The organism is Deltaproteobacteria bacterium HGW-Deltaproteobacteria-2 (genome assembly GCA_002840505.1).
Taxonomy (GTDB): domain Bacteria; phylum Desulfobacterota; class Syntrophia; order Syntrophales; family Smithellaceae; genus Smithella.
This window is the reverse complement of sequence record PHBC01000007.1, coordinates 1-56,846: the sequence shown is the minus strand read 5'-3', so window position 1 is coordinate 56,846 and position 56,846 is coordinate 1. Positions and strand designations below refer to the sequence as shown.

Here is a 56,846-nt window from a genome sequence, read left to right as displayed (position 1 = left end):
TAATGGGCACGGAAAGAAAGACCATGGTGATTAGTGATGATGAGAAACGTAATACCTCTTATCATGAAACGGGCCATGTTCTGGTGGCACGGATGATACCGGGAACCGATCCGATTCATAAAGTTACGATAATTCCCCGCGGAAGGGCTTTGGGTTTAACCCAGCAGTTGCCCATTGATGAAAAGCATACTTATCCACGGGAATATTTAGAAAAAAATATCGCAATTTTATTAGGCGGACGAGCTGCCGAAGAAATAATTTTGCATGATTTTACTACCGGCGCCGGCAATGACATTGAACGGGCGACAAATCTAGCCAGAAAAATGGTCTGCGAATGGGGTATGAGCGATAAGATGGGACCTTTGAGTTACGGAAAAAAAGAAGAGCAAATCTTTTTGGGGCGGGAATTTGCCACTCATAAGGATTACAGCGAAGATACGGCAAAACATATTGATGCCGAAGTCGTGTCTATCGTTACACGAAACTATGAAAAAGCAAAAAAGATTCTCACCGATCATATTGAAATATTGCATAAAATAGCAGAAGAACTCCTGGAAAAGGAAGTTTTAACCGGAGCAGAAGTAGATGTCCTGATAGGTAATATTCTGCCTGATATGCAATTGGCCGATTCAAAAAAAATCTCTTAAAACCACAACTTGATGTATCCCTGTTCCAGTTGTGGGAACAATATGCCGTAAATTGTGGGAAATCATGTGTTGAACGGAGCCTCATGTTCCTGATTGATGATTGATTTTCTGACTCGTCAATAAATATTTAATTAATATTAATGGTAAAATAGTCCTGTGAATATAATTAAAATAAAAGATCTAGAAGAAGCTACATCAGTATTCAAGAAAATTGGTGTTGATCCTTATGGCATTGACGCTATGGTTTCCAAAACAATAAACATTAATATTTTACTTGAAAGTCAACCATGTAAAGTTGCGAATATTATAAAACAAGAAATGTTATCGGTGGGCGGAGATGCCGCTGTTGCCAGGGGAAGCGTTTCCTGCAGTGTTCCTGCAAGCGATATTTTAATAATGGGCACAATAAAACAAATACTGGCAATGATAATAAAAATTGAAAAACAGCCATTTGGTTTAAATTCTATTGCCGCCAATATACGGGAATTGCTTAAAAACATCAGTCAAAAAGAATATATTTTAAAAACGTTTAGACGTGAAATTCAACTGGGCAAAAAAACTTTGATCATGGGAATTCTAAATGTTACGCCTGATTCTTTTTCCGATGGCGGGCTTTTTTATTCTCAGCAAAGAGCTATTGAGCGAGGATTACAAATGGTGGACGAAGGGGCGGATATTATAGATATCGGCGGAGAATCATCACGTCCCGGAGCTGCATCTGTTTCGACAACAGCTGAATTAAAACGAGTCCTTCCGGTAATTGATAGTCTAGTGAAACAGATAAAAATTCCAATTTCCATAGATACGAAAAAGGCACAAGTAGCCAGACAGGCTGTCGGAGCCGGTGCCGAAATAGTCAATGATATAAGTGCTTTGCATGCTGATAAAAAAATGACGAAAACCATCAAGGATACAGGTGCCGCTGTGATTCTTATGCATATGCGGGGTAATCCCCAAAACATGCAAAAGGGTAATTTAGTTTATAACAACCTAATGGCTGAAGTTGCGGATTATTTGAAAAAGAGCAGTGAAAAAGCTTTGAATGGCGGCATAGACAAAGATTGTCTGGTTATAGATCCAGGAATAGGTTTTGGAAAAACGCCGGATGATAATTATAAAATTGTAAAAAATCTTTCCCAGTTAAAAGTATTGGGGATGCCAATAATGGTTGGAACATCCCGGAAGTCTTTTATCGGCAAAGTGACCGGCGGTGAACCGAGTGAGAGAATGGAAGGCACGGCGGCGACAGTCGCCGCGGCGATTATGAACGGATGCCATATTATCCGGGTGCATGATGTGGCAGTTATGAAAAAAGTTGCCGCAGTTACGGACGCTATTGTCCATGCATGTTAGGTAAGATAATGATTTGTGGTATTGGAATAGACTTGGTCGAAAATGGCCGCTTAGAAAAGATAATTGAAAAATGGGGTGTTAAATTTTTGAAGAGAGTCTTTTCTGCGGGAGAGATACTCTACTGTGGAAAACATGTCCAATCATCAATACATTACGGTGCCCGCTTTGCAGCCAAAGAATCTTTTTTAAAGGCGTTGGGCATTGGTTTGGGCGGAGGAGTTAAGTTGAGCGATATTGAAGTTGTGAACGATAAAAGCGGAAAGCCGGCGCTCAAACTCTACAGAACAGCCAAAACTCAAATTGAAAAAAGAAAAATTACGAATATTCATTTGAGTTTGACGCATACGAAAAAATACGCTACTGCTGTTGTCGTATTGGAGAAAGAATAAAGTGGTATAAATACTGTTTATAGCTATTATAAATGAGTCAGAAAAATACAAAGATTGAAATAATATCAGCAAGTGCTCAGGAGACGTGGGAAATAGCGCAAGTCATTGGCGCAAAGTTAAGGGAAGGTGATGTTTTAGCGTTATCGGGCGAACTTGGGTCAGGCAAAACCTGTTTTACCGGTGGTTTAGCCCGAGGCTTAGGAGTAAGCGATAAATATCAGATTACGTCTCCGACTTTTACCTTGATTAATGAATATCCGGCCCGCTGTAAACTTTATCACTTTGATGTGTATCGGCTGAATAGTTACTCTGAATTCGAAGATTTAGGTTACGAAGAATATTTTTGCGGGAAGGGCATTGTTGTAATAGAGTGGGCGGAGAAAATAAATCAAATTCTTCCAGCCGATTCTTTTTTTATAAGTTTCGAATATATTGATGAAAACACGCGCAAAATTGTTATAAAAGGATTAAAAGACAGACTGAAGGAATGGGTAAGATATAAAAGTGGAGGTTAATAAAAATGGCTTTAATTGTTCAGAAATTCGGGGGAACATCGGTCGCGGATATTGAAAAAATAAAAAATGTGGCCGCGAAAGCAATTCGTGAAAAAAATGCGGGCAATGAAGTCGTAGTAGTTTTGTCAGCGATGGCCGGAGAAACTGATAGGCTCATCGCCCTTGCGCATAAAGCTGCCGAATCTCCTGACGAAAGAGAATATGATTCTTTAATTTCAACAGGCGAGCATGTTACGATAACTCTGTTATCAATAGTTTTGAATTCCATGGGGCATCGGGCAAGATCATTTTTAGGGTTTCAGGTTAAAATTCTGACGGATACAGCCCATAAGAAGGCTAGAATCGCTCTTATTGACACTAAAGAAGTTAAAAAAGAACTGAAGAAGGGAACGATTGTAGTTGTTGCCGGTTTTCAAGGTGTTGATAAAGATAATAACATTACTACACTAGGGCGTGGCGGTTCCGATACGAGCGCGGTAGCACTCGCGGCAGCTCTGAAAGCTGATCAGTGTGATATCTTTACAGACGTTGATGGAGTTTATACTACTGATCCTAATGTTTGCAGTAAAGCCCGAAGATTGAATAAAATATCTTATGATGAAATGCTGGAAATGGCTATGACGGGCGCAAAGGTTTTACAGCCTCGTTCTGTGGAGATGGCAAAAAAATATAATGTTCCTGTTTACGTGAAATCAACTTTTTCCGATGAAGGAGGAACGCTTGTGACTAAGGAGGATAAAGAAATGGAAAAAGAAGTTCTTTCGGGTATTACTTATGATAAAGATCAAGCCAAAATCACTGTAGTGCATGTTCCGGATAAACCGGGTGTTGCAGCCAGTTTATTTACGCCTTTGTCGGAGCACAATATCAGTGTAGATATGATAATTCAAAATGTAAGCGCGGAAGGTTTTACCGATCTTACTTTTACTGTATCTAAAAAAGAGATGAAAGAAGCTCAGAAGATAGTCAATGCTACAGCTAAGGCAATTGGAGCGAAAAAAGTTGAAGTTGACGATGATGTAGCTAAAGTATCTATAATTGGCGTAGGAATGGTAAGTCATTCCGGTGTTGCGGCTAAAATGTTCAAAACTTTGTCCAACGAAAGTATCAATATCATGATGATCAGCACATCGGAAATTAAAATATCCTGTATTATTAAACGAAAATATACAGAGCTTGCTGTTACTGCTCTGCATGATGCTTTCGGGTTGGAAAAGAAAAAATAGTTCCATGACTATTTCCAAAAGTCAAATTAAGGGACTGATCGCCGTTTGTGTAATCATGGCGATTATTCCCTTTTTTAATTATTACAGTTTATTTGTCAGTTATGAAATCCCAGCTTTTGTCGATCAAATAAATAATTTACTGGCGATTGAAGTGGTGAAAAAAGATCAGTCTCAAGGAATTTATTTTGTTGAGGCAGAGACATCCGCGGCAAAGTTTTTAGAGAATACCGGCATCAGAAAATTTTCGTTTCCGGATTTCAAGCTTAGTGACGGAATGAAAATCACGGTTGGTTCGTCTCCCGACGGGAATAATATTGCCGTGACAGAGATGGGCGCAGTTAAAAGGTTTGCCCTGGGAATAAAATTTGATCTTAATAAAGCTACGAAAGACGATTTGCTTCTGGTAAAAGGAATCGGCGAATCGACAGCAGGGAAAATATTGGATTTACGCGGCAGATTGAACCGGTTCCGGAATATAGAACAATTAATGGAAATAAAAGGTATTAAAGAAAGAAAATTGGCGGAAATCAGGAAATATTTATATGTTGAGAAGCATTCCAGATAAATTTATCCCGCTACGCTCCGCTTCGGGGATAATTCGACTATCGCTTCGAACCCTACGTCTCTTCGTTCCTAGGATAATTCGACCATCAAGTTTCAGTACGCTACGCTTCTGAAACTAGGGTCTCACTATTTCGCTACGCGCCTGGTATAATTCGTCCAGCAAGCTTCAGCGCACTTTATTTCTGACGCTTGGGTCTCATTCTTAGCGGGTCTTATTATTCGCCGTTGTATGACTTATAAAAACTATAAACACGCTTTACATAATTTTGAGTTTCCCGATAGGGAGGAATGTTATAATTATATTTGGCGACCGCTTTTTCTCCGGCATTATAAGCTGCAAGGGCCAGATCCAGATTTCCTTTGTAGGTATTGAGAAGATAACGCAAATAACGTGCTCCACCTTCAATGTTTTTTTCAGGATGAAAACTGTCTTCGACATTCATTGAAGATGCCGTTTTCGGCATTAATTGCATTAACCCTTGCGCTCCTACCCTTGAAACAGCTCGATGATTAAAATTGGATTCCGCTTTAATAATCGCTTTGATTAATGCAGAATCAAGTTTAAATTTGTTGGCGGCTTTGTTAATAAGTTCATCGTATTTGCTTACGTCAAGATTGGCCTGGAAAAGAATTCGTTTCTCTCTCATGATCATTACATATTTGACGTTATGGTCTGTAGGCACGTTGGTTAAATGCAGAACGCCTTCATTATCCACATACTTGTAGATATCGGCATGAGCAACATTTGCTGTGGTAATTATAAAAACAGTTAAAACTGTTGTAACCACTTGCAGGAATAAGCCTGTACTGAAATTAATTAAGTATTTATTATATAATGCTTTCATAGTTATATCTTACTTTATCATTGGTTTTAGATCAATGCTTTTTATTAACAAAGATTAATAAAAAAGTTATTGCGATAATAAGAGTTGAAGAAAAGCCAAGAAAAGCCTGATTTTATTCCGTTTCGCATTCAAGATGACACCGCGAAGGCAAGGAGGAGGCGACGCAGGTGTACATTTTACGTACTCCGAGTCGCCAGACGACGCGGCCGACAAAGGTGCCGCTTGAATGCGAAATGGAATTATCACTAGATAGTCATCCCACCGTCTATAACAAGTACCTGTCCTGTGACATAGCTTGACTCATCCGAAGCCAGATAAATAACAGCTCCAACCATTTCTTCCGGTTCGGCTGGACGTCCCAATGGAGTTCTACTCATTGCTATATTAAGGATATCCTGATTATTCACAATAGCCTCACTGAAGCGGGTCTTGGTAATTCCCGGGGCGATAGCGTTAACGCGAATATTGTATATGGCCCATTCTTTAGCCATGACTTTCGTAGCCATGTTCACGGCGGCTTTGCTTATAGAATAAACAGGAAGTATGTCGGGAGTTAATCCTGCTGTTGATGAGACATTGATAATTTTCCCTCCGCCTTTTTCTTTCATTATACGCGCCACAGCCTGACTCAGAAAAAAAAGCCCTTTTAAATTCAGATTTACAACGGAATCCCAGGCACGCTCATCTATTTCAATAGCCGGTGCCATCGTGGGACTTGTTCCGGCATTGTTTATGAGAATATCAATTTTCCCGAACTCCTTAACAACATTCTGAACAAGGTTGTTTATTTCATCCATTCTGCCGATATGAGCTGCAAAAGGCAGACACTTTCTCCCCGTTTTAGTTATTTCCACTGCTACCTTTTCCAAATCGGAAATTTTACGACTGGCAATTGCAACATCGGCGCCGGCCTGAGCCATTCTCAACGCGATTGCCCGGCCTATTCCACGACTGCCTCCGGTAATCAAAACAACTTTATTCTTTAAAGATAAATCCATTTTTTATCCTCCAGTAATAATATTAAATTAAACAGGCATCAGTGCCGTAAAGAGCTTTGAATAAATCATTTTCTTTTTGACGCATTTTATTTATTTCTTTTCTGGTCGTGTTTTCATGATTATAACCGAGCAAGTGCAAAATTCCATGAATGATTAAAAAATCGATTTCCTGAGGCAAGGTTAAATTTCCGCGAAGGGCATCTCTTTGAGCTGTTTCGGTCGAAATGACAATATCACCCATGATATCAGGATTTATATTACTGTATTCGCCTTCCTGAAGAGGAAAAGAAATAATATTAGTCGGCTTACTTTTACCAAGATATTGTTTGTTTAACTTTTTTATCTTCTCATCATCAACAAACGATAAACTGATTTCTTTATCCGCACAATTAAGAATCCTCAGAATTCTCAGAACCGTGCTGCGAATTCTGCGTTTATCAATTTTAATTTTATTTTGATTGTTTTCGATCTGTAATTTCATCAATTTCTTTTTTGCTGTTAGTTTCTTTCTGCGCTGATTCCGGATAATCAACACGGTGATGAAAAATTCCGGTAAGAATTTTTGTAAATGTTTCCGCTATTGTATTGAGATTTTTTATAGTTAACTCGCTTTCATCAAGTTGTCCATCCATATAGATGCGTTCAATTCGTTCTCTGACCAGAGAACGAATTCTTGCCGGAGTAGGGTTAGATAACGTGCGTGAAGACGCTTCAATAACATCTCCAAGCATTACGAGCCCCGCTTCTTTCGTTTGTGGTTTAGGTCCGGGATACCGGAAATCACTTTCCGATAAAGAACGAATGGATTCATCCTTGTCTTTCTTAGCCTTGTCGTAGAAAAAGCTGACGATGCTTGTACCATGATGCTCACGAATTATGTTGATAATTTGTGGTCCAAGTTTGGCTTTAGCGGCCAGTTCGCAGCCGTCTTTAACGTGGGATATTATAATCAGGCTGCTCATTTTTGGTGAAAGTTTATCGTGCTTGTTTTCATTTGTAAGTTGATTTTCAATAAAATATTGCGGTTTCATCAGCTTGCCGATGTCGTGGTAATAGGCGCTGACTTTTGTCAGCAGAGAATTTGCACCGATAGCCTCGGCTGCCGATTCAACCATAGAGGAAACGATAATGCTGTGATGATAAGTTCCGGGTGCTTCAATTATCATTCTCTGGAAAAGAGGCTGATTTAAATTAGCCAACTCCAGCAGTTTAAAATCTGTTATAAAACCGAAGATACTTTCAAAGATAGGAGTAATTCCAGCGACAAGTATTCCGGTAAAAACACCGCCAACAAATCCCATTGTCAATCGCAGAAACAGATCATTGAATAAGTTTCCTGTGATAAGGTTGAGGCAGATAATCGCAGCCATATTGATAATTCCAAGAAAAAGACCTATTCTTAAGAACACAGAACGTTGACGGATACGGACGATTTGATAAGACGCAGCGACTGATCCCAAAAAGGAGAAGAGAGGGAAAATAATTTTTTCATCAAAAATAAAACCGATCATTAATGATGTGAGCACACTTATGATCATGGCGACGTTTCTATTAATCAAGATGGCGATGGTCATTGCTCCAAACGCAAAAGGTATGGCGAAGAAACATGTTTCAGGCGGCAAAAACGGAAAAGCTTTGTTGACGGCAAGCGAAATAAAAATTCCCGTTTTGATGAATAATATTTGCAGAAGCGCAATAATTCCGAAAACGAATAAATCAACGTTGGAACGGGCTGAAGTTGTGATCCAGTTTCTTGTGCGCCAAAGGTACAGGACAATCGAAAGAAACAAAGAAGTAAAAAAAAATCCAAGAAGAATTGTGAATCTGGAAAAATATTTGTCCTTAACAGATTTATAAAAGGCATTCAATTTGGCTAATTCCAGATAACCGATCTTTTCTCCTTCCCGTACAATCATTTCATTCTTCTGCACCTGGAAAAATGTCGAGTTTGTTTCTCCTATAATAGCCAGCTTGTTCTTTTCCGTGGCTTCTTTGTTAAAAGTTAAATTTGGTTCGATTAATTTTTTTGCCAGAGAGAAAGCGGCTTCTTTCAAATGATCATCATCTTCATTAAAAACCATATTGACTGTTCTTAAAAGCGCTGCGTCAATTTCCTGAATATTGAAAAATAAAGACTGATCTTTAATTTCCTCTTCAATCTTGGTTTTTAAATTTCTGACAACAATGCCTTTCTGCTTTTCTGCGTTGCTTAGAATATTATTAGTAATAAATTTATTATCATAGAAAGAGATGATCAAATTAGATAATTTTTGTTGGAGTTCATCGGAAAATTTATGCTCGTTGAGAACATAAAATTCTTCCGAACTTAGATAAATTCCCAGGTCTCTTTCCATGCTCTTTTTATCTTTTTGTAATTTGCTTACATCAAGCCCGCCGTTTTTCGAAGTTTTCCCCTTAGGATAATTATTGTAATTATCTGCCGCGGCAGAAAGAGCTATGACTATTTTTTTTCTTATATTTTCTTTGATTTTAATATCGTAATCATAGACCGGTTTGACGTTCTCCGCGTCCTCCATTTTTTTTTGTTCGGTTGCCTGCGGATCTTCAACCAGAAATGAATAATCTGCTTTAATATTTCTGGGAGCAATCATGCCCAGTTTAAAGTCCGGTTCGTAGATGCGGAGTTCCGGGGATATTATGATGGCTAAGATTAAGCAGAGGCTAACAGCAATAGCCCATTTTTGAAAAGTTCTGTTTTTCAAAAATTCAAAAGATAAGTTATTCCCCCGCAGCTTCTTGAAAATATTTGCGGCCTTATTTTTTATTAATTCGAAGAAATTCATAAAATTCATTTATTGGAATCTGTAGTTTTTTCTTTATCGGATCGTTTATAAGCTTTGATGACATCCTGAACTAACGGATGTCGGACAACGTCAATTTCCGAAAAGTGAACAAAGCGGATACGGTCGATTCTTTTCAAAATATGTTCCGCTTCAATCAAACCGGAAACTTTTCCCGAAGGCAGATCAATCTGAGTGATATCTCCGGTAATTACCGCTTTGGAGCCAAATCCAAGCCTCGTCAGAAACATTTTCATTTGTTCGGAAGTCGTATTCTGAGCTTCATCCAGAATAACAAAGGAATCATTAAGCGTGCGGCCCCGCATAAATGCAAGTGGTGCGACCTCAATAAAGCCCTTATTGATGAGAGCTGTTGCTCTTTCCATATCTATCATATCATAGAGCGCGTCATACAGAGGACGCAGATACGGATTTACTTTTTCCGCCAGGTCTCCCGGTAAAAATCCCAGTCGTTCGCCTGCTTCTACGGCGGGGCGAGCCAATATAATCCTTTGAATCTTCCGCTCCATCAAACAGGATACCGCCATCGCCATGGCCAGATATGTTTTCCCTGTTCCGGCAGGACCTATGGCGAAAATCATGTCAAAATTTCTCATGTCTTCAATATAAAGTCTCTGGGCTATGCTTTTGGGTGTAATTACACGTTTCTTGGAGGAAATAAAAACCGTATCAAGAAAAATACGCTCCAACTTAAAAGCTACATCTTCGGAAAGAATGCGGTGAGCGTAATCAATATCGGCAGATTGAATATGCCAGCCTTTTTCCATTATAGAATAAAGCTGTTTCAGCATAGAGATGATTTTACTGACATTTTCATTATTGCCGGAGACAGTAATATTATTCCCCCAGGCTTTTAATTTGACAGGCTCCATATTTTCGATAAGCTTTAGATGCTTATCATGTTCGCCGCAGAGATTTTTCAGCAGGTTATGGTCGGCAAAAGAAATTTTCTCTACGACCATGCTTTTGGTTGGTTGCTTCAAATAATTATCAGCCTTTAAACTTATATTATCCAATTGTCAGCACTCTATTCACAAGACAGAACAAATTCGTAATTTTGGGGTTTAGTTTTATCATTTTGATTTATCCAATGCAATACAATTGATGAGTTCTTAAAAAGCCGTTAAGTGTTCGTTTTTGAGAATAAGAGCTTTGAATCATACTGTTTATCAGGCGTTTTCAAAATTATTTTTGCAGAAATAAGTGAGCGAATACCTTGGCGTTGCCCAGAATGTTGTCAATGGGGCAGTTTTCGTCCGGCTGATGAGCTGTCTGGTTGGTTTTAGACCAAACAGCGACGGGGTAATTTTTTTTGCGAATATAGGAGGCAACTGTTCCGGCGCCGACACCCCCGGCATATGCTTTTACGTTGTAGACTTCCTGAATGGCTTTTGTCAACATTTGAACGATCGGAGCATTGGGAGAAGTCGGTTCTGCCGATTGCACATGTTGCGCAATGGATATTTCTATCCGGACCTTGAATTTTTTTTCAATTCCCTGAACAATTATTTGTATCGCCTTCATGACATCCTGTAAATCATATTCCGGCAGGACGCGGCAGTCCATACAGAAAATATCTTCGCCGGGTATGGTGTTGATGTTACCCACATTCGCCTCTTTTTTTGTTGGTTCAAACGTGCTTTGAGGAGGATCAAAAAGTGGATCGGACTTGGGAAACAGTTTTTTCAGCTTGACCAATTTTGTTACCAGATGCGATGCCGCGACAAAAGCATTATTACCCAATTGCGGATTCGATCCGTGGCATTGTTTACCTATTGTTTTAAAACACAGCCAAAGCATGCTTTTTTCAGCGACCTCGATTAATGATCCTTCAGGATTCCCGGAATCGGGAACAACTATCAAATCGTCATCATTAAAAAGCGGATTGGCGGAATCTATCATGTAGTACAGACCCATATTACTTGATGTTTCTTCATCGGAAACAAAAGCGAGGTTGATTGAATTATCCGGTATCAGGCCCTCTTCAATCATAGCTTTAGCGGCAAAGATGGAAGCAACCATATCCTGCTGATTGTCTTCAACGCCACGACCGAAAATATGCCCGTTTTTGACATAAGCGTTGTAGGGATCGTGACTCCAGAGACGCAGTTCGCCGGGCGGTACTATATCCATGTGAGTAATAATCCAGATAAATTTGTTTTTATTTTTACCTTCTATTGTTGTAGTGAAATTAGGGCGGATGCCGGAAGAAACTCGCTGGTCCTTAGCGTCATAATGCCGGAAGTTTTTAAATCCCATTTGCAAAAGACGATTTTTTAGAAAATTGGCCTTCAACAGTTCTCCGTCTCCACCGTTTTCCGGACCTACGGCGGAAATTGCACAAAGAGCGCTTTGCAATTCAATCATCGCTTCACGGTAGGAATCGATTCGCTTAGTTATTCTTCTGAATATTTCCGGGTCAATCATAATAGTTCCTTAAATGATATATTATTCTTGAGGGGTTATTAAAAGTGGTTGCGCAATGGTGGACAAAGGTTTGTCAAACTTTTTACTGTTTCCTAAAATCAAGACGGCGTTTTTTGTTTTATCCAAATATTTGACAGCGGTATCATTCAGATCTCTGACAGAGACTTTTTCTATATTGTTTCGGTAATTGATCAAAAAGTCTGCAGGCAATTTTTCTGATTCGAGATTGACCTGCTGCCAGGCAATATGTTCGGGAGTATCGAAAGAAAAAACAAAGCCATTGATTATGGATTGTTTGGCCCAGTTAGTTTCCCCGACCGTGATCGTACCAGTTTTAATTTTTTCCAGAATCGAATTAATCAGGGAAAGTGTTTTCATGGTTGAAGACGTTTTTGTAAAAGCGTATGTTCCAAAAATTCCATACGCCGGTTTCGCCTGGTAAAAACTGCCGGCGCTGTAAGCCAGTCCCTCATTATTGCGCACGGCGCTGAAGATTCTGGAAGGAAAGCCGCCGCTGCCGATAATAAAATCAAGTACGGTAAAAGAATAAAAATCGGGATCGGTTTTACTTGTTGTAAATTGACCACTGACAATTATGGACTGGGTAATATCCTTGTCGATACAGTACAATCCGGCCTTGGATTTTCCGGCTGGAGGAGGGAGATAAGCCGGAATATTTCTGGGTTCCCATTCTCCGAAATAACGACTGAATATTTCCAGAACCTCTTTCTTGGTGATATCGCCGCTAACAGCGAAAATGATATTATTCGGCATGAAAAAACGGTTGTAAAATTCAACCAAATCATTCCGTTCAATATTGGCTAAGGACGTGTATGATGACAAAAAACCGCGCGGATCATTGGCGTAGATCAGTTTATTGAATTCACGGAAAGCAAGCTTTTGTGGATCGTCTTTAATTCTCCTGAGTTCTTCTTTTTTTAATTGTACCGCCAATTCGAATTTATCCTTTTCCAGGGCCGGTTGCAGGAGAATTTGCGAAAACAGATCAATTCCTTTTTCCAGATTTTCTTTCAAGATGGAAAAATTAATCCGGGCGGATTCAAGGGACATGCTGAGGGAGACCGACGCTGCTATGGAATCAAGCTGCTTGTCGATTTCTGTGCTGCTTAATTTCTTTGTGCCTCCCGTTCTCATGACATAGGCCGTCAATTCGGCAACGCCCGCCTTGCCTTGCGGATCATACATTGTTCCTGTTTTAACCAGAGCATTGATATTAACCAAAGGCAGTTCATGGTTTTCCAGAATATGAAGAACAATTCCATTATCAAGAACCACGCGCTGGGTTTGCGGCAGATTGAATTGCAGGGGAGCGTACTTAAGTTTATCCGGTGACGTTAATGGAGAACCGGAAACTGCTTGTGCCGGCAGAACACCTCCGGTAATTAATACCAGATTGATCAGAAAGGGAAGGCAATATTTAAAAAGATAATTAATTCTTCCGCTCATATGATTCCCTTAATCCTTCTTTTTTTCAAGGACAGAAATTGTGCGGTTGGTTTTGGTAAGGTAAACTTCGGCGACTTTCATTATGTCTTCAGCCGTAACCTGATCAATATTTTGGGGATATTCAGAGATATATCTGTAATCACCCAATAGAACTTCATAATAAGTTAACATAGATGCAATTTCGGAATTAGAATCCAGATCTTTAATGTACTCCGTTTTTATAATATTTTTGGCTTTAGTTAATTCTTCACTTGTAACCGGACTGGTTTTTATATTTTCTATTTCCTGAAGAATCATTTCTTCCAATTCCAAATTAGTGTGAGGATGACGGGGTTGGGAAAATATCGTAAAAAGATTTGGATATCTTGTCGCAGGAATGCCGTTGATGGACGTCACACTTTTTGCTATTTGCCTGTCAGTAACCATTTTTTTGAATAGACGGCTGGTCCTGCCGCTGGTCAAAATTGTGTCCAGCACATCAAACACGTAATCTTCACGGGCCGGGGCATTTGGTTTGTGAAACCCGATAATCATCATCGGGTTGGCATCGAATTTAACCTTTACTTTTCGTTCTTCTGTTTGTTGCGGCTCCTCTGGAATCAAGTATTTATTTTCCTTAGCAGCAGGAATGCGTCCAAAATATTTTTCGATTAATTTTAGTGTCTCTTGCGGCTTAATGTCTCCGACAACCGCGATTACAATACTTTCCGGGTTCTTATATTTGGAGAATATTTCCCTCACTGAGTCAGGGCTCAGATTCATTAAATCTTTTTCCCATCCTATAATCGGTCTGCCGTAGGGATGGATCTTATAAGCGGTGCTCATGAATTGTTCATAAAGTTTACCGTCAGGATCGGATTCAACTCGTTGTCTCCTCTCTTCCATGACAACATCGCGTTCCGTGTAAAATTCGCGGAAAACAGGGTTGAGCAGGCGGTCCGACTCAATTCTCGCCCATAGTTCAATTTTATTGGCGGGAAGACTGACATGATAGGTAGTCACATCCTGACCGGTGGATGCATTCATATCCAGGCCGCCATTTTCGGTATACAACCGGTCAATTTCATTAGGTGTGAAATATTTCTTGTGCTCATCCTGTAATATTTTCAAGCGACGGGAAAGTTTTTCAATTACTTTTTGATCAGATTTTGGGGCTTTTCTTTTTTCCATGTCCAGAAGATTGCCGGTTTTTTCAATTTCGTCCAATATTATTTTTTCAGCGCTGTATTTTTTTGCACCGATCGTTGTCGTTCCCTTAAACATCATATGTTCCAAAAGATGGGCGGCGCCGCTTTGTCCGTTTTGTTCATCGATGGCGCCAATACGATGCCGTATGTAGAGGGAAACAGTCTGGCTTAAATGACGCTCCAGCATGAGTACGGTCAAACCATTTTTCAGTTTTGTTTTAATGACCTTCTTTTCCAGATCGAGGCCGTAGGAAAGACCAGCGGTTAATAAAACTGCTGCTAATATGAAAATTAATCCGAGAATATTATTGCGTTTCGTCATTATTGATTCCATCCGCCTGTTTCTTAATAAATAAACGGGAGAAAAAGTATATAACACCGACAAGGCAAACTAAAATTAAAAGCGAAGCAGAAAAAAAATACATGACAAACTCCATTGGATTCTTTATCCGATAAGAGCCTATCAAAGTATTGACGCCGATAATTAAAAAAAATAAGGATAATACTAAAATCAATGTATTCTTAATCCATATTAAACCATTCATACCAAACCGCCTGTTTCTGGATTCATTTTAAGCTTCTTTTTCAATTCCGTATAAACGGCAAAATTGAAATCATCATTACGGCAGGGAAGCAACGAATTATTATGATATAATGGTTCTCCTTGAATGTCAAAAGAAGAAGATGCCACTGCGTCTGTCCACATTTTTGTTCCGGGAATGGGCGAATATTCGGCCAGAACCGGTTTGGCACCGCATTCCTGCACAAATTCAATACTGTCTATGACTTCTTGGGCTTTTTGACCGGGCATACCGCAAAGCAAATATATGCCTATCTCATCGGTTTTATAACCGGCTTTTTTTAAATGACTCACAGCATTGTATAGCTCTTCGTTTTTAACTTTACCGCCGGTTTGCAACTGCCTTTTTAAATCTGATGTCTCAAAGCCAAAGCGAATCGTTTTAAATCCTGAACTGTAGAGCAACTCACTTAATTCTTCATTGATTTCTCTCAAATGCAGTCCGTTGGGGCAATGAAACTTACAGGACAAATTTCTTTTTTTTAGCTCGTGCAATAGAGGTATAATCATTTCTTCAGGATTAACAAGTAAAGCGTCGTCGTAAAAACTAAAATTATCCACACCGGATATTTTCTGCCAGTATTCAATTTCTTCGACAACTTTTACAGGATCACGTCGTCTGAATTTATCATTAAAAATATGCGTAGCGCAGTAACTGCAGTGGTAAGGACAACCCCGGGAAGTGATTAAAGGTAATTGGTCTATTTTATTTATCAAGTCGAAAGCAGGGTAGGGGTGCGAATCAAGATTGTTTTCATCCGGTATAAATAAAGGTTTTTCGTCAAATATTTTATGAAACAACTGAAGAATCAGTTTTTCGCCGGCGCCGGCAATAATAAAACCCGCTCCTGAAAATTTTACGGCGTGATCATAACAAAGGGTAGCATATTTGCCGCCCAGCACTATGGGAACTTGAGGCAATACTTCTTTGATTATCTTAATTGCTTCGAAAACTCCGGGATACCAGTAAGTCATCATCGAAGTGATCAAAACGATATCCGTATCCTGATGGTTTTTCAATTCATCGCGGAATATTTCCGGTGTAATGCCATAGCGGCAGAAACCTCGGTCAAACATCTTCAGCGGTCCAGGAGTTGGAATAATCTGCCGGAAGAATTTGCCGTCGCCATAGGAATAACGCTTTGGCTGTTTGCGATTTCCGTGGAGCATGGCCGGATGATATGGGTCAAGACAATCAATAAAATGAACTTTATGGCCGTTTTGGCGCAATAAGCCGCCCAAATATAAAAGACCAAGTGGTTTTATCCAGAAATCGTAGGCTGCAAAGTCGTGAATCCAGGGATTTATAATAAGAACTTTTTTACTCATTATACCAATTTTAAAGGAAGTTTTCGCCATGCTGGCAAAAATTCTCGGCAATGTAAGATTCTATTTTTTATGCGCTTCCCTTGCGGGATGCGCTTCCGATCAAAGCGCTATTTTTGTTGGCACAGCCTACCCCGGCGCAGGCCGGGGTTGTCGGCTTCCTCAACGTATGTATAAATACGCCTCGTTGCCTGAAGCCTAGCCCCGCAGAAGCGGGACAGCTCAACTAACGAATTCCAGTTCACTGCGTAACTGTATTTCGAGTTTCACTGCTGCCTCAATATCATCTTTGATTTAGAAATGGTATTATTTATTGTTTATAATAGAGGCTGATTATTTACAAAAATATTACTTTATTAGTGAAAATTAAATTCTAATGAAATTTAGAGCTGAGAATAAAGTGTAGAATCTGAGAATCTCGAAAATCTGAAGGTTATCCGAGAGACAACGCAAGTTAAAAAGTTGATGCTTGCAAATGTTATAATTCCGCATAGCAGATGTATCGATATTAAATCAAATATGATTTGCAGGCGAAGGGGAAAAGGTGATGTATGGAAGTTGCGATTAAATTGACTTAACCAGCCTTTTATGCTAGGAGCATACGCAAAAGATATTAAAAATATATAGTTAATTGTTAGTGAAAACCAATTCCAGAAGCAAAACGCAGTGGAATTAGAAATTTGAATCCCGACACTGTCGGGACGAAGCGGAGAGTATAATACCCTGGAGCTTGTTGCACAATATTTCTGATTTATACTCGTGGTTTTTGAGGCCGTAAAAGAGTGAAAAAAACAACTTTAATGAAAATCTTTTTAAGATCTTTTTTTATCCAAACAACACTTAATTTCCGGCGAATGCAAAACTTAGGTTTTGCAATGGCGATAACTCCCCTTGTTCGGGAATGGCAATTACAACAAAAAGATTCGGCAAGAATGCTTAACAGACACTTGCAGTTATTTAATACTAATCCCTATCTTTCAGCTTCGGTAATCGGTACCGTCGTTTGTTTGGAGGAAGAGCAAAAAGATAACGATACTGTTTCCGATGCTTTGATGATTAAACAAAGTTTGATGGGATCTTATGCTGCGATAGGTGACATTTTTTTTTGGGGAGCCCTAAGGCCTTTTGCCGCTATAATTGCAGTTATCTTATCATATATGGGATTAATGCTTGCCCCTGTTGCTTTCTTGTTAATTTTTACGCCGGCTCACATTTGGATAAGGTTAAAAGGTTTTATTGAAGGTTACCGTGGAGGGAAGACGGGTTTTAAGTTTATTCGCTCTCTTGATTTGCCCAATGTAGCAGTAAAAATTCGCTGGTTTTCTTTAGTTGTGCTGGCGGGTTCGATTATCTGGCTGTCGGAAGGTGGATATTGGCCATTTACAAGAACTTTAGATGTTGTTATGAAATTTACGGCATTAGCATTTGTTTTGCTTTGTCTTATATTAATTAAAAAAGGTGTGTCGCAGGTTTATATTATTTATGGGACCGTTGCATTATTTTTTCTAATTTCCGAGAGGGGATTTTTGAATTGACAGAAATCAGAACCTTAAAATTGAAAAATAAACTGGGGATGCATGCGCGGGCAGCGGCAAATTTTGTTAAAGTAGCTCAGCAATTTAATGCAGGCATTTATATTGAACACAACGGACAAATTGCTGATGGCAGAAGTATTCTCGATATACTTACTCTTGCTTGTCCCCATGGCGGAATGTTAACAATAAAAGCCGAGGGAGCTGATGCTTCCAAGGCTATAGAGGAATTGGAAAAGCTTGTTGAAAATAAATTTGGAGAAACATAACTAAAAAAATGAGTCCTGATCAGACAAAGAAGACGTTTGTTCTTAAGGGTGTCGGTGTTTCTCCCGGCGTTGCTATAGGCAGGGTTTACCGTTTTGATCCTCTGGACAGCCAGATATCTTTTTATAAACTGAAATCCACTTCGTTGATTCCAAAAGAAATTCTTCGCTTAAAAAAAGCATTGAAAGAATCAGAATATCAACTTTTAGAAATTCAGAAAAATCTCAAGAAGACGAAAGTCACAGAACCTCTTTACGTTATTGACGTTCATATATTAATTTTAAAAGACAAAAAATTTGTCAACCGTACAATTAAATATATACAAAGATTAAAAATTAACGCGGAATGGGCGGTGCGTTTGACAGTGGACCGCTATGAGCAAATATTCGAAAAAGTGGAAGATACTTATATTCGGGGACGTATTAGTGATGTTCAGAATGTTAGCCAAAGAATTTTAAGCAATCTTTCCGGTGAAAAAAAAGAAACTATCTGGGGAACTGATGAAAAGGTAATTGTTATTGCGCAGGATATCTCCCCGGCCAATACAGTTCAAATGAAAATGGAGAGAGTTATCGGTTTCGCCACCGATGCCGGCGGCCGTACTTCGCATACAGCTATTGTTGCCCGCGATATGGAATTGCCTGCCGTCGTCGGTTTGGACAATGTCACGCGTTTTGTACGCACCGGTGACGAAATAATTGTTGATGGCATTTCCGGATTGGTTGTTGTCAATCCATACCCGGAAATGTTGCAAAGATATGAAGAAAAAAAGCTTCTCTATTCAGCAGCCAGAGATGAGTACCTTAAAGATGCAAAAGCGCCTGCTGTTACCAGTGACAATTATACGCTGCATATAGGATGCAATATAGAGTTTGTTGAAGAAATACCTTCGGCCATCGCGCATGGTGCGGAACATATCGGACTTTATCGTACGGAGTTTATATATATTAATCGTCAGGAATTACCGACGGAAGAGGATCATTTTAATAATTACTGTCAGGTTGTCAGTGAGAAAGATTTACTTTGGTCGACAATCAGAACTTTTGACTTAGGCGGCGATAAATTTCCTTCCAGTCAAAAGCCGGTAAAAGAATTAAATCCGCAAATGGGATTGAGAGCGATTCGTTTTTGTTTAAAGGAAGTTGAAATATTCAAGACTCAACTGAGAGCCATTTGGCGAGCTGGAGCGTTTGGGAAAACGAGAATTCTTTTCCCGATGATTTCGAGTGTAGAGGAGATTGTCGAAGCAAAAAAATTGTTGGAAGAGACACGTAAAGAGCTTTTGGCGCAAGGTGAAAATATTGCTTCGGAGATGGAGATAGGAGCAATGATTGAGGTGCCTGCGGCAGTTGTGATTGCAGATAAACTGGCACGTGAAGTAGATTTCTTCAGCATCGGCACAAATGATTTGATTCAGTATTCTCTGGCTATTGACAGGTCGAACGAACGTTTAACGTATTTATATGAACCTTTGCATCCGGCGGTTTTGAAATTGGTAAAAAGTGTAGTGGATACAGCTCATGAAGCCGGTATTCGTGTGTCGATGTGTGGTGAAATGGCCGGTGATCCCATATGTACATTGATTCTTCTGGGAATGGAATTAGATGAATTAAGCATGAACCATTTGGCCATTCCCCGTATTAAAAAAATCATAAGAGAATCAACATTGAAGGAATCCAAACTGTTATTGGAAAAAGCTCTTTCTTTTAATATGGCTTCTGAAGTGCGAATGTGTGTGCATGATTATATGAAGAAACGTTTTCCTGTTGAATTTCAAAACGAAGATGATTAATTTATATTAAATAACTATATGAACAAACCTGCGATAATGTTCACAACTGCAGGCTGGTTTTTAAATTGTATGTGAGCATAAAATTTAATGTAAAATTAGACACCTCCCCTTTGCTGCTGGCGAAGAACTTCAATCCAATAAACCGGGATTTTCGGTTCCCGGTGAGGAAAGAATGTGCCATAACTTGTGGGAGGTTGTATTATTATAGGGATTTTTTGGCTTGCGCCGTAGGAGATCCAACTAATGAAAGAAACGATGAATTCAGTCAAACCAGATCAAAATAAAGAATATTATTCCGGAAATCTTTACGATGAACAGAATTTTCTGCAATTCCGGCTGCTGAAAACATTTCTTTCGCAGGTTTCCATTGCCGATGAATATGTTGATGCCATTAAGAAACTTTCTGCCGAAGGAGTTGTAGTTTACGCTTTGAACCAAAGAAGCGAACTTAACAGCCTTGTCATCTATGAGCTTTTTAAACGCAAGGGGATTCCTGCTCCAGTATATTGTCATGGGATGAATATGTCTTTCTGGCAGCCTCTGCCGGAAATGCTTAAATTTTTATGGTCGTCCTTTTTGCGACGTTTGGGTAAGGAACAAAAAGCCTGGATGGGAAAACTGGCGTATATCGAGCGAACAATTAATGAAAAAAAGAGCATCGTGATTCATCTCGGTGAATCGGAATTCATTGAAAACAGATCTGCGGAAAGTGCGATCGTAAGCCTGCTTAATGTCCAAAAGAAAGTCGATTTCCCCATTTTTGTTGTGCCGGTTCTGGTTTCTTACGGACGCAGGCGCGAGAAAGAAGATGAGAGTATTATCAATATTCTTTTCGGACAAACGGAGCACACGGGGGCGTTGCGCCGGTTGATTACTTTTATACGTTATTCCGGCAACGCTTTTGTCATTCCCGCGGAACCGGTCAAATTATCCGAATATTTGAATACAACCAAAAGCGTTTCTAAAGAAGCAATGGTTCACGAACTGCGCGGAGAATTAATAGACCGCATTGAAAAGGAGAAGAATACTGTTGTCGGGCCCGCTTTAAAATCACGGGAAGAACTCATCGGAATGGTGCTGAGCGACGAGCCGCTGAAAAAATTCATTGCCGATTATGCGGAAAAAGAAAATAAGAAAAAAGTTGCGGTTGAAAAAGACGCCCGCCGTTATCTTTATGAAATTGCCGCTGATTATAACGAAACGTTTATAGAGTTTTTGCGAAAAGTATTGTCCTGGCTATGGAACAACATTTATGACGGTTTATTAATTGATAAGGAAGGTTTGGCCAGAATAAGAAACATTTCCAAAAAAATGCCTTTTGTTCTTGTTCCCTGCCATCGGAGTCATATTGATTATCTTTTGTTATCTTATGTTTTGTACGAGAACAATATTCAACTTCCTTTTATTGCCGCCGGTAGTAATATGACCTTTTTTCCAATGGGATACATATTTCGTAAGTCCGGTGCTTTTTTTCTGCGGCGGAGCTTTAAAGGCAATAAAATTTATTCCGAAGTATTTACCAAGTACCTGGCGATACTCTTGAAAGAAGGTTTGCCTCTGGAATTTTTTATTGAAGGTGGACGCAGCCGTACAGGCAAAATGGTCATGCCTAAGTATGGTCTTCTTTCCATGATTATTCAGTCTTATCAGGAAAAGTATTGTGAAAATTTCGCCGCAATTCCGGTTTACATTGGTTATGATCGCGTGATTGAGGAAAAATCATATCTTAAAGAACTGGGCGGGGCATCCAAATCCCCTGAAAATGCAGCAGAGATAATCAAGACAAGTAAAATATTAACTAAAAGATACGGCCGCGTTTATGTCAACATCGGTGAGCCGATGATTATGAAAGATTATCTGGCGTCTCAGGAAAAGCCGATAGAAGAAATGGCTCTGGAAGAAAGGCAGAGCCTTTACCGGAAAATCGGTTATGAAATAGTTCTGGAAATTAACAAAGTCGCCGTAGTCACTCCTTTTTCTTTGGTGGCTGCCGTTATCTTAAGTCATTACCGCAGAGGAATGTCTCATAGCGAGTTGCTTGATATTCTCGATGAATATTTCGAATATCTTTCCATGAAGAAAGTAAAATTTGCTGAAACGTTTACTAACCGCGAAAAAGCAATAAACGATGCTATCAATATGTTTGTACAGGAGCGATTTATATCAAAAATTGAGGCGGAAGAGGATGAAGCCGAAGAAATACAGGAAGTGGTTTATTCTTTGAAAGAAGAAAAAAGGATAAATCTGGAATATTATAAAAACAACATTCTGCATTTCTTTATTCCCCTGTGTTTTGTTGCCACTTCCATAGTTAAGAATAATGAAGATTTAATCTCTTTACAACGAATAATGAGCGATTATAAGTTTCTCAAAAAGCTTCTATGGAATGAATTTATTTTTGATGAACATAAAGATGATGCGGAAGATGTTAATGAAGTGCTGACCTATTTACATGAAAGAAAAATGATTACATCCGTCGAGCGCGATGGTCAGGTATACTTAGAGATAAAAGGTAAGGGCAATAAAAAACTAAAACCTTTTGCCGATTTAATTCATAATTATCTTGAATCATCCTGGATAGTCATCAGAAGCTGCCTGTATTTAAAGAAAAATCCGCTGGCAAAGAAGGATTGGTCGAAGAAGATCATAGCGATGGGAGACCGGATGTACAAGAAGGGTGAAGTTTTGAGGCCCGAGGCGCTTTCCCAGCCCAATTATCTTAATGTCATTATATTTCTTGAAGACGCAGAATTAATAACCGCGATAAAAGATGAAAAAATTGATAAGAAAGAAGTTTCTTATGCTCTGACTGAAAACAGGGCGGAAATGGAAGTTTTACGTCGCCGTTTGTTCAAACTTCTTTAGAGGTTTTTAATACCAATTCGCTTTCTTCGGCTAACTTTGTTGGCTGCGTCGTCGGCTTCCTCAACGTATGTAAAATACGCCTGCGGAGCCTCCTCCTTGCCGCCTCGTTATCCTTTGACCGGATGCGCAACCAAAGGGCGCGCAATAAGAATAAAAATTTTTACCCTACCGGGAAGTGACGCCGATCAGGCGGCAGCTTCCAATCGAAATGGTATGAATAATTGAGAGAATAGTTCCTGTAGAATGGAATCAAAATAAAAGGGCTGACCTTTTTCCAAAGGCCAGCCCTTTATAGTTAATGTGTTAATTGATAGTTATTTTTTCTTCCCTGCTTTAACCGGTTGTTTAATGCTGTAAAATGCCGCCTTGCCGCGATAGTTGGCTGCATCACCTAATTCTTCTTCAATGCGCATCAGTTGATTGTACTTAGCCAGTCTTTCCGTACGGGAAAGTGAACCACTTTTAATCTGTCCGCAATTGGTGGCGACGGTGATATCCGCCATAAAAGTATCTTCTGTTTCGCCCGAACGGTGCGAGACAACGCAAGTATAGCTTGCTTCTTTAGCGCGTTCCATGGTGTTGAGTGTTTCTGTAAGTGTGCCGATCTGGTTGAGCTTAATTAAAACTGAATTGGCGACACCCTTGGCAATGCCTTGCTCCAGACGTTTAACATTAGTGACAAAAAGATCATCGCCGACAATCTGAATCTTGCCGCCCAGTTCATCAGTCAATATTTTCCAACCATTCCAGTCATCTTCCGCCAGTCCGTCTTCAATAGATATAATAGGATATTTTGCGACGAGATCAGCATAGAATTTAACCATTTCTTCAGCCGATTTTTGCGGTTTCTTTTCCGCCGCGAGAATATATTTATCTTTTTCATAAAAAGAACTTGCGGCCGAATCCAAGGCGATCATAATATCCTGACCCGGATGGTAGTTTGCTTTTTCTATAGCTGTCATAATAAGGGAAAGAGCTTCTTCATTGGATTTTAAATTCGGTGCAAAGCCGCCTTCATCGCCAACGGCTGTGTTATAACCTTTGCCTTTGAGCACTGACTTTAAAGCATGAAAAATTTCCGCGTTCATGCGGATAGCTTCGGTAAAATTAGGTGCGCCTACCGGCATAATCATAAATTCCTGAATGTCCACATTATTGTCGGCGTGCTGCCCGCCGTTTAAAATATTGGACTGCGGTATCGGCAGGTCCTTAGCGTTGACACCGCCCAGGTATCGATAGAGGGGCAGGCCTGATATTTCCGCTCCGGCTTTGGCGCAGGCCATCGAGACAGCCAGAATCGAGTTGGCGCCAAGTTTTCCCTTGTTTTCTGTTCCGTCCAGTTCGATCATGGCATAGTCGATATCGCGCTGTCGGCGGCAATCCATACCGATAATTTCCGGACCGATTTTATAGAGAATATTTTTTACGGCATTTTGAACACCTTTCCCATTGAATCTTTTCTTATTGCCGTCTCGTAATTCCAACATTTCATGCTCGCCGGTGGAAGCACCTGAAGGAACAGCCGCTCTTGCGGTAATCCCCGCTATTGTTGTCACTTCGGCTTCTACCGTTGGATTTCCCCGGGAATCCAGAATTTCTCGGGCATGAACTTTAATAATTTCCGGCATACAAAAACCTCCTTTTTGGCTTTGCCCCAAGCTATAGCAGAGAGCCTTGGCGATTTCAAGACGATAATCGAAGTGTCTTGATTCCGTTTACAAAGTCAGATAAGTACACTGCAATAAGGCGGTAAAAAATTAAAGTGAATATGTATATGATGGATGAGATTAAAAAAGATAAAAATACAAAACTTTTCCTGCATTTGAAAAAGTGGTTGGAAAAAGCAGTGCTGGATTACGGGATGATTGAGGAAGGAGACCGTCTTTTAATAGGTGTCTCCGGCGGTGCGGATAGTTTTGCCTTGCTGGATTTACTTGATTCTCCGATGATTTTTGTCCCCCGGTTTTCTTTTATCGCTGTCAATATCGACATGGGTTTTGACTCCCAATATCAGGCGTATAAAGTATTGGAAAAATATTTTCAGGAGAACAACTACCGCTACGTAATGGAAAAGACGGATATCGGCAATCTGGCGCATTCCGATATTAATAAAAAAAATCCCTGTTTTTTATGTTCACGGCTCAGGCGCAAAAGAATATTTGAAATCGCCGATGCTGAAGGCTGCAATAAAATAGCGTTTGCCCATCACCGGGACGATATTATCGAAACACTGCTGATAAACATGTTTTACGGACGCGAAATAAGTACAATGATGCCCAATCAGAGTATATTCGGCGGTAAACTGCATATCATTCGTCCGCTTGCTTATTTGCAGGAGGAACTGGTAAAAAAATACAGCAGAGAGCGCCAATTCCCGGCAGTGAAAAACAATTGTCCGACAAGCCTTACATCTAAGCGAATATATATTAAAAATCTTTTGAATGAATTAGAACGGGATAACAAAGAAATCCGCGATAATATTTACAAGGCAATGAGCCATGTAAAACCGGATTATCTGCTGCCACAGAAGAGAAAATAACACATATCGATATGTCATTCCCGCGCAGGCGGGAATCCAGGAATTTATATTTTAGTATAATCTAGTTAAAGTATTTTGAACCAGAAGAGGAAAACAAAAATAGGTAGCAATACTTCAAATTTCATGTAGAATTAAACTATGGTTAAAGAAAACACAGCGCAGAAAATGATCGCATCCAATAAAACAGCGCGCATGAATTACGAAATCGGCGATATTTATGAAGCCGGTATGGTCTTAACAGGAACAGAGGTTAAAGCTCTGCGCGCCGGCAAGGCCAATCTCAAAGACAGTTATGCCGTCGTCAAGGATGATGAAGTATTTCTTAAAGAAATGCATATCAGTCATTACGATCATGGGAATCGCTTTAATCATGAACCTCTACGGGCGCGCAAATTGCTTTTGCATAAAAGGGAGATTAAAAAACTATACGGCAAGTCGCGGGAAAAAGGTCTGGCGCTTATTCCACTGAAGCTATATTTTAAAAATGGGAAGGTAAAAGTGGAAATCGGCATCGGCAAAGGCAAAAAATTGTATGACCGCCGTCAGGATATTAAAGAGCGCGAAGAGCGCCGCACACTAGCCCGGGATTTCAAGTCAAAGCTAATAAAAGTCTGAGAAAAAACCATATAAATTACAGCATCTTTGTAAAAAATCCGAAAGAATATTCTTAAATCTTTCCTTTGACAAAGGTGGTGTAAGTGTCTATATTACAGATAAATAAGCGTACCGAGGTTCCTACAGGCCTCGTTAAACAGGTAGGAAACATATAATCGCAGAAAACTACGATTACGCATTAGCCGCTTAGTCGGCTAACGTTCTACCCGGTTCTCCTGTTGGCTGGACTAGAACGTCATTCAGACAGGATAGCCAAACTTTTTGCCTGGGGGAGGGCGGCGAATACTTACAGGATAGCGCGGGGCGATCCGGCCTTAGGGAGCAAACCAGCGTGAAGGTTCTAAAACGAAGGCTACGTACGTAGAAGCTACAGCGGAAGGTTTTCGGACGCGGGTTCGACTCCCGCCGCCTCCACCAAAAGTATTAATGATTTTCATTACTTGCCTCTTTATTTTCTACCGCAACCCTACCGCAACGCCGCATTGTTAAAATTTGTCCTAATTTCTTTGACGTCCTTTTCGCGTAACGCCTCGTCATGGAAGCGTTTTTGTGACCTAAAATTTCCTGAACGGTTGACATATCTTCGCCTTCATCAAGAAGCTGGCAACCGAGGGAATGACGAAAAGCATTGTAAAGTTTGATCCTGATCCCGGCCTTTTCTTCGGCAGCGTGCCATATTTTGTTAAGATTCTTATTCGTGTATGGCTTTCCGTCCGCCCGGATAAAAAGAAACTCGCTTAAATGTTTCTGTCCGTCTATTATCTCTTTGGCGTATGGCGTAAGATCAGGATTCCGTATGTCGCCGGTTTTTGTTTTTTCGCTCAATTCATTTCCTGAAAAGGCACGTTTTATATAGATTCTACCATTTTTAATGGCGTCTCTTTTAATCGCCCTGGCCTCACCAACTCTTATGCCATATTCCATAGCAAAACGGAAAATAGGCGCGTCCTGGGCGGGAATATGCGCTAAAACCTGCTCTTGCTGGTCAAGGGTAAGATATTCTATCTCTGGCAGATCGCCCATGCTCATTTTCGGGAAGGGCGGGATGTGTTTTATTTCCTCATTTGAATAAGCCCACCGTACCATTGATTTCAAGGCACCCATGACATTGTAACGGCCTTTTTCGGATAGATTAAGCGATTCCTGAAATCTTGTTAATTCTGCTTTTTTAAATTTGCGGATGTCTTTATCCTGGCCAAAGAAGGGAATGGCATAATTGACTATTGCGCCGCGGTAATCTGTTTTACATTTTTTACCGGCTACAATTTGAGACAACCACGTTTTATAATATTCACCAATACAAAGAGGATTCCCCGGGCGGAAAGAACGAGGATCAAAGCCTTCACGATCACGGTCTATATCTTCCCTGATAGCATAAAGTAATTTGTACCCATTTTCTTCATTCTTTATCGAACACCATTGCCCTTGAATAAGGACTGACCAAAATTTTTCAATCCGCTTATTCCAATATATTTGGACGTAAAAGCGGTTGCCATGCCTTAATACACTTCCGCCATTAAAGCCCATAGCTTCCCCCTCCCCAAGGTTATGAGGAAAGGATACATTTTTTGCGGGTACAGTCAACAAAATTTATTCCTTTAAAACTAATGTTGAAATATAATCAAATGAGCGATTAACGGCTTGTCGCAACTTTTCTGTTTGACGTAAAACTTCAAAATATGACAAAGCTTCTCCACGACAAGTAAAATAATGTCCCTCACCATCTAATAAAATATGTGTGTTTGCATAAATTCTTGCATCTTCTAAAATAGTTCTTATTTTATCGACAGTTTCTTTATTGCTCATCTCTCATTTACTCCTTTATCAATTCCGCCGGTACGTCGAAGAATTTCAGCTTTCCTTTGAACGGAATCGGCGTTTTAAACTCTATTGAGTCTTTGTAAATATGGCCATAAGGACCAAAGAAGAACGGGGAAGGGTGAGAAATAACGCAATCGGTCATGGTTACTTTGCCGATGATACAACCAATATGAAAACTAATTACATGACTATCGACCATATATTTATTGTCGCGTAGCCAAAGAAAACCTTTTTTATCCCATTGTTTACTCGCATGAATAAGAAGCTCCCCGCGATAGTCCGTTTCCCACGTTCTGTTTTCTACCGGCTTACCGTGGAATAACGCCCACGCCCACGGTTGTTTAACTGAGATTGCTTTCATTTTTACCCCTGCAGGCATCAATCATTTTATAGTCCGGATGGCGATAATTTATCATCCACTCCGGCGTTTTTATAAGTTTACCGTATTGAGTTATTTGAACTCTTGTTCTAATGTCCGGTTGATTTGGAAAGGCATCATCAAATTCATTCAGAAGAGCAGCCATTTTCTTTTGCCATTCTTCCGGCATGGCTTCCATCATAACCCTCGGCAATGTTAAGAAAGAAGCATGGGACAGCCCAAACCAACAGGCCAAATCTTCATTTGGGGTGTATCTCTCTTTCATTTCCTACCTCCACACACACGGGAACGGCTGCGCTTTTGTCGGTACTCTACGACCGGCTCCCCGGATAAATGATAATGGATATTTCGCCCGGACATGAGTAAGGCAATTTTCAAGTTCCTTGATCGTCATATCCTGTCTACGTTTCCCCATGGCTATTAAGACTTCGTAATTAATCGTTTGGTGCTTAAATCGATTCTGCCGGCAGTAGGCCTTTATGTGATCGTCAATCTTCCCCCGGAGTTCTTCTTCCTGTTCTGAGGCTGTCTTTTCCGGTACCTGACCTAAAAGCATTTCACGTTTACCGGTGAGGGCAGAGGACAGGGGGATAATTCCACCCGGGGCCGGAGTTAGGCAGAAGCCCCCGCCGTCCTCTGTTGCGCCTCTGGATGGGCGCGAAGTTCTTTCTTCCAATATTGGAGCCTGCTCAGCTTCAATCTTTGCCATGGTCTGTTTAAAGAGCGCGTCGGCAGGCGCGAAGATATGGCCTGTCTGCTCGTCCCCGCCACAAGGACTTATTCTATTTGCCCTTGCCGTCATTTGCTCTATCCATGGAACGCTCCTGATCCGCGTTAAACAGATAATATGGCTGATCTCAGGAATATTAAGACCTTCATAGGCCATAGCTACGGTGACAATCACGTCGAGCTTATTGGCTTTCATCTTATTAATAACTTTTAAAGCCGCTGCGGAGTCTTCGGACGTGGCGATATCGCACCGGGACAATCCGGATAAATTGGCAATATGTCTTTTTGCTTCTGTGATGTTGGAAGTGACAACAAGGCACTTAGAGCCGGGATATTTCGCGGCGTGTTCCTGCCAGTGGCGAATACCGGAAGAGAGTAAATGATCGGCGTACTCAGTCTTTAACGCCGTGTAGAGGGCTTTATTCGCGTCCTCTTCGTTCATTTTGTCTATACTGGCAACACGGACCTTCTTCCCTCGTCTATCTTCCCATTCTGCCGATCCATCAGATAAATGAAAGGCGAGGGGAATAATAGCCTTTTCAGCAAGGGCGTCCGTCCGAGTATATCGAATTACTTTCGTGTCGTGGCTATTCTGCAGGAAAGGCGTGATATTTTTCCCGTGTCCGCGGTAAGGCGTGAAGGCGATGCGCGAGCCGTCGCCGCGTTCCAAAGTTCCCGTCATTGGAATTCTGTATTTTGCCAAAGCCCAAAGCGGAGCTATCTGTTTATGCCAAAGGGAATCTTCCTGAATGTGATGGAATTCATCCATGATCAGGATATAACGATAATGCTTGAACTGTTCTATCAGCAGACCTTCATCCATGCCGGCAGCATTAAATGTCGTTGAGAAGCCATCAAGACCGCGACAAGGGTTATTTTCGTTTGTGCTCTGCCGGATCTTCAAAGAATGGTTAAACATTGTCCGGAAATACGGATTGACAAATTCCCTTTCTGCTTGATCGGTCAAAGATAAGCGCGGAGCAATCCACATAAGTTTATCGGCTAGTCCGGCTTTGATCAGGCGACCGGCCATGATCGGGATTATAGACTTCCCGCCTCCGGGCGTGACGTGCAGATAAATATTACTGATCGGCGCGCCTTCTATTATATTGTCGATTGTGTCTTCAAATTCGCGTTGGTGCTTTCGTAGCATTAAACCTCCGGCAATAATTTGATTCCGCTGTCAAGAAGGTTAGTAAACACTTCTATATCGCCCAATACCGGCGCTATTTTTTGCACAAGTTTTTTAAGCGCTTCGTCAATAGCTTTGAATGTTTTTTCGCGTTCCTCTGTCCAATCAATTACAAAATTCTGTTTTATATAAGTGCTGTTTCCTAAAGTATCATCACCATTGATTCGGTAATAAACTGTTTTATTGTCATCGCTGACCTGATAAAGAATTCCCCAATCTATCGTAAAACCTTTTCCATCCAGTTGATCGTGATGGTGATTCGTTAAAGCCTCCGGGACCCATGATTGATAACCTTGATAAGACTGAAAACGGTATTCGTCTGTATTTTTTTCCATAACTAAATCACGTCCAAGTTCAATAGAATATACGATAACTTTCCGCATTTTCTTCTTCGCTTCGTGATAGGCCTTTACAGCTTCATCAATTTTTTTAATTAAGTCCTGTTCTCGCTCTCCGGTAAAGAATATATTCTTTTCGCAGGCTATCTGTCTCACCGGATCGGGTATTCCCTTTGCGTGAAACTCTTTTTTACTGTTATATAAAATGTCCAGGATAACAATTTGACCGTCAACTTTAATTCTATGAGTTGTTATTTTTGGCATTTATTTTTCTCCCACACCGTCTCAATATCTTGTCTCTTTTTCATTTCTTCCCGCCTGCAATCTTCTTTAACTTCGGCTGTTCTTTAACTTCAATTTCTCTGGCAACCATCAGATCACACCATTCTTTGTAGAATTCATCGGCCCATGCCGGGCAAACGTAAGTTTGTAACATTTGGCCGGGCTTCATAACCGGAATGTCTCTAGGTCTAATTATGCGCGGCAGACCTTCCCCTGTAACAAAAATCAGATCAATGCGGCGGTCGCACTTATCACAGACCTTTTCAAAGACCTCGACACCGGGACGCAGATAACAAGGGCGTGGTTTTCCGTCGAACATATTGGTTTGAAGTTCATCAACGGAAGTGGAAAACGTATCTGTGATTTTTTCCAGAGTGAAGGAAATGTCCGCTTTCAGTTTGTGGTTTCCTTCTGCCGGTCCGGGATTAATGGTTAAGTTGAGACCGATTTTGAAATCTTTTTCTCCGGCGTTCAGGTAGGCCAGATTGATTTTTTTAATATGCGTGATCATGGCCTTGGTTATAAGGTCTCCGCCTTCCGTAAGTGTCTTTTCTCCGATTTTAAGATTCATTTATTTCCTCCTTTTATTTTTCTGTTAACATTTTAAAACCGCTATTTTTTATGACGTCAAAATAAGTTTGTTTTTGTGCGGGAAAATAAACATAAGCCAAAAATACCTGCATAATCTCAACCTGGTTAAGTTCGATAAGTGACATTTGAATGTCTACCCAATCGCTTTGTAGTTTCCATGCTGTGCGCTCGGCCTGTTCTTTGATACGTTCCGTTGTTCCGGCTTTCGGGCGCCGCACGGATGCCCTAAGAACCTTCTCAACACGATCTACCGCTGCCGGAAGTTTAAAGGGAATATCTTTTCCTTCGACCGGCATGATGAAACAAAGCGATTCAAGCTTTTTATCGGCATCATACATTTTCATAATATTCTTCGCGCCGTGCCGGATAAGGCAGTCTTCGATGTGCTGAACGCTCCGGCTTACTGGAACTCCCGATGTATAGTTTTTGATCATAATTCTCCTTTTTTAGTCGCGGGAGTGTGCAACCACAGGCCACACCCCCGCTTTTTAAAATTGGCCGGGTATTGCCCTTGCGACGACTGGCGGAACCGGGCTGTCTATTCGCAAGATTACAGCCCTAGCATGACTGGCAAACGTGATGTACCCCACGCTCATACCCTCTATGTGTATTCTTTTGACCGGCGGCGGGATATAAGGCTATTTTCCCGCAAGTTGTCCCAAAGATAGGTTTGCCTTTACTTACGGACGCCGGTTATATTTTTAATTCCAAACCGGATTTTTCCCGGCTTCAAACATCAAAACATGATCAGCTAAGGATCTGCATTCAGGCTTATGACTGATAAAATAACCGTCTGAAAAATTACCAAACTTCATAAATGCTCGGTACATACTGATAAAATTAACCGCGTTTTCAGGATCGAGCGGACCGTCAAGCTCGTCAGCCATGAATGTCTCAAAAGCCTTGCCGGATTTCTCAGCGGATAAAAGAGTCATGCCCTGCCGGAGCGCGATCAGATTCCACACCTTTTGGCCACCTGAAAGATTATCCAGAAGAACTTCTTCGCCGTCTCCATTGATAATGATAATATCCAAGCATTCTTTACCCTCGTCGTTGATCGTCCTGAATTTAACTGTAAAGATAGGACCGAAAGCCTGAGTTAAGAGGTCATTGGCAAAGTTCGTGATAATCGGCGCGCTTCCGTCGATCTCCATAGCCTGCAAGCCGTTTTTCCCGCAGGCGTTCTTTAAATATGTCCAGTCTGAAATGTCATGTTGGAGCGCAATTTTTTCGGCTGTGGCCGCATGAATGTCCTTTTCGACTTCAGCCATAGACAAAAGTTCAGTTTCGAGCTTCATGATAGTGGCACGGGTATTGTTGAGATCGTTTTCGTATTGTCTGATTTCTTCATCAATGTGAAGCGTGGCGTTTTTAACCTGTGCAATATGATTATCGACTTCGTTATCAATGGTAATTTCAGACAGTGCAGCCGTGGCATCGGCAATACTTCCGTCCAGATCGCTCTTGCGGTTTTCCCACTTAACTTTAAGCTCTTTTCCTTTGGTGGCGTTCTCTTCCATTTGTTTCGTAACTGATTCATATTGAGACTGCGCGACGGCAAGGGCGGTTTTCTTTCCGGCAAGGTCTTTGACTTTGGTGAGTTCTAGGCGGAGACGGGCAACATCTTTACGTGCGTCACCGGACAATCCATTAATCCGGTTTATTTCTATCTTCGCGTTCGTTGTTTTCTCTTCCAAAGTGATACGTTCATCTTTGAGGGAGGCCAGAAGGTCGTTAAGCCATGAAAGATTGTCAGATACTTCATTAATCTTTTTCCCTAGAGCAGAGCCTAGTCCGGGCAATTCTTCTTTCGCTTTCAGTGCTGCAACGATAAAAGAGCACGTTGAGCTTTGACAGCTCGGATCACGTTTTTCAAGAATCTCTGATTGCTTCAATGCTTGATCAAAGGAATTCTGTAAGGCCGTCGCTTCGTGGTTGTTTTTCCACTTAACTATGTCCTTTTCGCAATCATTGATTCCGCCCTGAATACAAGAAAGGTCTGCCGTTATTTCATCAAGACACTTTTGATTGCCGGATAAAGCACTAACGTAACCATCTATTTGTCCCGAAAGTAAATCAATCTTCCCCTGAATTTCCCTTTCCCTCTCCGCTGCCGAGTTTATTTCATCCGCCTGTGTAAGAAGGGCTTCATTCTCTTTAATCTTCCCCTGTAACTCTTTGTAGGCGTCACGGAGCGCGTTTAGTTCGCCGTCGCTGATTTCCTGTTCTTTGGCGAGGGTATTATTAAGTTCTGTGATTTTCGCTTCGATGTTCGCTTTCTGAGCGATAAGAACTTCCTGCTTTGATTTCTTGTCCCGGAGTGATTCGAGTTCGGCCTGGTATTCGACGCGCTTCTTTTTCAGCGCGTCGATGGATATTTCATTATCGGCATAGTTCTCTTTGTAAGAATCAAGTTTTGCTTTTAAATCCTCATATCCGGCCAGTTTGTTATTGAGGATAAGAATCTGTTTATCAACCTGTTCGAGTTGTCCGCTTACTGCGGTAATATTCTCTTTAGATGCTGTTTCCCATCCGGCCAGTTTATCGAGGTTCAGAAATTCTACGAGAAGGCCTTTAAATTCTCCTTCTGTCATGTCGCTTAACTTTTTGGAGTTCTGAGCGCAAAAGACACTGTTAAAAAACATGGCTTCGGACCCGAGCAGATCGGAAATGTATTTATTGTATTCCCTTATTTTGCTTGTCGTCTCTGATTTCGTGCTCCCATTCTTATAGATGAATCCCTCAGATTTTCCACTATGGCAATCGATCTTTAAAAGTGTCCGGTAGTGATTGCCCTTGTAGGTGAACGAATATTCCTTTTCGGCATCACGGGTATAAACGTGATTGAAGAGGGCGCCGGAGCGCGACGCTAGGGTATTATAAGGCGTCATGTTCTCCAGGACGGTTGATTTTCCTCTTCCATTATCTCCGGCCAGAGCGACAAGACCGGTTACTTCGGAGAAATCTATTTCGATTTCGGGAAGGCCCAATCCTTTTAATATGCCGGTAAAACCTTTAAGGCGTAGTTTGTTTGGTTTCATGCGGTCCTCCTTAAACGAGGAAATTTTTTCCATACGGGACATTTTTTTTCACAACATTTGTCCCCGTCAATTTGGAATTTGGTACATCTGTTGTCCGAACGGTGACGACAGATTTTCGAGATTGATCTCCAAGAAAGAATTATAATATTTTTCATGCGGCCACCTGTTCCTTTTCTTCGCCGTATTCTAAGAGGTCGGCTTTCTGCAGGATTGATTCAGATACGGTTTCCTCACGAAGATCCGCCATGGCTTTTATTTTTTCCCGGAGCGTGTTTACTTTCAGAACGGATTCGGAGCGTACAGTTTCGCGGGGAATTCTTATAATGCGGATATCGGCGTCGAGGGCTCCACTAAGAATAAAAAATTGTCTGATGTTTTCTTTATCAATCTTTGCCGCTTCGTCCTGCCAAGTAGTGATATCGTAACGAACAAAAGCATCTTTCCATTCAAAAGAAGATCCAACTTCATAAATAGGTGGATAGTCATTTTTTGTGAAATCGTGGTCAAGGCGAATTAACTTCTTTGCCGGCGTCTCAATAAAGCGTGATTCAATCAGTTTATGGCCGTCGAGTTCGTGAATATAAAAACCGTGTTCTGTGTTTTCACCCCAATTCAGGGGATAAAGGGAGCCGGAATAAAATGCGCGATCGCCTATCTGCTGCGCTTTGTGAATATGGCCGAGGGCTATCAGGTCCGGATTAGCCAACATCATTTGATCAAAACCGATGTCAATGTCCTTTCCGGTCAATACTTGTCCCGTGGGAAGTATTGAGCCTGAGACATTCCAGTGCCCAATGAGTATGTGCGGGGAAGTGGGGAATTCAGAAGCCTGTGCTCCGAATCCCGCAAATAAGCCGTTCATAGCCAGTGCTATTTCAGCATTCGATTCTGCTATCCCGTTTTCGGTCTGAAAAAACTGTTTTGTCGGAGTAGGGATGAGAGTAAGAACAACATCCAACTGCTTTACATATATTTGTTCCGGCATAGTCGTTACATGAACCGGATATTTACCCTTTACGTATTGAAGTATCTCCGGCGCCGCTCCGTCATGCGAAGTCGTGCCCTCGATAATAAATACGGGACCAATATCAGCCAGGGCGGATATTGTTTCAATGATCAGTTTCAAAACTGGAGAATCAATTTTGTTTGTCGCCTCCAGGGAAAAAGTGTCTCCGGCAATTAGGCTAAGATCAATCTTTTCGCTCTGAGCAACCATCACAAGGAAGTTCAGGCACTTCTTTAATTCGTCAAAATCTTTATCTCGCGGGTGCAAATCCGCACTATGCAATACTTTTAACATTTTCCGGCCTCCAATGATTAATAGGGTACGTCGTCTTTTGGTTTTGTGTCTCCTTTGTCCGGCAGAGAAAGAAGGTGTTTGAAAAAACCTGTTCGCTTCTCTTTATTGAAATCAGTCAGTGCCTTGACGTTGGATTTTTTCAGATATCCGGCCAGATCGTAACCTTTCTGGATTGCTGTATTGGTTAAGGCTTTGCACTGGCCGAGATCGTCTGAGTTTTGGAAGTCGATAATTGCTGATTCTATCGGGTCGGGCTTTCCGTTGGGCTGCTCTTCGGCGGCGGACTCTTCGACAACCTTGATATCAATTGGCGCTTCGCATTCAATCAGTCTTTGCGGAGGTTCTGCGGCTCCATATATCCCGGTCATTGCCGCAAGCTGAAGGTCAACCAAACGCCGCTTGGTATAGGGGTCGTTCAGGTCGAGCTTCGGGACGATCCGCGCCATGACAAACTCATTTTTCAGTTCGGCAACGGTGTAAAAGTTGTTCAGGCAAAGAATTTCCCGTGTGACACGGTTTCGCGCGCCTGACTCGCATAACTCAGAGAGGTTTCCTTTTTTCTGCAATAGATCACGTTCAACAAGATAATCCCTGTCTTTCTTTTCTTTCTTTGCGTATTGAAATTCTAGCTTTTGACGTTCAACCTCGATATCCATGGCGTAGAGCTTCGGAATAAAATACGGTGTGCCATCCGGTTTACGCACTCCGCCGACGGCTTCATACGCTATTCGTCCCTCAACCTTGGGATCTCTTATCTGCCTACAGAGAGTAGGCGACCAGATTATCCCGGAGAGAATGGCGAGTTTATCAAGTCCATGCTTGGATATTCTTACCTTTTGCTCGGCTGCTGTTTTCGGGTTTTTCCAATCGTTCGCGTTATAATCATACGTCCCGTTTTCGTGCGGATAAACGTCTCTATCTTTCGGGTGTCCGCTTAATAAAACGGTATCAATGACGATTGAAAACTGATCGCTCAGGTCGTCTATACGCTGCGTAGTGGGTATCAGCATATGACAACCCTTGTCTTTGTATTCCTGTAACTTTTTTAATGCTTCATCCTTGTTCATTTTTCCGGCCTCCATAAATTTAATTATTTGTTCTTGGTATTAACTGGTATTCCCAAAGTCCCTTGTCTTCAAATCGGCGTTGTTTCTTGACTGTGTGACCGCCGAAGCGTAATTTTCTTAAATGCCTGAGTTGCGCGGAAATACTGGCTTCGGGATATCCTGTAACTTTTTCAATTTCCGCTAATGTCCGGTAAACGCCGTCTGACATGAGATTGTAAATGTCCCGCGTCTGCCCTTGTAGCCGGTCGAAATCCTTATGACCATCAACCGGCCCTTCATAACGGGCGACTTTCAGCCAGTCTTCGATATCCCAATGCTTAAAAGATTTTGTCTCAGCGTTTGGCATCGCTCTCCACCCAATTTATTACTTCCTGAACGTCTGCTACATACGCGCGCGCCTCAGCTACTTGTGTTTTGTGTTGATCGTAGAGACCAATGCCGACGTGGGTTAAAACGTAGAAGATGATGATTAGAGCGATACACAAGAAAACGCACTTCCAAAACTTTCTAATCTGAATCTCAAGAATTTCATCGGCGATTGTTTTCATGCCCCCTCCTGCCCTGCCAGCGCAGGGCGCAGTTATTCTGTTAAATCAGCACTATGTTTCCGTAACGCTGGTTACGCTTCGTTATCGCTTCGATCACTTCAAAGAACTATTACTACTTCCCGCTTTCCCTCTCCGGTTCTGCCGTTTACCTGCAAGCTGTAGGGGGAGGCATTCTTGCCGTCGCACGCGCTAAGTTGCAGATTCGCACAGTTCAGATCGTCAAACGGTTAATTGTTTTCTTGATTTAAATATAACAAACTTTGTTATGCTTGTCAATAACTATTTTTGTTATGATTTAGGGTAAAAAAAAGGGTTTTAGTTTGGATAGTTACAAGGGATTGAAGGATTTAATTTTCTGGATGATCGAAAATAATGTCTACGACTGGACCGGTTTTTTGGGCGCACTGGACAAGGAGCCCGGCGCATATAATAAAGAATAATCCGCCAACGAGCAGGCGGCAAAGGAATATAGTAAACTTACTTTTCGGCTTTTCTTCTATCATGGTTATTTATAACCGCGTTCGTTCATACATTCAACATAAAATTCGTTAGCTGCGTCCGTGGCCGCATTTACTTCTTTTTTATGCCTTATCATACCTACGGCTCCGAAGGAAGGGGAGCCACCCAACATTTTACTTTTAAAATCAGCGGCTTGCATTTTACATTGAAGCGCATCGGTTTTTCTTTGTTGTTCACTGGCGCCATCCTTAACCATGACCGGATATGTCATGTAGGAATTACAAGAGGTTAATAATAACATAATGATTAATATTCCAATTTTATTCACAAAAGCTCCTTTCTAATCCCTTTTCCTTAGTGGGAAAAAGACGACATTATCTCCCATGTTATGATGTTCGCGACAATCGGTGGAGATTATTATTTCCCGCTGCCGCTGATCTTTTTTAGGTCTTTTAAGTCTCCTGTCTGTGCGACTTTTCTTAAAACCTGCCTGACGTTTTCCAGTTCTGTGCGTTGCTGGTTAATCACAGCCCACATAGCGTGTTTCTCTCTGGCAACTTCGGCCCTTGTTTCTTTCGCTTCAGCGTTTGCCGCATCAATGTCTTTACGTAGCCTCGCATATAATTCTTTGATCTCCCAGGAAGGCGGCGGAGCAATGGGCTTTTTTATTTCGCGTGGCGAAGTAACAAAGAATTCGCTTTTGTCAATATGAAGGGCGTCACATATCTTTTTAATCGTTATATTACCGATATTTCTGTCTCCACTAAGAGAGGCTGATATGTGCGGCTGTTTGACGCCGATCAAGTTTGCTAGTGTAGTTGGAGTCAAGCCCCTTTCGTCCATAATTCTACGAAGATTTTCACGCTTTATTAAATTTATATCAAAATTTGGCATATTTTCTTGACACCTATAACAAAAAATGTTATTTTAATTACGCTATGAAAAAACATCCTCGTGGTTATGTAAAAAAATTAGCAGACGCCTGTAGCTGCACAGCGGTACATATGAGCGATGTGCTTAATGGCCATCGCCAAGCTTCCATCAAGCTTGCGCAGCGCATTGAAACAGCGTCGAACGGCAAATATTTCAAGGGGGCGTCTCTCCTTGCTGAAAAAATTAAACCTAAAGCAGGCGCAAAAATAAGCTGATTCCCCTCCCAAGGATTCCGCCGACATATGCGCCTGTTTTTTTATAACCCTATTATTTAGGAAATTCAACATGATTCTTCAACTCCTTTTTTTATCAGAAATTAAATTTCTCGCTTGTTGGAAAAAATTTTACCCAAAAGCCGACCAACAACACAAGTCAAATGAATTGACGGTTATTGACTGTTAAAAAAAGTAAAGGAATTTAACAACATGGACAAATTAAAGAATGGTGAGCTTATGCTAGTAAATGCAAAACAAGATGTGTCCAATGAGGTTCTTTCCAAAATTCCCGACTTCAAAGCGGCATTGAAACTTTGCAAAGAAATATCCGGCCTGAATGATCAGCAATTATGCGCTGCGTTAAGAATCGAACCGGCGCAATGGTCAAGGATTTGGTCAGGTCAAGCTCACTTCCCACCGGAGAAAGTTACTTGCCTAATGGATCTGTGCGGCAATTGGGTTCCTCTTCGTTGGTTGGCTATGAACTACGGCCAGGAATTAAAGCCGACAAAAACAACACTGGAAAGAGAAAACGACGAATTGAAAGCGGAACTGGAAAAGAAAAATCACGAAATGGAAACTATTAAAAATTTCCTTAAAGAAGTGAAGGCGGCATGACCACAAAATTTCCAACTGAATTATTAGATAAATTATTTCCGATACCGACGGAAAACCGATTTTACAAAGATAAAGACGATCATTGTAGCGCCCATGTTGACGACCGGAGCAAGTGCGTAAATTTTGCACCAGTTCTGAAGACGCATGGATGCTGTGAATATATGCTTGTTACTGGAGAATGTGACTTTAATGAGTAATCCCGTAAAAATAAACTACTGCCGCCGTGGAATGTGCATGGCGCAAACAATCTCGCAGGAGCTAGAGTGCTTGAATCACGAACCGGCCAAAGGTAAGCGGTACGATCAAATTTGCGAACATAAAGACGATGATGGGAAGTGTAGGAAGGGGAGCAAATGAAAATAATCCGAGTATTCCCGCGTAAGACTAAAGCGACTCCGGATGATGATCTTGTCCGAATAAATAGACCGCCGGGATTATTCGACGAGGCCGACGAGGTTCATATTTCCGTTACCTTCACATGGGATTTACCCCGCGCCGAGTGGTTAGCGAAACAATGGAAATCACGCGCAACCGTGAAGATCGGCGGACCGGGTACAAGGAATTGCCAAGGTGATTTTATTCCGGGAATGTATCTCAGAAAGGGTTATGTCATAACATCACGCGGATGTCCTAATCATTGTTGGTTTTGTGCCGTGCCTCGAAAATTTGGTCATGTCAGAGAATTGCCTATAACTGAAGGGCATAATATTCTCGATGATAATTTTCTGGCCTGTTCGGATAATCACATTAAAAAAGTATTTGGAATGCTATCACGGCAAAAAGAGATTGAATTTACCGGCGGTCTGGAAGCGTCTCGCCTAAAGCCATGGCATTGCAAGGAACTGAGAAAATTAAACATCAAACAACTATTCTTTGCTTATGACTGCCCCGTCGACCGCCTCCCTTTATGGGAAGCTGGCGATCTTTTATTGAAGCACGGATTCACAAAAGCCAGTCATGTTCTCCGTTGTTATGTGCTGTGCGGATATGACGGAGATACTATTGAAAAGGCAACCTCGCGGATGAATGACGTGATGGCCGCAGGATTCACGCCTATGGCTATGCTTTGGCGTAATGACGATGGTTGGCGCAATCCCGACTTTATTGGCGGTAAATTTCAAAAGAAATGGGCTCGACCTTCTATTATTCATTCAAAGCAGGTGGCGGCATGAATCGAGTCTCTGATAAATATCTCCGTGACCTTTTGAGAGAGGTCGTTTCTCTTCGCGCAAATAATTGTTGCGAGTGGCCCGGATGTAAAAATACAGAATGCGACCCACACCATTTTTTCACAAAAGACAACCTGTCTATCAGATATTCGCCGGAAAGTTGCCTGTGGCTCTGTCAGAGTCATCATACCGGCAGAATATCAGCACATTCACAGCCTAAAATCTTTGAGGCCATGATTATTTATTATCAGGTCAGAACCATCGAATGGCTGCAAGAAGTGATCGTGCGGAAGAATCAGATTATTACCGTGGCGCCAGAGATTTACCGGGAAGAACAGAAAGAAAAGCTGCTGGCGGAGTTGAAGAGGTTAGGAATCAGGGGTTGGAGACCGTGAAAGACACTTTTACAAAAGACTGGATTATTAGAAACTCGATAGACGTTGTTGACCAATACGATAAGGGCGTCTTAACGCTACGCTCATTGCATTACCAACTCGTTGGCCTCGGTATGACCAACGACATTCAGCATTACAAGCGCGTAGTCTCGGCAATGATTGATGCACGTTGGGATAATCTCATTTCTTTCGATACGTTTTCCGATCTTGACAGGGGCATGATAGGAGAAACGCCCTACCACGAAACAATCCTTAAAAACGAGATCGATAACGGGCAACATCAAATCAAAGCGTGGATGGAAAGTTATCATAAAAATAGATGGGAAAATCAACCTATTTATCCAGAAATATTTATTGAGAAAAAAGCATTGCAGGGGGTTTTTCAAGAAGTATGTCGTAAATGGGATATTGCACTTGGAGCTTGCAAGGGATACCCCTCTTTAACATTTCTATATGAATCATATAAGCGGTTTTGCGACGCAACAGACGAGGGTAAACTACCAGTAATTATATATTTCGGCGACTACGATCCTTCCGGAGAAGATATCCCAAGAAGCATTCAAGAAAACCTTACACGATTTGGCGTTGATGTTGAAGTTAAGCGCATCGCACTGATGGAAGAGCAGGTTGTTGCATGGAAACTTCCTCCGGCCCCGGCAAAGCCAAAAGATAGCAGAACGGCAAATTGGGATGGGCTTGGTCAAGTCGAGCTTGATGCGGTCAGACCTGAAAAACTAATGAAACTTTTAGAAGACGCAATTAGTGAAATTTTTGATCTGGATTTACATGATGCTCTTTTAGATCAAGAAAACGACGAACGGATTCTTTATCAAAAATCGTTAAAAAAGTTTGTTAAAAATATGAAGTAATGGGGATTTATGTCTAAAAACAGCGTCTTAAGATTAAACACAATGGCAGAGTTTGAAGCGCTGAAAAATAGGAATAAGAAGATTCCGCCGGGATTATCCCATGATGAATGGCTTGCGGCGTATCAGAAACAGAATAAATTCCATGCCAAAATTACAGAGGCCGAGGGGATAAAATTCGGCAGTAAGAAAGAAGCTCAACAGTTTAGAGAATTACAGGCACGGCAACACGCGGGAGAAATTAAATTTTTCCTTCTGCAGGTGCCTTTTTTATTGCCAGGAGTAGCCGACAACGGAAAACGCACGCGGCATTATCTGGATTTTATGGCGATCCGGACAGACGGACAGATTGAATATATCGAAGTGAAGGGCCGGGATCTTCCAATGGGGAAGTTAAAGCGCCGGCAGACTGAGGAACTCTACGGGATAAAAATACAAGTGGTTTAGGAGGATTATGAGTAAACTGGATAATTTATTGGCGCTGGCTTCTATGGCGATGGGAGCATTTGATAAGAAAATAAACAGAGCTTTTATGAGGGCACAACAAATGCCTCGCGCTTCTACTTTCCACAATTACAGCAAGCCGAATCAGCGCCGGAAAAGAAAAGAAATGCGTCGTACAGTTTTCGCTAATCGAAGAATAGCAAGAGGGTAAAAGGGGAAGGGGTAAATGTCCAATAAAAAAACGTCACCTTGTTTTCCTATGTATCCATCAGACTTTTTCGGAGATCCAAACGTCCGATTAATGGATGGGCACGAACAGGCTTTTTACGCCATTATTTTGATGAATATGTGGCAAAATGCCAAAGACAAAGAAATGCCTTTTTTGCCGAATGACGATCAAAAATTAGCAAAACTTTTGAAAATTTCTGTAAAAGATTGGAAAAAAGTTAAAAATGCGATTTTCGGTTGCCTGATTGTTACTGATGATAAAATAGAGTCTCAACGTCTATCAAGAGAAAAAGCTAAGCAAGATAAATACAGAGAATTACAATCAGAAAAAGGGAAATTAGGCGGTCGTCCAACTAAAACCGAAGAAAGCCACGGCTTTTCTGCGGATAACCCAAAGGAAAGCACGGGGATAATTCCGGTAAAGCTCCCTAACCCTAACCCTAACCCTAACCCTAACCCTATAAAAGCTATTAGCGAAACTCCTGTGGATAACTCACCCGCAGAGGAAAAACCCACCGATGAAAAGGACGCTGTTTTAAAAGAACTAAAAGAAACAATGATTGAGGCCTCACAACAATATAATTCCATTCAAGAGCAAACTGAAATTATTAATTTTGTAAAATCAAATATCGCAACTAGAAATCCAAAAGCAATCACCCACGTTCTTAAATCGTTAATAAAAAACAAGGGCACAGTGGAGAAAATAACACCATGGGTAAACGCTGCCTTGCTTACTCATAAAGGCGGTGAAAACCAAAAATATAATGCTGCTGATTATCAGAAAGCGGCAGAAGAATTTAAAAAGCCTGGAATATTCTCAATAGGAGATATTTTCAAGGGAATTCAATTAAGATCACAGCCGGCAGCGGCACATTAAGGAGGGAAGTTTATGGCAAAATTCAGAAAGAAACCAGTGGTTATTGAAGCGTTCCAAATGACAAAAGAACGACGACAAGATAATTCAGAATGGCCTGACTGGTTAAATCAGGCATGGAATAAGGAACATGGAGAAGGTGCTGTATGGTGCAAAGATTATCCTAATTCCAATGGTACAGACCAGTTAGTAATAGGGACTCTTGAAGGAGTCTATGTTGTTTCATGGAACGATTGGATCATCAAAGGTGTAAAAGGTGAATTATACGCCTGTAAGCCTGATATTTTTGAACAGACTTATGAGCGAGTAGAATAAATAAACCTATGGGGTGGGCTTCCGTTACCTTAGCGCTATATCGTAGGGGTATGATGTGGCGTTGGAAGTCCACCCCGCCAAAGGGGGTAAAATGTTAAACAAAGCAACATTGATTGGAAGACTCGGGAAAGATCCGGATGTGAAATATACGCCGGACGGGACAATGGTAACAACTTTTTCTATTGCCACCACCGAACAGTGGAAAGATAAAAACGGCGAGAAGGTCCAAAAGACTGAATGGCATAAGATTGTCGCATGGAAAAAACTAGCGGAGATATGCGGGAACTATTTAAAAAAAGGCTCTCTTGTTTTCATTGAGGGTCGTATTCAAACCCGATCATGGGAAGATAAAGACGGGATTAAACATTACACGACTGAAATTGTTGCCGCCGATATGAAGATGCTCGATAAAAAAGAAGACCAGCAATTAGCGGCCGATGGTATGCCTCTTGATGATGTGCCGTTTTAAGGAGTAATAGAATGCCAGTAATTACGATCATAGGATTTATGTGTTACCGCTGCGGTCACGAATGGGCTCCGGAAGTTTTAATCCATGCCGGGACCAAAGACTTTAAGAAGCCGACAGTCTGCCCTCATTGTAAAACACCTTACTGGAGCTCTCCCCGGGAGAAGGATATCCTAAAAGTGATCAATTCTGGAATATTTTCCTCTTACCCGAGCGTTGTGCCTTTAACTGTTTTTGTAAAATCTCATATTAAGCAAGGCGACGACACAGCGAAGATCATTGATTGTATTCTTTCGCTTCCCAAAGAGCCGCCGGCAAATCCTAAAGCATGGTTGGAGGGTAAATGGCTAGAGTAAAGAAAGAAAAAAAGAAAGAGAAAAAACAAACAGTTAGAAGTAATAAAAAAATACCAAAAATAGAACAAGAAGCACTAACGGATAAAGAGGATTGGTTGTGCCGGGAGTTTGCGGCCGGAAGTAGCCAGGTGAGGGCGTATATGCGGGTGCATCCAACAACGCCTTATGAGTCGGCGAAAACACTAGCGTCAAGACTGTTTACAAAGGTTCACATCAAGAGAAGAATTAAAGAATTACAAGAGGAAAGAAATAAGCGCCTAGAAATATCAGCAGATAAAGTATTGGCTGAATTGGCAAAACTATCTTTTTATGATTCTAGGGATTTTTACGATTCCGATGGCAGATTAAAGCCAATTAACGAGCTTGATCCTGATCATGCGGCCGTAATCGCTGGAATAGAAACAATTCACAAGGTAATTGGCGATGAAAAAGACGGGATGGCGGTTCTTACAAAAATAAAATTGTCTGATAGAGGGGCAAACTTAGAGCGGTTAGGGCGACATCTAAAATTATTTACAGATAGAACCGAGCACTCCGGAAAAGATGGAGGACCAATAACCGTGATTGTGAGGAAATTTAGTGACGACGATAATTCTTCCAAATAATTGGGCACCACGACCTGACCAAAGGCCGTTGTGGATATATATGGAAAATGGAGGGACGCGAGCTGTTGAGGTTGCTCATCGTCGGTGGGGCAAAGATGATATTGCACTTCATTACACAGCCACAGCAGCACAACAAAGAATCGGTAATTACTGGCATATGCTCCCACAGTTTAATCAATGCAGAAAGGCAATATGGGAAGCTGTTAATCCACACACAGGGAAACGGCGAATTGACGAGGCATTTCCGGCAACAATACGTGCGAAAATCCGTGAATCGGATATGTTTATTGAGTTTAAAAGCGGGTCATGTTGGCAGTTGGTTGGAAGCGATAATTACAATGCGCTGGTGGGCTCTCCTCCTATCGGCATTGTTTATTCCGAGTATGCACTATCAGACCCACAATCATGGGCCTACCTGAGCCCCATACTAGAGGAAAACGGAGGATGGGCGATGTTTATTTCCACTTCGCGCGGGAACAATCATTATAAGCGCCTCTATGATTTTGCAAAAGTGGCGCCGGGGTGGTTTGCCGAGTTGTTGCCGGCTACAAAAACACCGGTATTCACGCCTGAACAGTTACAAAAGATAAAATTAGAGATGATTGGAGCTCATGGGGAGGATCTTGGAGAGGCACTATTTAATCAGGAATATCATTGCTCGTTTGAGGGAGCGCAACCGGGAGCCTACTATAACAAGCAAATGATTTTAGCCAATAAAGAGGGACGCATTACCGATGTCCCATGGACGAGCGGCCTTGAAGTTTATACATTTTGGGATTTGGGAGTAGATGATTCAACAACAATTTGGTTTATGCAGTTCACCGGACAACAGGTTCGGGTAATTGATTATTATGAAGGTTCTGGATATGGGCTGGAACACTACGCCAAAGAATTAAAGTCCCGCCCTTATGTTTATGGTGATCATTATATGCCGCATGACGCAGCCGTAAGAGAATTATCATCAGGGGAGTTTGCTAAATCACGTCAGGAAGTGGCCGAGGAACTAGGGATCAGACCGGTTGTGATCGTCCAACGGGCCCGTGACAATCAAGCAGTAATGACAGGGATCGGATCGGTACGGAATATTTTATCGCGTTGCTGGTTTGATAAAACAAAATGCTGGCAGGGGATATCAGCGCTGGAAGGATATCGGGCAGAATACAACGAGGATAAAAAGATCATGTCAAATCATCCAGAGCATACATGGGAAAGTCATGGAGCGGACGCATTTAGGACGTTTGCAGTTGGGTATTCAACCACGCTTGGAACCAAAAAGCAGGGAGGGGATTTCAGAAAGGGGAGCCGGGGAACGTGGAGGTCAACGTGAGCGATATCAGAACAAAACCGACAACGGATAAGTACAGGAAGGGATTTAAACGATCTTTTAAGAAGAAACGATTGAATTTATTAGCAGGAATCAAAGTGACTTACAGGGGGAAGAAATGAAACTAATCGGTGTATTTTTTGATCCGACAATCAAGAGTGACGATAGAAAAGATAGAGTCCTGATTGTTTTTAATTTTGGTGAACCTGCAAATTCCGACCTCGCGGCACAGTCTAAAGAAGTTTATGGCTTTTCTGCCACGATAGGGCAACCGGCAGAACAGTTATTAAATAACATCAAGAAATTCGCAGAGGACACAGAAAAGAAACTTAACGAAAAAGGAGGAATCAGTGGAACGAACCAAAGTTAAATCATCGAATATCGCAGAGGTCGGCTACGATCCGGCGAGTCAGGCATTGGAAGTGCAGTTCAAGAATGGTGGGGTTTTTCAATACGAGGGTGTGCCGCCACAGGAAGTTGTTAATCTCCACGGCGCGGAATCAATCGGAAAGTATCTCCATTCCAACATCAGGCCTAATTTTAAATGCAGTAAGGTGAAGGTAGATGTCCCATAAATCAATTTGTAAGAGAGGCCATTCACGTACCGGAAAAAATCTTGATAAGTGGGGCCATTGTAGAAAGTGTGCAAATATGATTCGGCGGCACCCAAAAGAACGAATGGAATATTGCAAAAGGGGTCATAAAATGACACCTCAAAACACTTCTAAAGATAAACATCATAGATGCTTGATTTGTAGAGAGAAATTACAAGGGGAAAGGAATCGACTAGAATTAAGAGATACTTATGTTAGGTGTTCGTTAAAGTTGCCCAAAGCAATGGTACCGCCAGAATTAATAGAACTGGCTCGATTAAACATAACTTTAAAAAGGGAGGCAAGGAATCATGGAAATTAAAAAAGTAAAGGATTTACGAAGCGTATTAGTAGACCAGATCAACAAATTGAGAAGGGGAGATGCAACACCCGCTCAAACAAATGCAGTAACAAACGCGACAGGGAAAATTATATCAACGCTGCGCATGGAGATCGAATATGCAGCATTAGTAAAAAAGACACCGAGTATTGATTTCTTAAAATAGGTGAAGAAGTCTTCAACATTAACCCCGACGAGTTCACAACCAAGAAAGGAGTTCTTGAAAGATGATTAGGCTATGCAGTGATCAAATACATATCAGATCTGAAACGTCGTTACGATCATATCAAAGTCGTCAATCAGGACGAGGCAGAGGAATATAAGCCGGCCATGGTGATTTACAAAGAAGATATGCCAGGAATGGCCTTTTGCATACTTACAGATGCAATCTGGAAATATATAGAACCAAGAGCCAATCTCGACCGGCAAACAATAGAGTCCGATGTTCTGGAGTTTAATCAGGTGTTAATGAAAAATCAGGCAGCGCAGAAAGCAGCAAGAACGATAAGAATGTCAGATATCGAAAAGGCGCGGATAGTTGAGGATGCTCTTTGTATCGCTTTTGCCATTGCGTTGAACAGGACGATGAGGATTATGCTCTGCACCAGTTACAATCTGGCAAAATGCCTGCATATGTTCGGCATTGATCCTCATGTGCAAGCGGCTATTCAGTTATTGCTCTGGATTCAGGATGGTCTTGATCAGCTTAAAGATATGCCTGAAGCAACACCGGAAAACAAGGTTGCTGCCGGAGAAGTAACGGTGACGATTGACGGCCACAAGATAACCAAAGAAGTCGAACTGAATGAAACTGATTTGATCACGGGAGAATGATATGACGGTTGACGCCAATAGATTAGTTGGAAGTGCTGAAATCTTACCCGTAATGAAGAAACTATACGGCATGGGTACGTGGCGCGGAGCTCTCTACTATATCAAGAGAGAGGGGATTCCCATTCACAGAACGGCAGACAATCCCAAAGAGGGGAAGCCGTTTATTTATATCACTGAGCTTATACAGCATGAACTCAAAAAGGGACGGCACATATCCGTAGATGGCGTGACCATTCAATAAACATCATTTTCTTTCTTACCTTTTCTCGGTCTTTCCTGCCTTTTCAAGCGAGAATAAAAAAGTAATATTTTAAAATATCCCCAATGAAAGTCACAAAAGGGGAAACCAAACAAACCGGCATTTCAAAAGCCCTTTTGAAAGACAAAGGAGCGCCGGAGACCTTTGTTCCTAAAACCCACCCACTTGATACCCCGGAAGCAAACGAACATTTAAGAAAGTTAATGAACTGGCGCAAGCAGGCGCGAGCAGCACAGGCCGAGAACCGCATAGAAATGGCCACTGATGAAGATTACTATGATGGTATTCAACTTAGCGCTGATGATTTGGCTGTTCTTAACAAGCGCAATCAGCCGCCTCTTGTCTTCAATGTAACCAAGAATACAGTCAACTGGATATTGGGAACTGAGCGACGGGCGCGAATAGATAACCGGGTATTGCCACGTAAAAAGGTTGGCGCAGAATCGGCTAAATCAAAAACCAAGTTAATGAAATACACGCAGGACGCCTCAAAAGGTGAGTATGAGAAGTCTAAAGCCTTCGAGGATTGCGTTAAAGCCGGTATTGGTTGGCTCGAAACGGGAGTGCGGCAGAATGATGATGAACCTATCTTTATTCGGTCCGAGCGCTGGCGTAATATGTGGCACGATCACTTGGGCTTGTCAATGGACGGATCAGACTTCCGCTTTGTCATTCGTGAAAAATGGATTGATCTTGATATCTCTATCGGTATGTTTCCCGAAAGGGAAAAACGTCTTAAAGTAATAGCCGAGAATGTGAATTCCCTCTATCCGTACCTTCCAGATGATACGAGCATTACCGATCTAGCCAGTGAGTTTGATCTGGAGAGCGATCTGGAAGCGCTATTTGGCAGTAATGGCTCTTCGCGTCAGAGAATCAAGTTTGTCGAAATGTGGTACCGAATGCCGGCAACGGTTCAGATTCTCAAAAAGAGAGACGACGATACGCCTTATGGTGCATTACATGGCGCAATCTACCGACCGACCGAAAAAGATCATCAATACCTTGTGAATGGTGGGTACTTTACCTTAACCGATGCTCATATACTGACAGTAAGGCAAGCTATCTGGTCAGCCGCTACGTTGTTTCAAGACATTTTGACGCCGTACAATCACAATAGGCTTCCTTTTACTCCGATGTTTTGTTACCGCAGGCAGCGCGACAATCAGCCCTACGGCGTTATACGTGACCTAAGAGATCCACAATCCGACCTAAACAAGAGACGATCAAGAGCTTTGTTCCTTCTGTCTGCCAACAGAGTTATCGCAGAGAAGGGCGCTGTGGACGACAAGAAAGAGGCTTACGAAGAGGTTAATCGCGCCGATGGATGGGTAGATGTCAATGTCGGAAAGAAACTCGAAATCCAAAAAGAACAAACTCTAGCAGCCGCTCACGTGGAAATGGCCAGAGACGATGAAAGATTTATCCATTCTGTCTCCGGCGTTACCAATGACGCAGAATATCAGAAGCGTAAAGATTTGTCCGGCGTTGCCATGGACAAGCAGTTAATGCAGTCGCAGACCGCGCAGGGCATTATGTTCGACAATATGTATCTTTCCCTGCAGACCGAGGGAGAAATCAGACTTTCTCTAATTGAACAGTTCTACGATCAAGAGAGAGAATATCGCATAACCGGCGACGAGCGCAAAGATGAATTCATTACCATTAACGAGCACAAAGACGACGGCACCATTGCGAATAACATAACCGAAGCCAAAGCGGATTTTGTTATCGGCAAGCAGAACTTCAAAGACACAATCAGACAATCCATGTTGGACACATTGACCGAAATGGTCACGGCCCTATCACAATCCATGCCGGAAGTCGCCCTTAAGCTTCTCGATATGGTTGTCAATATGATGGATGAACTGCCCGGCAAGGATGAAATCGTTTCGCGTATTCGCAAGATCAACGGCGAAAGCGCTCCCGAGGATGAACAAACACCCGAAGAGAAAGAACAGATTAAGCAAAACGAAGCGGCTATGGCTCAGGAACAACAGTTTGCCAAGCAATTACAACAGGCCATGGCACAAATTGAACTGGCAAGCAAAGAGGCTGAAGTCAACGCCAAGAACTCTAAGGCCACGCTGGATACAGTCAGCGCCACAATGAAGAAATTGGAAGGTTATTTAAAGGCTCTGGAAGTTGCGGGAACCTTAAAGCTTGTTCCGGGATTAGCCGACACAGCCGACCAGATACTTGCCGAAGCAGGGGTAGCACAATCGATAGAAGGAGATAATAATGCCTAAAGTAGTTGTTGGAATGATTGTTTTTAATGAAGAAGATTATCTCCGTTATTCCCTGGAGTCTTTCTATAATGTTGTCGATAAGATTATCATTGTGGAAGGCGCAGAACATTCATTTCATTTCGCGGCCTCTCCTGAAGGATTATCTACCGACAAGACACCTGAGATTATTCGCGAGTTTGAGGAACGGCCGGAACATAAAATAGTCTGGATTCGCAAGGGATTCGTCGATCATCAAAGAGAGCTGAGGCAGGAATACCTGAAACACATCGATTCGGACGCTGACATATTCTTTTGTCCGGATGGAGATGAGGTTTACGACGAAAAAGAATTAAAAGAAGCTTTTCAACACATTATGGACCACAAAGAAATTCACAGAGTGGCCCTTGATCATATCCTTTTTTGTGAAGATTTCAGCCATGTGAAATACGATCTCGACCTTTGCATTACGCCAGAGTCGGGAATGTGTATGTTGCGCCTGTATCGGCATTTCCCGGATGCTGTAATAGAGAACGGCCTGCATATAGCATTAAAAGAAAATTACAAAGATGCACGTTTTCATTTGGCGAATATTTACCATTGCGGGTGGGTGCGGTCCGAAGAACGTCTCATTAAGAAAATGCTCTGGACGATAAAGAGGCATCATGATCGAGAGACGGGCGAATATCTTTGGTTAAAGGGATTACCAGATGAAGCAATTATTGATTGGATAAAGAACGAAAGTTACCCGCTCAATCCGCAACTGCGTTACAACTTGTATAAATACAACGGCAAATATCCCCTTTCTCTTTTGAATGCGATCAAGAGCAGGATTCCGCTTTATTTCCCGCCAGACGGCAAAGCAAGACCATGGTTTCATATAACTGCAATAGATTATCTCAATAACTATTTGAAGCCCTATATGAATATCCTTGAATTCGGAGCCGGCAATTCCACTGTTTGGTTTTCCCCGCGCGTGAAAAGAATAGTTTCTTTAGAACATGATCAGAAATTTGCCGATTATGTAGCTGCTAACAATCTGGACAACGTGGAAATGAATGTCCTTCCGCGCCCCTATAACGGATTTGTAGACAACATTCCTGATCAAAATTTCGATTTTATCCTTATTGACGGTCGCGATCGAAACGAATGCGCGAAGAGTGCTTTCAAGAAATTGAAAGTCGGTTCTCTTCTGGCATGGGACGACGCGGAAAGAGCCGAATACAAAGAGGGCGTCAATTTCCTTCTGAGTAACGGCTACGAGTTAGCTGAGAAGTGTTTTGAAACATTAATGTTCAGGAGAATTAAATAATGAATTTGGAAACATCGAAAGCAAGGGAAAGATTAGCGTTATATTGCGTAGGCAACGGAATTGATCTCGGTTACGGCGGAGATCCGATAACTCCCCATGCAATTGCCATGGATCAGCAATTTGAATTGCGTTTGACCAAAAGTGAAAGCGACCATCCTCAGAATCTAGCCGGAGACGCCCGAAACCTTTACTGGTTCAAGGATGATGTATTCGATTTCGTCTATTCGTCTCACCTGCTCGAAGATTTCAAAGCGGAAGAAACCCCGATTGTTTTGAAAGAGTGGCTCCGTGTAGTTAAGCATGGCGGGTTTCTCGTTCTCTATGGGCCCGATGAAGTTGTTTATTCGGAGCACTGCCGGAAAACAGGCCAGAACCACAACGAAGCTCATAGTGTTCCTGATTTCGGACTCGAATTCCTGAAGAACGTGCTGAGTAAACATCTCAACGGAATGTATCAAATCGTCCACGAGATAGGTCTCATTGATGATTACTGTTTTGATTTAGTGCTTAAAAAAATAAGGAGCTAAGAAAGTGTTTATTCTGAAAAGTCTAAATACAGGTAAGGAAATGACCTTCTCCGATAAGATGGGAAGGGAATTCTTCGGCCCGGATATTAAAAGCAAGATGCTGGTTTGCCTACCAACTGAAAAGATTGTCCAGGGTAAAGGTGTCGTAAATATTCAAATCATGGAACAGGACAATCAGGTGCGGAAGATAGGCGGGACCTGTCTTATTCGCATGGGCGGTATAGGTGATCTCGTTATTCTTTCGTCCAGTATCGTAAAGCGCAAGATGAAATATCCCAACAAGAAACTTACCCTGGCCACTCTCCCGCAATACACCAAGGTAATGAGCAAACTGAATGGCGTCGATTACTGTATCAAGATTGACGACATCAATAAATATTCCTTTGATGAGATTATTGATCTGCGTTATGCGGTTGAACCATCCAACATAGGTCCCGGTTCACTTCCATGGATTGATTATGTATCTAAAGATCGGTCGGATAATTTTGACCGGCTTTGCGGTGTTAATTCAAACAGAAAGTATTTTAATCTACCTATCGACAAGGAAAGCCGGAAGAAGTTCAAGACTATGCTTCCGAAGAGGTCGGGACCCGTTATCGGCCTTAATCCGACAAGTAAATCTCCTGTTAGGGTTATCCCGCCTGAATATGTTTCTCCTTTGGTAAACAAACTGATCCGCCGGTTGGATGCAACGATTATCATCATGGGGAAAACGGAGCACTGGAATAGAAGCCTTACTGAACTGAATAACGATAATGTTCTGAACTTACTGGATAAAACGAATGAGGCTGATTTAATCTCCCTTACTTCCATTGCCGATCTGATTATTACTCCGGATACCGGCGCCCTTCATATAGCTGCCGCTCTGAAAAAGAAGTGCCTGGGATTGTTCGGCAACATCGATCCGAGGACCAGAACTACCTATTATCCGACCGTTAGAACTATTTACCCGAAAGGAAAGTTGGCGTGTGTGCCGTGTTGGGATGTCCCGGGCTCCTGCCAATGTCACGATAAACAGGGCGCTGACTGTATGCGCCTGATTACACCTGAAAGGATATGCAGGGCGGTTGCTGAAATGATTTAAGTCCACCAAAGAAATGGTGAGAATACAGAGTCGTCAGACTCTTCAAAAAAAAGGAGGTATCAGGTTATGGCAACAGTAGCAATAGCTAAGGTTTTTGACGCACAGGTGACAGCAAGCGAGACGGACGGAACTTACGTTTATCTCGGAACGAATAAAGGCGACATTATCCGATTTACCATAGCGACTGAGGTAGTAAGCACTATCGCCAGTCTCGGAAGCAAGATCAAGTCCATGTCGATCTATTCCGGCGTTCTGTATTGCGGCTTGGCTAATGGTTCGCTGGCAACGGTAACGCTTTAAAATACGAATTTAAGGGAGGATTGAAAGGATGGCTAAGGAAAAAGCTGATGAAGTAAACGTGGACATTCAGGTTGATGATAACGTCGAGCAACCGCCCGAAGGTTATACGGCGGAAGAATGGCGTGATTTGTCTCCTACGGAAAAAGAAGGGATTCTTGACGGCATTACAGCGCCCGAAGGCGAAGAAGCGCCTAAAGAAGAACTGAACGACGACGATAAAAATACTCTTGAAGGAATTGCCGGCGACGAGAAATCTCTTGAAGAAAAGGAAAAAGAAGAGGCGGCAGCAGCAGAGCAGGCGCGTCTTGAAGGATTAGCCAAAGAACAGGGTAAAACCGTCGAAGAAATTATAGCCGCTGAAGCTGCCCAAAATACCGCTCAGGATGAAGTGACCGATGATGCTTTGCTGAACTTTCAGCCGGTATTAACCAAAGAGGAAATGCCTGTATTCGAGGAACTTCCGGAAGAGATACCAGCGGCGATCACGGAAAAACTTCATGCGTTAGATGAAAAGTTTGATCTTGGGGATATTACCCAAAGGGAATTTAACGCGGAGAGGGACAAGCTCAATCGGGAAATTATCAAACACAATACCAAGATCAACGATGAAGCAAGAGCCGCGTTTGAAGCACAGAAAGACGAGTTGATTTGGAAGAAGGAACAGATTTATTTCCTGAATGCCAAACCGGAATACATGGCGTCCAGAGTAACAGATGCGGCGGAAAAGGTTAAGTGCAATGCCTTATTCGGAGCCCTGACTGAAATGGTCAAGGCAATATCCAATGATCCAAAGAACGCAAGTCTTACAGGCATTCAAATTCTGGTCAAGGCGGATAAAGCCGTTAAAGAGGCATTTGGAATCAAACCGGCCGAAAAGAAAGAGGTTAAGAAGGTAGAAACGAAACCGGCGGCAAAGATACCTGATCATAAAACTCTGGCGGATATTCCAAACGCGGCGGGAAACAATGAGGGCGTCGATGATTCTTTCGCGCAAATAGATAAATTGTCCGGTGAAGCATACGAGCAAGCTCTTGAAAGAATGTCTCCGGCAGTAAAGGAAGCATATCTGGCGCGGGTGTAAAAATGGCACTTATTAAGATTATCGATGTTGGTAATGAGCTGGTTTTTGAGGTCCCTGCCTCCGAAAAACCACAGAAGATATCTATTTTTCTTACTGAAAAGGCAGGACGTAAAGCTGTTTTGAAGATTACTGCTGATAGGTCAATACCAATCAAACACTATAAGCAGCAAATTGTAGGGCAGTAGCCCTAATAACCGACCCAGGACGGTCTAAATAAAAAATTGGAGGTTGATTATGGGACAGACGATTATTGGTCTCAACGACTCGAAGGCCGTCAAAAGATACTCCGGGAATCTGGCGGTCGACGTTGGGCGAAAAGGTTATTTCACCCGGAAGTTCATGGCAAAGGGCGAAGTTCCCACACGGCCGATTTGGCAGATTACCGATCTGGAATCGGATGCGGGAGAACAGATCACCTACGATTTGAGTATGCAGTTAAATATGCAGCCAATCGAAGGCGATGCAGAGCTCCACGGGAAAGAAGAAGGGTTATCGTTCTACACTGACAATGTTTACATTGATCAGATGCGCGGCGGTGCCGATTGCGGCGGACGTATGAGCAGAAAAAGAACGCTCCACGATCTGCGTAAGGTCGCCAAGGCGCGTTCGGTTGACTGGTGGGCAAGAGTTTTTGACGAGATCATTATGATGTATCTCTCCGGCGCCCGTGGCACAAATACCGAGTTTGTGTTTCCTACGACATATTCGGGGTTTGCAAACAACAGTCTTACCGCTCCCGATTCCAACCATATCGTTTATGGTGGAACGGCGACAACCAAAGGTACGGTAACGGCAAGCGATAAGATGTCCACTCTTCCTATTGACCGCGCAGTAGCTTACGCGGAAATGATGGGCGGCGGTGGCCCTGCTTACTCGGAAATCCCGCAGATCCAGAAGTGCGAAGTGGATGGCGAAGAAGTTTTTCTGATGATTATGGACCCGTATCAGAAATTCGACCTGCGCCGGAACACCACAACAAACGATTGGGCGGATATCCAGAAAGCAATCGCAACCGCGGCAGGGAAAGAGTCTGCCTTTATTAAGGGCGGAATCGGTATGTGGAATGGTGTTGTTCTCCATTCGCACCCGAACATCATCCGGTTTACTGATTACGGTAGTGGTGCCGTTGCAGCATCAAGGGCGTTGTTCTGCGGTATGCAGGCGGGTGTTATAGCCTTCGGTTCTCCAGGGCAGGATTTGCGTTTTGGCTGGCACGAAGAGGAACGCGACAATGGTAACAAGGTCATTATTACAACCCATACCATTTGGGGATTCAAGAAAGTTACCTTTAACGGTAACGATTTTGGCGTAATGGCCATAGACACGGCAGCGGCCAGGCCGTAAGCAGTAAAAATAAAAGCAAGGAGGATTACTTTTATGGCTAAAACAGCCCAATTAGCACCCGATCTTTACACCAAACCTCCTAAGACCGCTATCGGTGGCGCACGTGCCGATTTCCGGTCTATGGAGTTGACCAAAGCTCAGGTTGAAGTAACGGCAGCAAACAACGCAATTATTGCGCTTGCGGTTTTACCCGCAGGTCACAGACTCCACGGCCTTTATGTGGAATGTGATGATCTCAGTGAAGGCGCGGATATTGTGTTCAATGTTGGTATTTTAAACACTTATTACGGAGCGCCGGTGGCCTCGGCAAGCGTAGCCGGCATTGATTCCGGTGCGGCTCCGGCTCTGCTTAGTGGATGTGGAGGGGTGTGATAACTAAGTATGCAAAATCACGATAAGTGACTTACACGATGCTTTACAGATGCTTTACAATTAA

Annotated in this window: 67 protein-coding genes and 1 other RNA gene (1 of these 68 running past the window's edge); 42 read left to right on the top strand and 26 right to left on the bottom strand. The window is 42.0% G+C overall.

Annotated features, from left to right (window positions below; translation table 11 throughout):
- From CVU62_13525 to CVU62_13500, 6 genes are all read left to right on the top strand, one after another.
- A protein-coding gene (locus CVU62_13525) for a cell division protein FtsH (GenBank protein PKN36746.1) crosses the window boundary here: on the top strand, positions 1-647 show its end. Its footprint begins 1,177 nt before the window's first position; the window shows 647 of its 1,824 coding nt (coding positions 1,178-1,824); its start codon lies off the left edge, out of view; its stop codon occupies positions 645-647.
- A 156-nt stretch (positions 648-803) separates the two neighbouring features.
- On the top strand, positions 804-2,000 hold the full coding sequence (gene folP, locus CVU62_13520) for a dihydropteroate synthase (GenBank protein ID PKN36745.1): 1,197 nt from the start codon (positions 804-806) through the stop codon (positions 1,998-2,000).
- Between the two features lie 8 nt (positions 2,001-2,008).
- A complete protein-coding gene (gene acpS / locus CVU62_13515; GenBank protein PKN36744.1) occupies positions 2,009-2,389 on the top strand; it encodes a holo-[acyl-carrier-protein] synthase in 381 nt (126 codons plus the stop codon).
- A gap of 32 nt (positions 2,390-2,421) precedes the next feature.
- Positions 2,422-2,904, top strand: a complete 483-nt coding sequence (locus tag CVU62_13510; GenBank protein ID PKN36743.1) for a tRNA (adenosine(37)-N6)-threonylcarbamoyltransferase complex ATPase subunit type 1 TsaE — start codon at positions 2,422-2,424, stop codon at positions 2,902-2,904.
- Between the two features lie 5 nt (positions 2,905-2,909).
- A complete protein-coding gene (locus CVU62_13505) occupies positions 2,910-4,130 on the top strand; it encodes an aspartate kinase (GenBank protein PKN36742.1) in 1,221 nt (406 codons plus the stop codon).
- Complete coding sequence (locus CVU62_13500; GenBank protein ID PKN36741.1) at positions 4,099-4,695, top strand: hypothetical protein; 597 nt, start codon at positions 4,099-4,101, stop codon at positions 4,693-4,695. The genes CVU62_13505 and CVU62_13500 overlap by 32 nt, the downstream gene beginning before the upstream one ends.
- Before the next feature lie 214 nt (positions 4,696-4,909).
- Here the strand turns inward: CVU62_13500 and CVU62_13495 are convergent, their stop codons facing one another.
- From CVU62_13495 to CVU62_13450, 10 genes are all read right to left on the bottom strand, one after another.
- Positions 4,910-5,539 (bottom strand): lytic transglycosylase, encoded by a 630-nt coding sequence (locus CVU62_13495; protein PKN36740.1) that lies wholly within the window; start codon positions 5,537-5,539, stop codon positions 4,910-4,912.
- Positions 5,540-5,784: 245 nt separating this feature from the next.
- A complete protein-coding gene (locus CVU62_13490) occupies positions 5,785-6,537 on the bottom strand; it encodes a short-chain dehydrogenase (protein ID PKN36739.1) in 753 nt (250 codons plus the stop codon).
- Positions 6,538-6,559: 22 nt separating this feature from the next.
- Complete coding sequence (gene ybeY, locus CVU62_13485; protein ID PKN36738.1) at positions 6,560-7,018, bottom strand: rRNA maturation RNase YbeY; 459 nt, start codon at positions 7,016-7,018, stop codon at positions 6,560-6,562.
- On the bottom strand, positions 6,987-9,350 hold the full coding sequence (locus tag CVU62_13480) for a hypothetical protein (GenBank protein PKN36737.1): 2,364 nt from the start codon (positions 9,348-9,350) through the stop codon (positions 6,987-6,989). Before CVU62_13480 ends, ybeY begins: the two co-directional genes overlap by 32 nt.
- Positions 9,347-10,321, bottom strand: a complete 975-nt coding sequence (locus tag CVU62_13475; GenBank protein ID PKN36806.1) for a phosphate starvation-inducible protein PhoH — start codon at positions 10,319-10,321, stop codon at positions 9,347-9,349. The genes CVU62_13480 and CVU62_13475 overlap by 4 nt, the downstream gene beginning before the upstream one ends.
- Before the next feature lie 223 nt (positions 10,322-10,544).
- Positions 10,545-11,786 (bottom strand): diaminopimelate aminotransferase, encoded by a 1,242-nt coding sequence (locus tag CVU62_13470; protein PKN36736.1) that lies wholly within the window; start codon positions 11,784-11,786, stop codon positions 10,545-10,547.
- Positions 11,787-11,807: 21 nt separating this feature from the next.
- A complete protein-coding gene (locus tag CVU62_13465) occupies positions 11,808-13,253 on the bottom strand; it encodes a hypothetical protein (GenBank protein PKN36735.1) in 1,446 nt (481 codons plus the stop codon).
- Between the two features lie 9 nt (positions 13,254-13,262).
- Entirely contained in the window at positions 13,263-14,774 is a 1,512-nt protein-coding gene (locus tag CVU62_13460) for an insulinase family protein (GenBank protein ID PKN36734.1), read from the bottom strand.
- Positions 14,746-14,985, bottom strand: a complete 240-nt coding sequence (locus CVU62_13455; protein ID PKN36733.1) for a hypothetical protein — start codon at positions 14,983-14,985, stop codon at positions 14,746-14,748. The genes CVU62_13460 and CVU62_13455 overlap by 29 nt, the downstream gene beginning before the upstream one ends.
- A complete protein-coding gene (locus CVU62_13450; GenBank protein ID PKN36732.1) occupies positions 14,982-16,379 on the bottom strand; it encodes a radical SAM protein in 1,398 nt (465 codons plus the stop codon). The genes CVU62_13455 and CVU62_13450 overlap by 4 nt, the downstream gene beginning before the upstream one ends.
- 749 nt (positions 16,380-17,128) lie before the next feature.
- Between CVU62_13450 and CVU62_13445 the strand changes: the two genes are divergently transcribed.
- The 4 genes from CVU62_13445 to CVU62_13430 all read left to right on the top strand — a co-directional run bounded on the left by CVU62_13445 (position 17,129) and on the right by CVU62_13430 (position 22,802).
- Positions 17,129-17,881, top strand: coding sequence for a hypothetical protein (locus CVU62_13445; GenBank protein PKN36731.1), 753 nt, complete (start codon positions 17,129-17,131; stop codon positions 17,879-17,881).
- A complete protein-coding gene (locus CVU62_13440; protein PKN36730.1) occupies positions 17,878-18,147 on the top strand; it encodes an HPr family phosphocarrier protein in 270 nt (89 codons plus the stop codon). The genes CVU62_13445 and CVU62_13440 overlap by 4 nt, the downstream gene beginning before the upstream one ends.
- Positions 18,148-18,155: 8 nt before the next feature.
- Entirely contained in the window at positions 18,156-19,937 is a 1,782-nt protein-coding gene (gene ptsP / locus CVU62_13435; protein ID PKN36729.1) for a phosphoenolpyruvate--protein phosphotransferase, read from the top strand.
- A 243-nt stretch (positions 19,938-20,180) separates the two neighbouring features.
- Complete coding sequence (locus CVU62_13430) at positions 20,181-22,802, top strand: hypothetical protein (GenBank protein ID PKN36728.1); 2,622 nt, start codon at positions 20,181-20,183, stop codon at positions 22,800-22,802.
- A gap of 314 nt (positions 22,803-23,116) precedes the next feature.
- On the opposite strand, the gene CVU62_13425 is transcribed toward CVU62_13430, so the two are convergent.
- Positions 23,117-24,430 carry a phosphopyruvate hydratase gene (locus CVU62_13425; GenBank protein PKN36727.1) on the bottom strand — a complete coding sequence of 438 codons (1,314 nt, stop codon included), beginning with the start codon at positions 24,428-24,430 and terminating at the stop codon, positions 23,117-23,119.
- Between the two features lie 149 nt (positions 24,431-24,579).
- Between CVU62_13425 and CVU62_13420 the strand changes: the two genes are divergently transcribed.
- From CVU62_13420 to ssrA, 3 genes are all read left to right on the top strand, one after another.
- Complete coding sequence (locus CVU62_13420) at positions 24,580-25,341, top strand: tRNA 2-thiocytidine(32) synthetase TtcA (protein ID PKN36805.1); 762 nt, start codon at positions 24,580-24,582, stop codon at positions 25,339-25,341.
- Between the two features lie 138 nt (positions 25,342-25,479).
- The gene (locus CVU62_13415; GenBank protein PKN36726.1) at positions 25,480-25,956 is read left to right on the top strand and encodes an SsrA-binding protein; all 477 of its coding nucleotides are present in this window, start codon (positions 25,480-25,482) and stop codon (positions 25,954-25,956) included.
- A gap of 73 nt (positions 25,957-26,029) precedes the next feature.
- Positions 26,030-26,373: a transfer-messenger RNA gene (gene ssrA, locus CVU62_13410) on the top strand.
- Between the two features lie 6 nt (positions 26,374-26,379).
- On the opposite strand, the gene CVU62_13405 is transcribed toward ssrA, so the two are convergent.
- The 15 genes from CVU62_13405 to CVU62_13335 all read right to left on the bottom strand — a co-directional run bounded on the left by CVU62_13405 (position 26,380) and on the right by CVU62_13335 (position 38,597).
- A complete protein-coding gene (locus CVU62_13405; protein ID PKN36725.1) occupies positions 26,380-27,483 on the bottom strand; it encodes a hypothetical protein in 1,104 nt (367 codons plus the stop codon).
- Between the two features lie 63 nt (positions 27,484-27,546).
- Positions 27,547-27,762, bottom strand: a complete 216-nt coding sequence (locus tag CVU62_13400; protein PKN36724.1) for a hypothetical protein — start codon at positions 27,760-27,762, stop codon at positions 27,547-27,549.
- A gap of 7 nt (positions 27,763-27,769) precedes the next feature.
- Positions 27,770-28,156, bottom strand: coding sequence for a hypothetical protein (locus CVU62_13395; GenBank protein ID PKN36723.1), 387 nt, complete (start codon positions 28,154-28,156; stop codon positions 27,770-27,772).
- Complete coding sequence (locus CVU62_13390; GenBank protein ID PKN36722.1) at positions 28,119-28,421, bottom strand: hypothetical protein; 303 nt, start codon at positions 28,419-28,421, stop codon at positions 28,119-28,121. Before CVU62_13390 ends, CVU62_13395 begins: the two co-directional genes overlap by 38 nt.
- A 3-nt stretch (positions 28,422-28,424) precedes the next feature.
- On the bottom strand, positions 28,425-30,038 hold the full coding sequence (locus CVU62_13385; protein PKN36721.1) for a hypothetical protein: 1,614 nt from the start codon (positions 30,036-30,038) through the stop codon (positions 28,425-28,427).
- Positions 30,038-30,679: a hypothetical protein gene (locus CVU62_13380; GenBank protein PKN36720.1), complete on the bottom strand. Its 642-nt coding sequence runs from the start codon at positions 30,677-30,679 to the stop codon at positions 30,038-30,040. Before CVU62_13380 ends, CVU62_13385 begins: the two co-directional genes overlap by 1 nt.
- Positions 30,680-30,719: 40 nt before the next feature.
- Complete coding sequence (locus CVU62_13375; GenBank protein PKN36719.1) at positions 30,720-31,268, bottom strand: hypothetical protein; 549 nt, start codon at positions 31,266-31,268, stop codon at positions 30,720-30,722.
- Positions 31,269-31,281: 13 nt separating this feature from the next.
- A complete protein-coding gene (locus tag CVU62_13370) occupies positions 31,282-31,722 on the bottom strand; it encodes a hypothetical protein (protein ID PKN36718.1) in 441 nt (146 codons plus the stop codon).
- A 267-nt stretch (positions 31,723-31,989) separates the two neighbouring features.
- A complete protein-coding gene (locus tag CVU62_13365) occupies positions 31,990-34,329 on the bottom strand; it encodes a hypothetical protein (protein ID PKN36717.1) in 2,340 nt (779 codons plus the stop codon).
- 151 nt (positions 34,330-34,480) lie between these two features.
- Entirely contained in the window at positions 34,481-35,629 is a 1,149-nt protein-coding gene (locus tag CVU62_13360; protein PKN36716.1) for a hypothetical protein, read from the bottom strand.
- A 17-nt stretch (positions 35,630-35,646) separates the two neighbouring features.
- Positions 35,647-36,696, bottom strand: a complete 1,050-nt coding sequence (locus tag CVU62_13355; protein ID PKN36715.1) for a hypothetical protein — start codon at positions 36,694-36,696, stop codon at positions 35,647-35,649.
- A 19-nt stretch (positions 36,697-36,715) separates the two neighbouring features.
- Entirely contained in the window at positions 36,716-37,042 is a 327-nt protein-coding gene (locus CVU62_13350; GenBank protein ID PKN36714.1) for a hypothetical protein, read from the bottom strand.
- Positions 37,029-37,244: a hypothetical protein gene (locus CVU62_13345; GenBank protein ID PKN36713.1), complete on the bottom strand. Its 216-nt coding sequence runs from the start codon at positions 37,242-37,244 to the stop codon at positions 37,029-37,031. Before CVU62_13345 ends, CVU62_13350 begins: the two co-directional genes overlap by 14 nt.
- Before the next feature lie 505 nt (positions 37,245-37,749).
- Complete coding sequence (locus CVU62_13340) at positions 37,750-38,031, bottom strand: hypothetical protein (protein ID PKN36712.1); 282 nt, start codon at positions 38,029-38,031, stop codon at positions 37,750-37,752.
- An 89-nt stretch (positions 38,032-38,120) separates the two neighbouring features.
- The gene (locus CVU62_13335; protein ID PKN36711.1) at positions 38,121-38,597 is read right to left on the bottom strand and encodes a hypothetical protein; all 477 of its coding nucleotides are present in this window, start codon (positions 38,595-38,597) and stop codon (positions 38,121-38,123) included.
- On the opposite strand from CVU62_13335, the gene CVU62_13330 reads away from it, so the two are divergent.
- The 29 genes from CVU62_13330 (at position 38,591) to CVU62_13190 (ending at position 56,782) form a co-directional block, all read left to right on the top strand.
- Complete coding sequence (locus CVU62_13330) at positions 38,591-38,851, top strand: hypothetical protein (protein PKN36710.1); 261 nt, start codon at positions 38,591-38,593, stop codon at positions 38,849-38,851. The genes CVU62_13335 and CVU62_13330 overlap by 7 nt on opposite strands.
- Positions 38,852-39,061: 210 nt before the next feature.
- On the top strand, positions 39,062-39,469 hold the full coding sequence (locus CVU62_13325; protein ID PKN36709.1) for a hypothetical protein: 408 nt from the start codon (positions 39,062-39,064) through the stop codon (positions 39,467-39,469).
- Complete coding sequence (locus CVU62_13320) at positions 39,466-39,666, top strand: hypothetical protein (GenBank protein PKN36708.1); 201 nt, start codon at positions 39,466-39,468, stop codon at positions 39,664-39,666. The genes CVU62_13325 and CVU62_13320 overlap by 4 nt, the downstream gene beginning before the upstream one ends.
- 156 nt (positions 39,667-39,822) lie before the next feature.
- Positions 39,823-40,641: a hypothetical protein gene (locus CVU62_13315; GenBank protein ID PKN36707.1), complete on the top strand. Its 819-nt coding sequence runs from the start codon at positions 39,823-39,825 to the stop codon at positions 40,639-40,641.
- On the top strand, positions 40,638-41,033 hold the full coding sequence (locus tag CVU62_13310) for a hypothetical protein (protein ID PKN36706.1): 396 nt from the start codon (positions 40,638-40,640) through the stop codon (positions 41,031-41,033). The genes CVU62_13315 and CVU62_13310 overlap by 4 nt, the downstream gene beginning before the upstream one ends.
- Complete coding sequence (locus tag CVU62_13305) at positions 41,030-41,902, top strand: hypothetical protein (protein ID PKN36705.1); 873 nt, start codon at positions 41,030-41,032, stop codon at positions 41,900-41,902. Before CVU62_13310 ends, CVU62_13305 begins: the two co-directional genes overlap by 4 nt.
- Before the next feature lie 9 nt (positions 41,903-41,911).
- Entirely contained in the window at positions 41,912-42,346 is a 435-nt protein-coding gene (locus CVU62_13300) for a hypothetical protein (protein ID PKN36704.1), read from the top strand.
- Between the two features lie 7 nt (positions 42,347-42,353).
- The gene (locus tag CVU62_13295; GenBank protein PKN36703.1) at positions 42,354-42,554 is read left to right on the top strand and encodes a hypothetical protein; all 201 of its coding nucleotides are present in this window, start codon (positions 42,354-42,356) and stop codon (positions 42,552-42,554) included.
- 15 nt (positions 42,555-42,569) lie between these two features.
- Positions 42,570-43,448: a hypothetical protein gene (locus CVU62_13290; protein ID PKN36702.1), complete on the top strand. Its 879-nt coding sequence runs from the start codon at positions 42,570-42,572 to the stop codon at positions 43,446-43,448.
- A 12-nt stretch (positions 43,449-43,460) separates the two neighbouring features.
- On the top strand, positions 43,461-43,760 hold the full coding sequence (locus CVU62_13285) for a hypothetical protein (GenBank protein PKN36701.1): 300 nt from the start codon (positions 43,461-43,463) through the stop codon (positions 43,758-43,760).
- Positions 43,761-43,851: 91 nt separating this feature from the next.
- Positions 43,852-44,229: a single-stranded DNA-binding protein gene (locus tag CVU62_13280; protein ID PKN36700.1), complete on the top strand. Its 378-nt coding sequence runs from the start codon at positions 43,852-43,854 to the stop codon at positions 44,227-44,229.
- A gap of 11 nt (positions 44,230-44,240) precedes the next feature.
- Positions 44,241-44,582 carry a hypothetical protein gene (locus CVU62_13275; GenBank protein ID PKN36699.1) on the top strand — a complete coding sequence of 114 codons (342 nt, stop codon included), beginning with the start codon at positions 44,241-44,243 and terminating at the stop codon, positions 44,580-44,582.
- On the top strand, positions 44,570-45,187 hold the full coding sequence (locus CVU62_13270; protein ID PKN36698.1) for a hypothetical protein: 618 nt from the start codon (positions 44,570-44,572) through the stop codon (positions 45,185-45,187). Before CVU62_13275 ends, CVU62_13270 begins: the two co-directional genes overlap by 13 nt.
- Positions 45,162-46,514, top strand: a complete 1,353-nt coding sequence (locus tag CVU62_13265) for a hypothetical protein (GenBank protein ID PKN36697.1) — start codon at positions 45,162-45,164, stop codon at positions 46,512-46,514. Before CVU62_13270 ends, CVU62_13265 begins: the two co-directional genes overlap by 26 nt.
- A 115-nt stretch (positions 46,515-46,629) precedes the next feature.
- Positions 46,630-46,881, top strand: coding sequence for a hypothetical protein (locus tag CVU62_13260; GenBank protein PKN36696.1), 252 nt, complete (start codon positions 46,630-46,632; stop codon positions 46,879-46,881).
- Entirely contained in the window at positions 46,862-47,086 is a 225-nt protein-coding gene (locus CVU62_13255; GenBank protein PKN36695.1) for a KTSC domain-containing protein, read from the top strand. The genes CVU62_13260 and CVU62_13255 overlap by 20 nt, the downstream gene beginning before the upstream one ends.
- Positions 47,076-47,426 (top strand): hypothetical protein, encoded by a 351-nt coding sequence (locus CVU62_13250; protein PKN36694.1) that lies wholly within the window; start codon positions 47,076-47,078, stop codon positions 47,424-47,426. The genes CVU62_13255 and CVU62_13250 overlap by 11 nt, the downstream gene beginning before the upstream one ends.
- Positions 47,416-47,610, top strand: a complete 195-nt coding sequence (locus tag CVU62_13245) for a hypothetical protein (protein PKN36693.1) — start codon at positions 47,416-47,418, stop codon at positions 47,608-47,610. Before CVU62_13250 ends, CVU62_13245 begins: the two co-directional genes overlap by 11 nt.
- Positions 47,611-47,687: 77 nt before the next feature.
- Positions 47,688-48,278, top strand: coding sequence for a hypothetical protein (locus CVU62_13240; GenBank protein PKN36692.1), 591 nt, complete (start codon positions 47,688-47,690; stop codon positions 48,276-48,278).
- Position 48,279: 1 nt separating this feature from the next.
- Positions 48,280-48,519 carry a hypothetical protein gene (locus CVU62_13235; protein PKN36691.1) on the top strand — a complete coding sequence of 80 codons (240 nt, stop codon included), beginning with the start codon at positions 48,280-48,282 and terminating at the stop codon, positions 48,517-48,519.
- Between the two features lie 83 nt (positions 48,520-48,602).
- A complete protein-coding gene (locus tag CVU62_13230) occupies positions 48,603-50,786 on the top strand; it encodes a hypothetical protein (GenBank protein PKN36690.1) in 2,184 nt (727 codons plus the stop codon).
- On the top strand, positions 50,779-52,074 hold the full coding sequence (locus tag CVU62_13225; protein PKN36689.1) for a hypothetical protein: 1,296 nt from the start codon (positions 50,779-50,781) through the stop codon (positions 52,072-52,074). Before CVU62_13230 ends, CVU62_13225 begins: the two co-directional genes overlap by 8 nt.
- On the top strand, positions 52,074-52,601 hold the full coding sequence (locus CVU62_13220) for a hypothetical protein (GenBank protein PKN36688.1): 528 nt from the start codon (positions 52,074-52,076) through the stop codon (positions 52,599-52,601). Before CVU62_13225 ends, CVU62_13220 begins: the two co-directional genes overlap by 1 nt.
- Before the next feature lie 4 nt (positions 52,602-52,605).
- Positions 52,606-53,685 carry a hypothetical protein gene (locus tag CVU62_13215; protein ID PKN36687.1) on the top strand — a complete coding sequence of 360 codons (1,080 nt, stop codon included), beginning with the start codon at positions 52,606-52,608 and terminating at the stop codon, positions 53,683-53,685.
- A gap of 66 nt (positions 53,686-53,751) precedes the next feature.
- Entirely contained in the window at positions 53,752-53,985 is a 234-nt protein-coding gene (locus CVU62_13210) for a hypothetical protein (GenBank protein PKN36686.1), read from the top strand.
- Between the two features lie 28 nt (positions 53,986-54,013).
- On the top strand, positions 54,014-55,066 hold the full coding sequence (locus tag CVU62_13205; GenBank protein ID PKN36685.1) for a hypothetical protein: 1,053 nt from the start codon (positions 54,014-54,016) through the stop codon (positions 55,064-55,066).
- A 2-nt stretch (positions 55,067-55,068) separates the two neighbouring features.
- Positions 55,069-55,251 carry a hypothetical protein gene (locus CVU62_13200; protein ID PKN36684.1) on the top strand — a complete coding sequence of 61 codons (183 nt, stop codon included), beginning with the start codon at positions 55,069-55,071 and terminating at the stop codon, positions 55,249-55,251.
- A 49-nt stretch (positions 55,252-55,300) separates the two neighbouring features.
- Positions 55,301-56,410, top strand: a complete 1,110-nt coding sequence (locus CVU62_13195) for a N4-gp56 family major capsid protein (GenBank protein PKN36683.1) — start codon at positions 55,301-55,303, stop codon at positions 56,408-56,410.
- Between the two features lie 33 nt (positions 56,411-56,443).
- Positions 56,444-56,782: a hypothetical protein gene (locus tag CVU62_13190; protein ID PKN36682.1), complete on the top strand. Its 339-nt coding sequence runs from the start codon at positions 56,444-56,446 to the stop codon at positions 56,780-56,782.
- Positions 56,783-56,846 lie beyond the last annotated feature (64 nt).

What these genes read in the sequence shown, in the direction of transcription:
- acpS (PKN36744.1), top strand. Translation starts at nt 2,009, where the DNA reads ATGATTTGTGGTATTGGAATAGACTTGGTCGAAAATGGCCGCTTAGAA.
- CVU62_13510 (PKN36743.1), top strand. Translation starts at nt 2,422, where the DNA reads ATGAGTCAGAAAAATACAAAGATTGAAATAATATCAGCAAGTGCTCAG.
- CVU62_13505 (PKN36742.1), top strand. Translation starts at nt 2,910, where the DNA reads ATGGCTTTAATTGTTCAGAAATTCGGGGGAACATCGGTCGCGGATATT.
- CVU62_13500 (PKN36741.1), top strand. Translation starts at nt 4,099, where the DNA reads ATGATGCTTTCGGGTTGGAAAAGAAAAAATAGTTCCATGACTATTTCC.
- CVU62_13495 (PKN36740.1), bottom strand. Translation starts at nt 5,539, where the DNA reads ATGAAAGCATTATATAATAAATACTTAATTAATTTCAGTACAGGCTTA.
- CVU62_13490 (PKN36739.1), bottom strand. Translation starts at nt 6,537, where the DNA reads ATGGATTTATCTTTAAAGAATAAAGTTGTTTTGATTACCGGAGGCAGT.
- ybeY (PKN36738.1), bottom strand. Translation starts at nt 7,018, where the DNA reads ATGAAATTACAGATCGAAAACAATCAAAATAAAATTAAAATTGATAAA.
- CVU62_13480 (PKN36737.1), bottom strand. Translation starts at nt 9,350, where the DNA reads ATGAATTTTATGAATTTCTTCGAATTAATAAAAAATAAGGCCGCAAAT.
- CVU62_13475 (PKN36806.1), bottom strand. Translation starts at nt 10,321, where the DNA reads ATGGTCGTAGAGAAAATTTCTTTTGCCGACCATAACCTGCTGAAAAAT.
- CVU62_13470 (PKN36736.1), bottom strand. Translation starts at nt 11,786, where the DNA reads ATGATTGACCCGGAAATATTCAGAAGAATAACTAAGCGAATCGATTCC.
- CVU62_13465 (PKN36735.1), bottom strand. Translation starts at nt 13,253, where the DNA reads ATGAGCGGAAGAATTAATTATCTTTTTAAATATTGCCTTCCCTTTCTG.
- CVU62_13460 (PKN36734.1), bottom strand. Translation starts at nt 14,774, where the DNA reads ATGGAATCAATAATGACGAAACGCAATAATATTCTCGGATTAATTTTC.
- CVU62_13455 (PKN36733.1), bottom strand. Translation starts at nt 14,985, where the DNA reads ATGAATGGTTTAATATGGATTAAGAATACATTGATTTTAGTATTATCC.
- CVU62_13450 (PKN36732.1), bottom strand. Translation starts at nt 16,379, where the DNA reads ATGGCGAAAACTTCCTTTAAAATTGGTATAATGAGTAAAAAAGTTCTT.
- ptsP (PKN36729.1), top strand. Translation starts at nt 18,156, where the DNA reads ATGAGTCCTGATCAGACAAAGAAGACGTTTGTTCTTAAGGGTGTCGGT.
- CVU62_13430 (PKN36728.1), top strand. Translation starts at nt 20,181, where the DNA reads ATGAAAGAAACGATGAATTCAGTCAAACCAGATCAAAATAAAGAATAT.
- CVU62_13425 (PKN36727.1), bottom strand. Translation starts at nt 24,430, where the DNA reads ATGCCGGAAATTATTAAAGTTCATGCCCGAGAAATTCTGGATTCCCGG.
- CVU62_13420 (PKN36805.1), top strand. Translation starts at nt 24,580, where the DNA reads ATGGATGAGATTAAAAAAGATAAAAATACAAAACTTTTCCTGCATTTG.
- CVU62_13415 (PKN36726.1), top strand. Translation starts at nt 25,480, where the DNA reads ATGGTTAAAGAAAACACAGCGCAGAAAATGATCGCATCCAATAAAACA.
- CVU62_13405 (PKN36725.1), bottom strand. Translation starts at nt 27,483, where the DNA reads ATGGGCTTTAATGGCGGAAGTGTATTAAGGCATGGCAACCGCTTTTAC.
- CVU62_13400 (PKN36724.1), bottom strand. Translation starts at nt 27,762, where the DNA reads ATGAGCAATAAAGAAACTGTCGATAAAATAAGAACTATTTTAGAAGAT.
- CVU62_13395 (PKN36723.1), bottom strand. Translation starts at nt 28,156, where the DNA reads ATGCCTGCAGGGGTAAAAATGAAAGCAATCTCAGTTAAACAACCGTGG.
- CVU62_13390 (PKN36722.1), bottom strand. Translation starts at nt 28,421, where the DNA reads ATGAAAGAGAGATACACCCCAAATGAAGATTTGGCCTGTTGGTTTGGG.
- CVU62_13385 (PKN36721.1), bottom strand. Translation starts at nt 30,038, where the DNA reads ATGCTACGAAAGCACCAACGCGAATTTGAAGACACAATCGACAATATA.
- CVU62_13380 (PKN36720.1), bottom strand. Translation starts at nt 30,679, where the DNA reads ATGCCAAAAATAACAACTCATAGAATTAAAGTTGACGGTCAAATTGTT.
- CVU62_13375 (PKN36719.1), bottom strand. Translation starts at nt 31,268, where the DNA reads ATGAATCTTAAAATCGGAGAAAAGACACTTACGGAAGGCGGAGACCTT.
- CVU62_13370 (PKN36718.1), bottom strand. Translation starts at nt 31,722, where the DNA reads ATGATCAAAAACTATACATCGGGAGTTCCAGTAAGCCGGAGCGTTCAG.
- CVU62_13365 (PKN36717.1), bottom strand. Translation starts at nt 34,329, where the DNA reads ATGAAACCAAACAAACTACGCCTTAAAGGTTTTACCGGCATATTAAAA.
- CVU62_13360 (PKN36716.1), bottom strand. Translation starts at nt 35,629, where the DNA reads ATGTTAAAAGTATTGCATAGTGCGGATTTGCACCCGCGAGATAAAGAT.
- CVU62_13355 (PKN36715.1), bottom strand. Translation starts at nt 36,696, where the DNA reads ATGAACAAGGATGAAGCATTAAAAAAGTTACAGGAATACAAAGACAAG.
- CVU62_13350 (PKN36714.1), bottom strand. Translation starts at nt 37,042, where the DNA reads ATGCCAAACGCTGAGACAAAATCTTTTAAGCATTGGGATATCGAAGAC.
- CVU62_13345 (PKN36713.1), bottom strand. Translation starts at nt 37,244, where the DNA reads ATGAAAACAATCGCCGATGAAATTCTTGAGATTCAGATTAGAAAGTTT.
- CVU62_13335 (PKN36711.1), bottom strand. Translation starts at nt 38,597, where the DNA reads ATGCCAAATTTTGATATAAATTTAATAAAGCGTGAAAATCTTCGTAGA.
- CVU62_13325 (PKN36709.1), top strand. Translation starts at nt 39,062, where the DNA reads ATGGACAAATTAAAGAATGGTGAGCTTATGCTAGTAAATGCAAAACAA.
- CVU62_13320 (PKN36708.1), top strand. Translation starts at nt 39,466, where the DNA reads ATGACCACAAAATTTCCAACTGAATTATTAGATAAATTATTTCCGATA.
- CVU62_13315 (PKN36707.1), top strand. Translation starts at nt 39,823, where the DNA reads ATGAAAATAATCCGAGTATTCCCGCGTAAGACTAAAGCGACTCCGGAT.
- CVU62_13310 (PKN36706.1), top strand. Translation starts at nt 40,638, where the DNA reads ATGAATCGAGTCTCTGATAAATATCTCCGTGACCTTTTGAGAGAGGTC.
- CVU62_13300 (PKN36704.1), top strand. Translation starts at nt 41,912, where the DNA reads ATGTCTAAAAACAGCGTCTTAAGATTAAACACAATGGCAGAGTTTGAA.
- CVU62_13295 (PKN36703.1), top strand. Translation starts at nt 42,354, where the DNA reads ATGAGTAAACTGGATAATTTATTGGCGCTGGCTTCTATGGCGATGGGA.
- CVU62_13290 (PKN36702.1), top strand. Translation starts at nt 42,570, where the DNA reads ATGTCCAATAAAAAAACGTCACCTTGTTTTCCTATGTATCCATCAGAC.
- CVU62_13285 (PKN36701.1), top strand. Translation starts at nt 43,461, where the DNA reads ATGGCAAAATTCAGAAAGAAACCAGTGGTTATTGAAGCGTTCCAAATG.
- CVU62_13280 (PKN36700.1), top strand. Translation starts at nt 43,852, where the DNA reads ATGTTAAACAAAGCAACATTGATTGGAAGACTCGGGAAAGATCCGGAT.
- CVU62_13275 (PKN36699.1), top strand. Translation starts at nt 44,241, where the DNA reads ATGCCAGTAATTACGATCATAGGATTTATGTGTTACCGCTGCGGTCAC.
- CVU62_13270 (PKN36698.1), top strand. Translation starts at nt 44,570, where the DNA reads ATGGCTAGAGTAAAGAAAGAAAAAAAGAAAGAGAAAAAACAAACAGTT.
- CVU62_13260 (PKN36696.1), top strand. Translation starts at nt 46,630, where the DNA reads ATGAAACTAATCGGTGTATTTTTTGATCCGACAATCAAGAGTGACGAT.
- CVU62_13250 (PKN36694.1), top strand. Translation starts at nt 47,076, where the DNA reads ATGTCCCATAAATCAATTTGTAAGAGAGGCCATTCACGTACCGGAAAA.
- CVU62_13245 (PKN36693.1), top strand. Translation starts at nt 47,416, where the DNA reads ATGGAAATTAAAAAAGTAAAGGATTTACGAAGCGTATTAGTAGACCAG.
- CVU62_13235 (PKN36691.1), top strand. Translation starts at nt 48,280, where the DNA reads ATGACGGTTGACGCCAATAGATTAGTTGGAAGTGCTGAAATCTTACCC.
- CVU62_13230 (PKN36690.1), top strand. Translation starts at nt 48,603, where the DNA reads ATGAAAGTCACAAAAGGGGAAACCAAACAAACCGGCATTTCAAAAGCC.
- CVU62_13225 (PKN36689.1), top strand. Translation starts at nt 50,779, where the DNA reads ATGCCTAAAGTAGTTGTTGGAATGATTGTTTTTAATGAAGAAGATTAT.
- CVU62_13220 (PKN36688.1), top strand. Translation starts at nt 52,074, where the DNA reads ATGAATTTGGAAACATCGAAAGCAAGGGAAAGATTAGCGTTATATTGC.
- CVU62_13210 (PKN36686.1), top strand. Translation starts at nt 53,752, where the DNA reads ATGGCAACAGTAGCAATAGCTAAGGTTTTTGACGCACAGGTGACAGCA.
- CVU62_13205 (PKN36685.1), top strand. Translation starts at nt 54,014, where the DNA reads ATGGCTAAGGAAAAAGCTGATGAAGTAAACGTGGACATTCAGGTTGAT.
- CVU62_13200 (PKN36684.1), top strand. Translation starts at nt 55,069, where the DNA reads ATGGCACTTATTAAGATTATCGATGTTGGTAATGAGCTGGTTTTTGAG.
- CVU62_13195 (PKN36683.1), top strand. Translation starts at nt 55,301, where the DNA reads ATGGGACAGACGATTATTGGTCTCAACGACTCGAAGGCCGTCAAAAGA.
- CVU62_13190 (PKN36682.1), top strand. Translation starts at nt 56,444, where the DNA reads ATGGCTAAAACAGCCCAATTAGCACCCGATCTTTACACCAAACCTCCT.